The sequence below is a fragment of the Enterococcus sp. 4E1_DIV0656 genome (assembly GCF_002140695.1).
GTDB lineage: Bacteria > Bacillota > Bacilli > Lactobacillales > Enterococcaceae > Enterococcus_D > Enterococcus_D entomosocium.
Window position 1 is genome coordinate 2,216,830 of record NZ_NGLF01000001.1, and the last position, 57,671, is coordinate 2,274,500.

53 protein-coding genes (1 of these 53 running past the window's edge) are annotated in these 57,671 nt (G+C 40.3%); 48 read left to right on the forward strand and 5 right to left on the reverse strand.

What is annotated here, in order from left to right; translation table 11 throughout:
- From A5882_RS19815 to A5882_RS10505, 11 genes are all read left to right on the forward strand, one after another.
- Positions 1-1,046: CDP-glycerol glycerophosphotransferase family protein (locus A5882_RS19815; RefSeq protein ID WP_176462020.1), on the forward strand; the 1,046-nt coding region annotated here is incomplete at its 5' end.
- Positions 1,003-2,949, forward strand: a complete 1,947-nt coding sequence (locus A5882_RS10460) for a glycosyltransferase (protein WP_254908480.1) — start codon at positions 1,003-1,005, stop codon at positions 2,947-2,949. The genes A5882_RS19815 and A5882_RS10460, both read left to right, overlap by 44 nt.
- A gap of 23 nt (positions 2,950-2,972) precedes the next feature.
- Complete coding sequence (locus tag A5882_RS10465; RefSeq protein WP_086372718.1) at positions 2,973-4,691, forward strand: hypothetical protein; 1,719 nt, start codon at positions 2,973-2,975, stop codon at positions 4,689-4,691.
- A gap of 127 nt (positions 4,692-4,818) precedes the next feature.
- Complete coding sequence (gene mltG / locus A5882_RS10470; protein WP_086299615.1) at positions 4,819-6,162, forward strand: endolytic transglycosylase MltG; 1,344 nt, start codon at positions 4,819-4,821, stop codon at positions 6,160-6,162.
- A 115-nt stretch (positions 6,163-6,277) separates the two neighbouring features.
- A complete protein-coding gene (gene greA, locus A5882_RS10475) occupies positions 6,278-6,757 on the forward strand; it encodes a transcription elongation factor GreA (protein WP_005229556.1) in 480 nt (159 codons plus the stop codon).
- A 152-nt stretch (positions 6,758-6,909) separates the two neighbouring features.
- Complete coding sequence (gene liaF / locus A5882_RS10480; protein ID WP_008379602.1) at positions 6,910-7,641, forward strand: cell wall-active antibiotics response protein LiaF; 732 nt, start codon at positions 6,910-6,912, stop codon at positions 7,639-7,641.
- Entirely contained in the window at positions 7,638-8,705 is a 1,068-nt protein-coding gene (locus tag A5882_RS10485) for a sensor histidine kinase (RefSeq protein ID WP_008379604.1), read from the forward strand. Before liaF ends, A5882_RS10485 begins: the two co-directional genes overlap by 4 nt.
- A gap of 3 nt (positions 8,706-8,708) precedes the next feature.
- Positions 8,709-9,338: a response regulator transcription factor gene (locus tag A5882_RS10490; protein WP_005236913.1), complete on the forward strand. Its 630-nt coding sequence runs from the start codon at positions 8,709-8,711 to the stop codon at positions 9,336-9,338.
- An 87-nt stretch (positions 9,339-9,425) separates the two neighbouring features.
- Positions 9,426-10,091: a TrkA family potassium uptake protein gene (locus tag A5882_RS10495; protein ID WP_005229566.1), complete on the forward strand. Its 666-nt coding sequence runs from the start codon at positions 9,426-9,428 to the stop codon at positions 10,089-10,091.
- Positions 10,092-10,102: 11 nt separating this feature from the next.
- Complete coding sequence (locus A5882_RS10500) at positions 10,103-10,402, forward strand: HesB/YadR/YfhF family protein (protein ID WP_086372719.1); 300 nt, start codon at positions 10,103-10,105, stop codon at positions 10,400-10,402.
- A 57-nt stretch (positions 10,403-10,459) separates the two neighbouring features.
- Positions 10,460-11,404: a glycosyltransferase family 2 protein gene (locus A5882_RS10505; protein ID WP_176285423.1), complete on the forward strand. Its 945-nt coding sequence runs from the start codon at positions 10,460-10,462 to the stop codon at positions 11,402-11,404.
- A gap of 64 nt (positions 11,405-11,468) precedes the next feature.
- Here the strand turns inward: A5882_RS10505 and A5882_RS10510 are convergent, their stop codons facing one another.
- Both A5882_RS10510 and A5882_RS10515 read right to left on the reverse strand, forming a co-directional pair.
- Complete coding sequence (locus tag A5882_RS10510) at positions 11,469-12,413, reverse strand: phosphoglycerate dehydrogenase (protein ID WP_233499097.1); 945 nt, start codon at positions 12,411-12,413, stop codon at positions 11,469-11,471.
- Positions 12,414-12,490: 77 nt separating this feature from the next.
- Positions 12,491-13,300 carry a DUF1189 domain-containing protein gene (locus A5882_RS10515; RefSeq protein ID WP_086372720.1) on the reverse strand — a complete coding sequence of 270 codons (810 nt, stop codon included), beginning with the start codon at positions 13,298-13,300 and terminating at the stop codon, positions 12,491-12,493.
- A 132-nt stretch (positions 13,301-13,432) separates the two neighbouring features.
- Here A5882_RS10515 and A5882_RS10520 point away from each other — a divergent pair, with 132 nt between their 5' ends.
- From A5882_RS10520 to A5882_RS10585, 14 genes are all read left to right on the forward strand, one after another.
- Positions 13,433-13,876 carry a GtrA family protein gene (locus A5882_RS10520; RefSeq protein ID WP_034872204.1) on the forward strand — a complete coding sequence of 148 codons (444 nt, stop codon included), beginning with the start codon at positions 13,433-13,435 and terminating at the stop codon, positions 13,874-13,876.
- A 76-nt stretch (positions 13,877-13,952) separates the two neighbouring features.
- Entirely contained in the window at positions 13,953-14,558 is a 606-nt protein-coding gene (locus A5882_RS10525; protein WP_005236898.1) for a superoxide dismutase, read from the forward strand.
- A gap of 144 nt (positions 14,559-14,702) precedes the next feature.
- On the forward strand, positions 14,703-14,903 hold the full coding sequence (locus tag A5882_RS10530; RefSeq protein WP_005229578.1) for a cold-shock protein: 201 nt from the start codon (positions 14,703-14,705) through the stop codon (positions 14,901-14,903).
- 109 nt (positions 14,904-15,012) lie between these two features.
- Complete coding sequence (gene tagD / locus A5882_RS10535) at positions 15,013-15,414, forward strand: glycerol-3-phosphate cytidylyltransferase (protein ID WP_086372721.1); 402 nt, start codon at positions 15,013-15,015, stop codon at positions 15,412-15,414.
- 168 nt (positions 15,415-15,582) lie between these two features.
- Complete coding sequence (locus tag A5882_RS10540) at positions 15,583-16,638, forward strand: ABC transporter ATP-binding protein (protein WP_086299612.1); 1,056 nt, start codon at positions 15,583-15,585, stop codon at positions 16,636-16,638.
- 45 nt (positions 16,639-16,683) lie between these two features.
- The gene (locus A5882_RS10545) at positions 16,684-17,493 is read left to right on the forward strand and encodes an ABC transporter permease (protein WP_086299611.1); all 810 of its coding nucleotides are present in this window, start codon (positions 16,684-16,686) and stop codon (positions 17,491-17,493) included.
- A 186-nt stretch (positions 17,494-17,679) separates the two neighbouring features.
- Positions 17,680-18,708, forward strand: a complete 1,029-nt coding sequence (locus A5882_RS10550) for an LCP family protein (RefSeq protein WP_086299610.1) — start codon at positions 17,680-17,682, stop codon at positions 18,706-18,708.
- A gap of 311 nt (positions 18,709-19,019) precedes the next feature.
- Complete coding sequence (locus A5882_RS10555; RefSeq protein ID WP_086372722.1) at positions 19,020-21,140, forward strand: penicillin-binding protein 2; 2,121 nt, start codon at positions 19,020-19,022, stop codon at positions 21,138-21,140.
- A 190-nt stretch (positions 21,141-21,330) separates the two neighbouring features.
- The gene (locus tag A5882_RS10560) at positions 21,331-21,612 is read left to right on the forward strand and encodes a hypothetical protein (RefSeq protein ID WP_086299662.1); all 282 of its coding nucleotides are present in this window, start codon (positions 21,331-21,333) and stop codon (positions 21,610-21,612) included.
- Positions 21,613-21,615: 3 nt separating this feature from the next.
- Positions 21,616-23,652: a sodium:proton antiporter gene (locus tag A5882_RS10565; RefSeq protein WP_086317044.1), complete on the forward strand. Its 2,037-nt coding sequence runs from the start codon at positions 21,616-21,618 to the stop codon at positions 23,650-23,652.
- Between the two features lie 204 nt (positions 23,653-23,856).
- Entirely contained in the window at positions 23,857-25,764 is a 1,908-nt protein-coding gene (locus A5882_RS10570; protein ID WP_086372723.1) for an ABC-F family ATP-binding cassette domain-containing protein, read from the forward strand.
- A 16-nt stretch (positions 25,765-25,780) separates the two neighbouring features.
- Entirely contained in the window at positions 25,781-26,728 is a 948-nt protein-coding gene (locus tag A5882_RS10575) for a thymidylate synthase (protein ID WP_086299608.1), read from the forward strand.
- A 43-nt stretch (positions 26,729-26,771) separates the two neighbouring features.
- The gene (locus A5882_RS10580; RefSeq protein WP_086299607.1) at positions 26,772-27,518 is read left to right on the forward strand and encodes a hypothetical protein; all 747 of its coding nucleotides are present in this window, start codon (positions 26,772-26,774) and stop codon (positions 27,516-27,518) included.
- Positions 27,519-27,523: 5 nt separating this feature from the next.
- A complete protein-coding gene (locus tag A5882_RS10585; protein WP_086299606.1) occupies positions 27,524-28,012 on the forward strand; it encodes a dihydrofolate reductase in 489 nt (162 codons plus the stop codon).
- 63 nt (positions 28,013-28,075) lie between these two features.
- Here the strand turns inward: A5882_RS10585 and A5882_RS10590 are convergent, their stop codons facing one another.
- A complete protein-coding gene (locus A5882_RS10590) occupies positions 28,076-28,729 on the reverse strand; it encodes a hemolysin III family protein (RefSeq protein WP_005236874.1) in 654 nt (217 codons plus the stop codon).
- A gap of 126 nt (positions 28,730-28,855) precedes the next feature.
- On the opposite strand from A5882_RS10590, the gene A5882_RS10595 reads away from it, so the two are divergent.
- The 7 genes from A5882_RS10595 to lepB all read left to right on the forward strand — a co-directional run bounded on the left by A5882_RS10595 (position 28,856) and on the right by lepB (position 34,369).
- Positions 28,856-29,698, forward strand: coding sequence for a DegV family protein (locus tag A5882_RS10595; protein ID WP_034872242.1), 843 nt, complete (start codon positions 28,856-28,858; stop codon positions 29,696-29,698).
- Positions 29,699-29,912: 214 nt separating this feature from the next.
- Positions 29,913-30,899, forward strand: coding sequence for an SGNH/GDSL hydrolase family protein (locus A5882_RS10605; protein WP_008379640.1), 987 nt, complete (start codon positions 29,913-29,915; stop codon positions 30,897-30,899).
- A complete protein-coding gene (locus A5882_RS10610; RefSeq protein ID WP_005236869.1) occupies positions 30,896-31,546 on the forward strand; it encodes a YpmS family protein in 651 nt (216 codons plus the stop codon). The genes A5882_RS10605 and A5882_RS10610 overlap by 4 nt, the downstream gene beginning before the upstream one ends.
- Positions 31,546-32,067: a peptide-methionine (S)-S-oxide reductase MsrA gene (msrA, locus tag A5882_RS10615; protein WP_008379644.1), complete on the forward strand. Its 522-nt coding sequence runs from the start codon at positions 31,546-31,548 to the stop codon at positions 32,065-32,067. The genes A5882_RS10610 and msrA overlap by 1 nt, the downstream gene beginning before the upstream one ends.
- Positions 32,060-32,281, forward strand: coding sequence for a YozE family protein (locus A5882_RS10620; protein WP_005236867.1), 222 nt, complete (start codon positions 32,060-32,062; stop codon positions 32,279-32,281). The genes msrA and A5882_RS10620 overlap by 8 nt, the downstream gene beginning before the upstream one ends.
- Positions 32,282-32,357: 76 nt before the next feature.
- The gene (locus A5882_RS10625) at positions 32,358-33,788 is read left to right on the forward strand and encodes a S41 family peptidase (RefSeq protein WP_086299603.1); all 1,431 of its coding nucleotides are present in this window, start codon (positions 32,358-32,360) and stop codon (positions 33,786-33,788) included.
- 32 nt (positions 33,789-33,820) lie between these two features.
- Entirely contained in the window at positions 33,821-34,369 is a 549-nt protein-coding gene (gene lepB / locus A5882_RS10630; protein ID WP_086299602.1) for a signal peptidase I, read from the forward strand.
- Positions 34,370-34,503: 134 nt separating this feature from the next.
- Here the strand turns inward: lepB and A5882_RS10635 are convergent, their stop codons facing one another.
- A complete protein-coding gene (locus tag A5882_RS10635; RefSeq protein ID WP_086372724.1) occupies positions 34,504-35,997 on the reverse strand; it encodes a helix-turn-helix domain-containing protein in 1,494 nt (497 codons plus the stop codon).
- A 343-nt stretch (positions 35,998-36,340) separates the two neighbouring features.
- Between A5882_RS10635 and A5882_RS10640 the strand changes: the two genes are divergently transcribed.
- The 15 genes from A5882_RS10640 to A5882_RS10715 all read left to right on the forward strand — a co-directional run bounded on the left by A5882_RS10640 (position 36,341) and on the right by A5882_RS10715 (position 56,232).
- Positions 36,341-39,916, forward strand: coding sequence for a SpaA isopeptide-forming pilin-related protein (locus A5882_RS10640; protein WP_086372725.1), 3,576 nt, complete (start codon positions 36,341-36,343; stop codon positions 39,914-39,916).
- A 54-nt stretch (positions 39,917-39,970) separates the two neighbouring features.
- Entirely contained in the window at positions 39,971-41,842 is a 1,872-nt protein-coding gene (locus A5882_RS10645) for a SpaH/EbpB family LPXTG-anchored major pilin (RefSeq protein ID WP_086299599.1), read from the forward strand.
- Positions 41,843-41,864: 22 nt separating this feature from the next.
- Positions 41,865-42,770, forward strand: a complete 906-nt coding sequence (locus A5882_RS10650) for a class C sortase (RefSeq protein WP_086299598.1) — start codon at positions 41,865-41,867, stop codon at positions 42,768-42,770.
- Positions 42,771-43,196: 426 nt separating this feature from the next.
- The gene (gene ylqF / locus A5882_RS10660; protein ID WP_005229614.1) at positions 43,197-44,063 is read left to right on the forward strand and encodes a ribosome biogenesis GTPase YlqF; all 867 of its coding nucleotides are present in this window, start codon (positions 43,197-43,199) and stop codon (positions 44,061-44,063) included.
- Positions 44,047-44,811: a ribonuclease HII gene (locus A5882_RS10665; protein ID WP_086299597.1), complete on the forward strand. Its 765-nt coding sequence runs from the start codon at positions 44,047-44,049 to the stop codon at positions 44,809-44,811. Before ylqF ends, A5882_RS10665 begins: the two co-directional genes overlap by 17 nt.
- A 68-nt stretch (positions 44,812-44,879) precedes the next feature.
- On the forward strand, positions 44,880-45,758 hold the full coding sequence (dprA, locus tag A5882_RS10670) for a DNA-processing protein DprA (protein ID WP_008379662.1): 879 nt from the start codon (positions 44,880-44,882) through the stop codon (positions 45,756-45,758).
- 142 nt (positions 45,759-45,900) lie between these two features.
- Positions 45,901-47,979 (forward strand): type I DNA topoisomerase, encoded by a 2,079-nt coding sequence (gene topA / locus A5882_RS10675; RefSeq protein WP_086299596.1) that lies wholly within the window; start codon positions 45,901-45,903, stop codon positions 47,977-47,979.
- A gap of 152 nt (positions 47,980-48,131) precedes the next feature.
- Positions 48,132-49,433, forward strand: coding sequence for an FADH(2)-oxidizing methylenetetrahydrofolate--tRNA-(uracil(54)-C(5))-methyltransferase TrmFO (trmFO, locus tag A5882_RS10680; RefSeq protein ID WP_086372726.1), 1,302 nt, complete (start codon positions 48,132-48,134; stop codon positions 49,431-49,433).
- A 119-nt stretch (positions 49,434-49,552) separates the two neighbouring features.
- Positions 49,553-49,978 carry a hypothetical protein gene (locus A5882_RS10685; RefSeq protein WP_008379668.1) on the forward strand — a complete coding sequence of 142 codons (426 nt, stop codon included), beginning with the start codon at positions 49,553-49,555 and terminating at the stop codon, positions 49,976-49,978.
- Between the two features lie 13 nt (positions 49,979-49,991).
- Positions 49,992-51,428, forward strand: coding sequence for a flotillin family protein (locus tag A5882_RS10690; protein ID WP_005236824.1), 1,437 nt, complete (start codon positions 49,992-49,994; stop codon positions 51,426-51,428).
- Between the two features lie 235 nt (positions 51,429-51,663).
- Positions 51,664-52,563 carry a tyrosine recombinase XerC gene (xerC, locus tag A5882_RS10695; protein WP_228085131.1) on the forward strand — a complete coding sequence of 300 codons (900 nt, stop codon included), beginning with the start codon at positions 51,664-51,666 and terminating at the stop codon, positions 52,561-52,563.
- A gap of 22 nt (positions 52,564-52,585) precedes the next feature.
- On the forward strand, positions 52,586-53,128 hold the full coding sequence (gene hslV, locus A5882_RS10700) for an ATP-dependent protease subunit HslV (RefSeq protein ID WP_005229630.1): 543 nt from the start codon (positions 52,586-52,588) through the stop codon (positions 53,126-53,128).
- A 14-nt stretch (positions 53,129-53,142) separates the two neighbouring features.
- Positions 53,143-54,540 (forward strand): ATP-dependent protease ATPase subunit HslU, encoded by a 1,398-nt coding sequence (hslU, locus tag A5882_RS10705; RefSeq protein ID WP_005236820.1) that lies wholly within the window; start codon positions 53,143-53,145, stop codon positions 54,538-54,540.
- 13 nt (positions 54,541-54,553) lie between these two features.
- Positions 54,554-55,345, forward strand: a complete 792-nt coding sequence (gene codY / locus A5882_RS10710; RefSeq protein WP_005236817.1) for a GTP-sensing pleiotropic transcriptional regulator CodY — start codon at positions 54,554-54,556, stop codon at positions 55,343-55,345.
- Positions 55,346-55,356: 11 nt separating this feature from the next.
- Positions 55,357-56,232 carry an aldose 1-epimerase family protein gene (locus A5882_RS10715; protein WP_005236816.1) on the forward strand — a complete coding sequence of 292 codons (876 nt, stop codon included), beginning with the start codon at positions 55,357-55,359 and terminating at the stop codon, positions 56,230-56,232.
- Between the two features lie 52 nt (positions 56,233-56,284).
- Here A5882_RS10715 and plsY read toward each other — a convergent pair whose 3' ends face one another.
- A complete protein-coding gene (gene plsY, locus A5882_RS10720; protein WP_008379676.1) occupies positions 56,285-56,923 on the reverse strand; it encodes a glycerol-3-phosphate 1-O-acyltransferase PlsY in 639 nt (212 codons plus the stop codon).
- Between the two features lie 284 nt (positions 56,924-57,207).
- Between plsY and parE the strand changes: the two genes are divergently transcribed.
- Positions 57,208-57,671: the 5' portion of a DNA topoisomerase IV subunit B gene (gene parE / locus A5882_RS10725; protein WP_034872209.1), read on the forward strand. Its footprint extends 1,564 nt past the window's final position; 464 of the gene's 2,028 nt are visible here — the first part of the coding sequence; it begins with the start codon at positions 57,208-57,210; its stop codon lies beyond the right edge, outside the window.

The window sequence follows — 57,671 nt, forward strand, 5'->3', positions numbered from 1 at the left end:
ACAGTAGATTATTTGGTCTATTAATTTCAGATCTAATTGATGCCAACGAAGTGTTGTCTATCATTGACGTGCTCATTACGGATTATTCAAGCATTTTTTTCGACTTCTTAGTTACAAAAAAACCAATCATTTTTTATGCCTGGGACAAAGATTTATACAGTTTTGAAAGAGGAATGTATCTGACAAATGATGAGTTACCAGGTCCTACTGCAGAAAACTTTGATGAGTTACTAAAATTGATTCAATCGGTGGAAGTGAATCATACCAAATATCAAAAAAAATATGAAGAGCTGGCTCAGCGTATGGTTCCATATGAAGATGGAAATGTGACAAAAAAATATGTGGAATATATTTTTAAAAAACAAGATTCAAAAAATATCACAGTTCATACAGTTAATTCAAAAAAGAAAAAGCTGCTAATATTTCCTGGTGGTATGAGGAATAATGGAATAACATCAAGCTTTTTAAATCTGACCAATAATATTGATTATTCAAAGTATGATGTTACTGTTATTTGCAATCCTTCGAGCAATGATGAAATCAATAACAATCTAAAGGCAATGAATAAAAACATTAGGCCTCTTTTCCGATTTGGAATTGACATTCTTACAAGAAAAGAAAAACTAGTTAACAAGAAATTTGCTGATCAAGGTGTGGAAATAGATCAAAGAAGTAATTATCCGGAAAACGGGTATCGTCGAGAGATGAATAGGCTTGTTGGTAATTTAAAATTTGATGTAGCAATTGATTTTAGTGGTTATAGCTATTTTTGGGGAAGGCATATTTTAGGAGCAGATGCAAAAAAATATATAGTTTTTATGCATAATGATCTCTATTCCGATTCTCGTAGAGAAGTGAATGGGAAAATGCCAATGTTTAAAGATTTAAATGGTTTGTTCTCTATTTATTATAAGTTTGATAAACTATTGAGCGTTTCACCTATGACAAGAGACGTAAATTATAGTAATTTGAAGAAATATGTTAGTAAAGAGCAAATGAGTTATGTATATAATACCTGTCTCTTATACACATCTAGATGTGTATAAGAGACAGGGATATGGAAATATACAAAGAAATTTAGCTTCTGCGGATAAAGTATTTGTCAGCAATGAGTTTACTAAAAAGGTTTTAATAAGTGACTTTGGCATCGAAAATATAGTGAAAAATGAAATTGTGATAGCTCCATCTCCAAGAAATTCTTATTTGTTTGAAAACAGAGTTGTACCAAAAAGATATTTGTATATGCCAACTTGGCGTGGTAAAAATACAAATAATGTAACGATTTCTGATAAGTTAATAAATAATTTGAAACGTTTAGATGATCTACTTCTTGATAATGAAGAGATGTTTGTAAAACTCCATCCTTACGAAGAAAATCTAATAAATTTTGATTCATATAAATTTAAACATTTGAAAAAGTTTCCCAAAGAAGAAACGTATACATTTATGCAAACAGTTGAAAAAATCATTACTGATTATTCTTCTATAATGTTTGATTTTTTAGTGACAAAGAGAGAAGTTCTACTATTTACTTTTGATGAAGAAGAGTATCAAGCAGAAAGAGGAATGTATTTAAAAATAAAAGACCTTCCATTTAAGAAAGTTACAGATCCTGAAAGTTTAATTTTAGCTTTGAGACAAAATTATATTTTTAGGAATGATGAATTCATAAAAACGTATTGTAATTCAGATAATGAAAATGGTGCATTACAAGTTATAGACTTTTTATTATCAGAAAAAAATTCCTCTAATATAATTGTTCAAAATAACTGGAATGGGAAGGAAAACGTTTTAATTTATGCCTATCAACTTGCTGAGAATGGAATAACTGCTTCTTTATTAAATTATTTTGAAACTGTTGATTTAACGAAACGAAACTATATATTGACATGGCAAGAAGGTATGATTCCAGAAAAATTAGAATATAAAATTAAAAATCTTCCCAAAGGAATTTTCACATTTATAAGTGCTGGCAAAGTGCAATCAACGATTAGTGAGTCATTTGCGACATTAAGTTATATGAATGAAAAACCAGCATCAAAAAAGTTGATCGAAGAAATGTATTTGAGAGATTTCAAAAGGCAGTATCCTAATTTGGCTCCCACATATTTTATTCATTATCCAGGATATGACCGCTCATATGCATCTTGGATGTGGATACTAAAAAAAATTGGAATCAAGACAATTATTTTTGTGCATACAGACATAGAAAAAGAAATGGAACTAAATAAGTATTTAAAAAGGAATATTTTATTTGAAGCTTACAAGGAAGCAACCAAAGTTATTTGTGTAAGCGAGACAATAAAGAAAAAAATTGATTATCTAGTTCCCAAAGCTAATACTTTTGTTAGTAATGTCTTAATAAATAAGAAAAAAGTAGAAAAGTTATCTAATTTGCCTTTTACAGATACCATACCTTTAGAACTAATTGAGAAATTTGAAAATAAATCGAATAAGATTTTTATTAATATCGGTAGATTTTCAAAACAAAAAGGTTTAGATAGATTGATAAAAGCATTTGAAACTGTTGAAGAAAAAAATGTATACTTAGTTTTAATTGAGTCATATGGCCCTGAAAAGGAAACGATCATAAATAAAATTAATAGTAGTAACAAAAAGGAGTCTATCTATCTCTTGCAGAATTTAGGAAACCCTTATAATTTATTGAAAAAAGCATCATACTTTATTTTTAGTAGTAGATACGAAGGATTAGGAATGGTTGTATTAGAAGCACTAGCCGTAAATACACCAGTAATAATGACTGAAGTACCTGAAACATTAGAAATTTTAGATGGAGCAGATAAAACAATAGTAGTCGAAAATTCGATAGAGGGTTTGATAAAAGGGTTTGATCTAGGTATTAAAAATATTTTACCTAATGAAAAGTTTATGTTTTCATCGTATGAAGAAAGAGCATTAAGTACTTGGGAAAAAATTTTTAAAGATTAGTATTTTATGTAGGGAGTTGTAGTATGTATTTAAACAAAGTTACAGGATGGAAAAAAAGCATATCAATTTGGATGATATTTGCCATTTTATCGGTAATTATCCAAAGTCCACAAATATTTTCAAAAGGTTATGTTCTTGGCGTTGATTCTATTTTTCATATGAATAGAATATATGAGACTATGATGCAACTAAAAACTGGGGATTTTAATTATTTTATCTCTTTGTTTTCCTATCAACAATCTGCAAGAATTGTTAATGCATTTTATGGTCCTGGAATGTCATATATACTGGGAGCATTATTGCTGTTTTTGGGAAGTTGGGTTAAGTTTCAGTTAGTTACATCTTTTTTGGTTAACATTATCGGTGCATATGGAATCTATCGCATTGCAAAAAAATTATCAATGAGAGACAGTTTAGCAATTCTCTCTGGTGCTATCTATATGAGTACTTATTTTGTTGCCTCTTGGAATATCGCAGGATCTTTTACAGGGATTGGAAATATGCTCATACCTTATGTCATGTATTATGGTATTGAGATGTTAGTAGATAAAAAACATAATTTTTCAGTGCTAGGTTTAGGATTGAGTATGGGAGTCTTACTTCAAACGCATGTGTTTTCCTCACTCCTAGCAACTTTAGTCCTATTACCTTGTGTGATATATGCTTTTATAAAGACTACTTTAAAAAAAGAATTCTTGTTTAAAATGCTCTTTTCCATAGGTATAGCCATATTGTTAAGCTTAAACGTTTGGTTAGGAATGTTTTATCTTTTAAAGGATAATCAATTATTGCAAACAGTTCCGTTAGACTTACTAAAAAATGCAGTGTATTTCTTGCCTGAAAAGGGAAATGGACAAGCGAATATTGGAATTGTACTTAGTTCTTTGTTCTTTTTCCAAGTAATTAATTTAATTATAAATTGGAAAAATATAAACAATACAATAAAAATTTTAATGACTACTGGAAGTATATTCTTACTAGTATCAAGTCGTTTTTTTCCATGGAGTATCTTCTCAAAATTATTCCCAGCGTTGGAATCATTCTTACAGTTTCCATCAAGGCTTATTATCGTGCCGACAATTTTATTGTTAGTTACTTTTGAATATACCTGCAAATATTTAAAGAAAGAAATGGTATTAGTAGTGTTAGGCACAGCAACCTTTTTTTCAATTTCCATGGCTCAAGATAGAGTGATGTCTCGAATGACAGAATGGAACTCTGAAAATGTGTTAGCCTCACCAAATAAGAAACCGTCAAACATATCAGCCAAAGAATTAAGAAATATCATTAGGAGTAGTGATCTTGGGAAAATATTGGATGTTGTAAGAAAAGGGACTTCTGACTACTTACCATTAAAAGAACCGTTGAGTAACCAAGATTTTGAACTTTTTGATCCGTATTCCAAATACTGGGAATATGTAATTAATCCAAATCCAAATTTTGAGAAAAAAGTATCAGACGGAGATATCATCGTTTCTTGGGAATCAGGTGATGAGGAAATGATTAATGTACCTATATTTAAATACGAGGATACTGTAATTAAAGACCTTTCTTCAGGAAAAACCATTAGTGTACGCACAACCGATATTGGAACAATCCAGTTAAATGCAAATGAAGTAAGTGCAATAAGAATTTCGTATCCGATTCCTTTGACTATTAAAATTTCTATTTTTATTTCAGGAATTACTTTCATTATTTGTTTAAGCTACACTATTATTAATCAAGTTAAAAAAAATATATAAAAATATTTTGTTATATAATCTTTTTAACTTTGGAATGAAACGAATTTGAAACTAATTCTATTCCACTCCTCCTAACTTTCGTGTATAATGGTACAAGCCAGTATTACGAAAGTTAGGAGGAGTTGTTTTGAGTAAACAACATCCAGAGGATAGATCCTTTAAAGACGAAGTATTAGGAGCTTTAAAGCAACCTCAATCAGATCAAACCCAGGAAAGCGATGGTTTGAACGAGCGTCCTATTCAACAACCTCAAGAAGAGGTGGGTTCGCGAACTGCAAGTGGAAAGACCAAAAATAAACAAGCAAAGCAAGCTGCTACAAGTCGTAGGGCAGCAGCGGAAGAAGTGCCCATAGCTGAAGGTGGGGAAACGCAATTGCGCAAGCAGCAACGCAAAAAAGAAGATCGGATTGTCAATCGGATCGTTTTGATCGTAGTCCTTGCTCTGCTCGTCATCGGTGGTGTTTTAGGATTTTCAATGTATCGTTATGTAACATCAGGATTGCAGCCGTTGAATCCAGAAGATACAGAAACGGTGGCAGTTGAGATTCCTAGTGGATCGTCCAACAAAGCAATTGGAGAAATATTGGAAGAAGACAATATCATTAAAAGTGGTATGATCTTTAACTATTATACGAAATTCAATAATTTAACTGGATTTCAAGCAGGAAATTATCATTTTTCTCCTAGTATGACTTTGGATCAAATCTCAAAGATGCTGCAAAATGGCGAAGGTTCGGTCACCTCTGATGCAAAAGTGACGATTCCAGAAGGGTTTGATGTGGATCAAATCGGTGATGCTCTAGCGGAAGCAACAAATATCTCGAAAGACGATTTCTTAGCTTTGATGGAAAGCGATGAGTTCTTTGAAAAAATGAAAGAAACCTATCCTGAGCTTTTAGCAAGTGCCGGCGATGCGCAAGGCGTGCGTTACCGACTAGAAGGATACTTGTTCCCAGCGACGTATGACTACTATACAGGGAATACCCTAGAAGAAGTCGTTACCCAAATGGTGGATAAATCAAATTCAGTCTTGTCCAAATATTTCGATCAAATTGCTCAAAAAGAAATGACGGTCCAAGAAGTCCTTACATTGGCTTCACTTGTTGAAAAAGAGGGTAGTAAGCTAGAAGATCGTAAAAATATCGCACAGGTATTCTTCAATCGTTTAGCGATTGATATGCCGCTGCAATCGGATATTTCGATTCTATACGCGTTAGGTGAGCACAAAGAGCTAGTCACTTATGAGGACACTCAAGTTGACTCTCCTTATAATCTCTATGTGCATACTGGCTACGGACCTGGACCATTCAACAATCCAAGCGAAGCAGCGATCCAAGCTGTCTTAGATCCAACACCGAACAACTACTATTATTTCGTTGCTGACATTCAAACCCAAGAAGTTTACTTTGCGGAAACCTATGAACAGCATATGCAATTAGTGGAACAATATGTAAACAATACCTCAAATTAAATTTTCATAGGTTTATAGTTTACATTTAAAAAAAAGCATGGTAATCTTTTGTGGACTCATCGCAAAAGATTACCTTTTGCGATTTATTAGAAGTTACTAAAAGGAGAAAAGAACTATGGTAGAAAAAGTTTACCCAATGACACTTGAAGGAAAAGAAAAGCTAGAACAAGAATTAGAAGAATTGAAAACGGTAAAACGCGGCGAGATCATTGAACGTATCAAGGTAGCCCGCAGTTTTGGCGATTTATCCGAAAACTCCGAGTATGAGTCTGCTAAAGATGAACAAGCGTTTGTCGAAGGCCGAATCACTACTTTAGAAAATATGATTCGTTTTGCAGAGATCATTGATAATGAGGGTGTAGACTCTGATGAAGTTTCCATCGGAAAAACTGTGATTTTTGTTGAGTTGCCTGATGGTGACGAAGAAGAGTACATGATCGTTGGTAGTGCTGAAGCAGATCCGTTTTCTGGTAAAATTTCCAATGATTCACCAATCGCTCGTGCTTTGATTGGGAAAAAAGTCAATGATGAAGTGACGATCTCAACGCCAGGCGGAGATATGCAAGTAAGAATCACAGAAGTAAAGAAAAGCTAGTCGCTTGATCACTAGGTAGATTTAGGTGACCCTGTTGTTCATTCTCCTTTAGGGAAATTGATCAAACAGGGTCTTTTTTCGGACCAGCGACGGATGGACAAACCATTTTTTTCAGGTATGATAAAGTAGAATTATTAGGAGGAGGAGCTTGAATGAAAAGTCCTTGGCGTTTTTTCTTTATTGTTGAAGCGCTCTTACTGCTTTTTGCGGTATGGCAAATTTTATCTAATCCGCCATTATTATTTTTATTAATACTTGGTGTGACGTGCTTGGTCCTTGTGAACCGAAGTGAGCGCAAGAGCAATTTTAAAAATTTCTTGATGGTCTCAAGTTCCATTGCTATTTTGATCAGTTTGTTAAATAGTCCAGCACTGTGGCTGATGCTGATTTTTGCGATTTTATTTATTGGTTTAAAAGGAGTCGAGATTACCGGAATCGACTTAACTAAAAATTCATTCTGGCGCAAAAAACAAATGATTATCGTTGAAACTGAAGAACCCAAAGTGGATCATCCGCTGAAACAAAAGCAGCAATGGTTAGGCAATGAACGGATCGGCAGTCAAGTCTATGAATGGGACGATATCAATTTAGATATCTTGACGGGAGACACTTTCATCGATCTAGGCAACACTTTATTGCCTAAGAAAGAAAACGTCGTGATCGTACGAAAAGGCTTTGGTAGAACTCGTATTTTAGTGCCTGCTGGCATAGCGATCAAATTAGAGCACAGTACTTTTATTGGCTCCGTTATCTTTGAAGGCGAAGAAACGAGCTTGAAAAATGAAAAAGTGACGATTTACAGCCCGGATTATGGCGAAAATAGTCGGCGTTTGAAAATCTTAACGAATACCCTTGTTGGTGATGTTGAGGTGATTCGGGTATGATTGGGAAATTTTCAAGAGGCATGATCGCTTTTTACGCAGGATTAGCAAGTTTTTTCACCATGATATTGATGCTGTTTTCCTATTTGTATGCCAGTGGGAAAAATAATTGGCTGATAGAAGTCTTTCAAATCAAACTCTTTTTTATCCCAATCGTCTTTCACTTACTTGTAATATCTGCATTGATTGCTTTAGCTGTCTTTTTACTGATTTCTTTTTTTCGCAACCGTCAATACGGTCCGGTGGAAGAAAAGCTAAGACTGTTAGCCAGCGGCTATATCGATAGCCCTTTATTGGAAACAAAGATCCCACATGCGTCTGAAAACCATTTGATTGCGAATGTGGATCGTGATATTGCCAGTATCCAATCGAAGATGAAACAGATGTCGATGGAATTACAGCAATTGAATGCGAAACCGCAGTTTGTTGATGGTCAGACGAAAGAAGAGATTTTAGAAGCAGAAAGGCAGCGTCTGGCTCGTGAACTGCACGACTCTGTTTCTCAACAGCTGTTTGCCGCCATGATGATGATGTCTGCACTGAATGAGCAAGCGATTCGAACAGATGCTCCAGAAAGCCAAAAGAAACAGTTAGCTATGGTCACAGACATTATCAATGCTTCGCAATCTGAAATGCGGGCGCTCTTGCTTCATCTACGACCTGTAACTTTGGAAGGGAAGAGTCTAAAGCAAGGAATCGAGCAATTGTTAAAGGAATTAGAGACCAAAATCAAAATTCTATTGACTTGGGATATTGAAGACTTTACGATGCCTAGTTCGATTGAAGATCAACTCTTTCGTGTGATCCAAGAACTCTTGTCTAATACCCTGCGTCACGCGAAAGCTGATGAGTTAGAAGTATACTTGCATCGCATCGATAATAACGTGTTATTGCGGGTGATCGATGACGGAGTTGGCTTTGATCCCCAAGATCAAAAGGCCGGCAGCTATGGCTTGATGAATATCCGAGAACGGGTAAGTGCTGTTGGCGGAACGTTGAAAATTATTAGTTTTAAAAATCAAGGAACCAGTATTGAAATCAAAGTTCCACTGTTGAAGGAGGCATAACGTATGATTAAAGTGTTGTTAGTTGATGACCATGAAATGGTTCGTCTGGGGGTCTCTTCTTATCTATCAATTCAAGACGATATAGAAGTAATTGGGGAAGCGGAAAATGGTCGAGTCGGGTATGAAAAGGCATTGGAATTACGTCCAGATGTGATTTTGATGGATTTGGTGATGGATGAAATGGATGGGATCGAATCTACGAAATTGATTTTAAATGATTGGCCAGAAGCAAAAATCATCATCGTCACTAGTTTTATTGATGACGAGAAAGTCTATCCTGCAATTGAAGCGGGTGCGGCCGGTTACCTGTTAAAGACGTCTACTGCTCATGAGATTGCGGAAGCCATTCGTGCAACCCAGCGAGGAGAGAGGGTCTTAGAACCCGAAGTCACCACGAAAATGATGGATCGTTTGACGAATCGGACACCAATCCTACATGAAGATTTGACCAATCGGGAACAAGAAGTGTTACTGTTGATCGCTGAAGGAAAGAGCAACCAAGAGATTGCGGATTCACTCTTCATTACGCTGAAAACAGTGAAGACACATGTGTCAAATATCTTATCAAAATTAGAAGTAGAAGATCGTACGCAAGCTACGATATATGCTTTTAAACATGGCTTGATAAAATAAAATCTTAATAATCATACCTCCTCATGGCAAGCAGGGGAGGTTTTTGTTATACTAAATAATGATCTGGCAAACAAAGGAGCGTTTGTGGTGAAGCAAAATTATGCAATTATTGGATTAGGTCGTTTCGGTGGAAGTATTTGTCGTACGTTGATTGAATCAGGTCAAGAAGTGTTGGCAATCGATAGCAACGAAGATCGTGTCAATGAATATATGAATATCGCCACCCATGCGGTGGTCGGCAACGCACAAGATGAGATGACGTTGCGTTCATTGGGTATCCGTAACTTTGACCATGTCATTGTTGCGATAGGTGAAGATATTCAAGCCAGTATATTGGTCACACTGATGGTTAAAGAAATGGGTGTTCCTAATATCTTAGCCAAAGCCCAAAACGAATACCATGCCCGTGTACTGGAAAAACTCGGCGCAGACCGTGTCGTCCATCCTGAACGTGATATGGGGATTCGCATCGCCCATAATCTAGTTTCCAAAAATATCTTAGATTATATTGAACTATCTGACGAATTTTCTCTAGCAGAGATTCGCGTGTCCAATCCACGCTTTTTCAATAAATCCCTGATTGAGCTGAATTTTCGACAAAAGTATGGTCTGACAGTCGTTGCGATTCGTCGTGGACCAGGACAAGTGATCGTTTCGCCTGATGCAGAGGCAATCGTGCGTGAAAATGACAATTTACTCGTGATCGGCAATACAGATGATGTAGATATACTCGATGAACATATGAATGATTAGGAGTGAAGAAAATGAACTTAACAATAAGTCCTGAAGCAATGCAATGGTTCAAAAAAGAGTTGGAGGTAGACCAAGGAAGCGGGATTCGTTTTTTTGGAAAAATTTATGGAAAGACACAAGTGCATGACGGATTTTCCGTGGGGATGTCAGTGGACAAACCAGAACATCCGATCGTTGAACAAACCATTGACGGCTTGCTTTTTTTTATTGATGAAGCGGATGAGTGGTTTTTCAAAGGCTATAATCTGACAGTTGATTATGATCAAACGTTGGATGAACCGAAGTACGATTTTAGTGAAGATAAAAAATAATGTGGATTCGGTCATAGCTGACCGGCTTCCCACGATTGGCTCTAGGAGATGAAACCGATGTTATCAATTGTTGTACCTTGTTTTAATGAAGAGGCGAGCTTGCCGATATTCTTTGAGGAAACAGAAAAAGTGAAGAGACAATTAAATATGCCCTTTGAATATATTTTTGTCAATGATGGCTCTTCAGATCAAACACTACCTGTTTTAAGAGAGTTATATCGTGCCCACCCCGACAGTGTTCGCTATTTATCTTTTTCGAGAAACTTTGGCAAAGAAGCGGCACTTTATGCAGGCTTACAAGCGGCGAAAGGCGATTTTGTCACTGTGATGGACGCAGATCTACAAGACCCGCCGACATTACTGCCAGAAATGTTTGCGATGCTGGAAGCAAAACCAGAGCTTGATTGTGTGGGGACTAGACGGGCGGATCGCAAAGGAGAACCGAAGATCCGTAGTTTTTTCTCAGATGCTTTTTATAATATTATCAACAAGATTGCCGATACCGAAATGGTAAATGGTGCTCGAGATTTTCGCTTGATGCGCCGTAATATGGTAGATGCCGTTTTACAACTGTCTGAATACAATCGCTTTTCCAAAGGGATCTTCAGTTGGGTCGGCTTTGATACAGAATACATCGCCTATGAGAACCGGGAACGAGTCGCTGGTGAGACATCGTGGTCATTTTGGAAACTATTTCAATATTCGATCGACGGTATCGTCAACTTTTCGGATACCCCTCTGAACATTGCTTCTTTTATTGGTGCGCTTTCCTGTTTTGGCTCTCTGATCGCATTGATCTTTATTGTGATCAGAACCTTTATCTTTGGTGATCCAACAACTGGTTGGCCATCGATGGTTAGCATTTTCTTATTTGTGGGCGGCTTGCAATTGCTTTGTTTGGGAATCATCGGGAAATATATTGGGAAAATTTTCTTAGAAACCAAAAATAGACCCTTATATTTCTTGAAAGAAACTGAAAAAGACCAAGAAAAACAACGATAAATTAAAAGTGTACAATCTGAAGGTTTCGCCTCCAACTGTACACTTTTTTTGCGGAAAGAATTTGTTAGTAGCCTTTATCCAAGTTTATCTCATTTTTTTCAAGTTCTTGTTTCGCCAAAAATTGTTGGAGATTCGCTAAGAAAATGGCCATAAATGCCTTTTGAAAATGGGGCGTATGCCCTGAGATATGGGGTGTTATCAAAAGGTTCTCGATGAGCCATAACGGATCATTCTCGGGCAAGGGCTCTTCTTCAAAAACATCCAGTGCGGCAAATGCTATCTGCTTTTTTTCTAGGGCTTTTGCTAATGCAGTGGTATCCACACTTGGCCCGCGGCCGACATTATAAAAGGAAGCACTAGGTTTCATTTGGGCAAAAAAAGCTGCATCATACAAGTGATTGGTTTCTTCCGTCAGAGGAAGGATGTTGATGACGCAATCGGCGGTTTTTGCGCAAGCGTGTAAGTCAGATAACGCAAACGTTTTTTCAAAACCTGTCACGTCATGCCCGCTAGTATTGATACCAATGGGACTTACACCAAAAAAGGTCAATGCTTGAGCTAACTTTTGGCCAATTTGTCCTGTACCAACGATCAAAATCTCTTGGTCCGACAATTTTGTATAGTGAATTGTATTCGGTGACCATTGCTGTTTTCTCTGTTGCTGAATTGCTTGGAAAATCCCGCGGTTTTCCATAAATAGTAGAGCCAACAAATGGTCTGTGATCGATTCGGCATGGATGCCGCTGCCGTTAGATAAGCGAATATTGTATTTCGCAAACTCTTTTAATGGTAAGGTGTCTACGCCAGCTGAAATCGCTTGGACCCATTTCAAATTTGTTTTCTCCGTTAGCAGGTAGTCCTTCCATTCCGACTTCCAACCAATGGTGATTTCTACTTGTGACCAATCAATTGCTTGGTCCTTTGTGTACACAAGAAATTGATAGTCTTTTTCGATTTGTTTCACATATGTGTCGCGAAACTCTCGAGTGGCTAAGATTATTTTTTTCATTGCCAAGCCTCCTTTTAACTTAAGTGTAGCAAAGAATGAGAAAAAAACCATGTTCAAGGAATTGAACATGGCCTAGATTAGGTTTTAAACTGAATTTTTGGAGAATGTTTGACCCCTTGTGTGAATAAGAATAAAGAACCAAACAAAATAAAGGTGGTTGCATCGAAGGAAGGCAATAGTAGTTGTACGATTACACTAATAAGCGTAGGCAATGCAGCACTTACGATCAGAATCTTTAAATTTTCAAAGAAAGTATAGGAGAATCGTTTTAATCTTGTATAGATTGTTGCAATAAAGGTCCCCATCACTAAGGTGATCAGCAAGCTGACAAATGATGGATACAATGCAACAAAAAAGACAATGAGTTTGATTAGCCATGGAATTGCTTGGTTTGATAGCGCTTCTCGAATCGCCTGACCGTTAAGATTGCGCAGCGCAGGCTCACTGTAATCAAATTCTAATTGATTAGAATCTAACATTGACGTCGATAAGCCAGAAGAGGGGATACGGATGACCAGCTGATCTTTTAACAAGCCAACAGCGATGACAGAGCCAGTAACATCAGATGCAATATCTGCTGGCGTACGGTTGCCATCTGGATCGAAAGTAAAGATGATCGAATCGGTTTGATAAATGAAACCTTGCGTATCCGGCGCTTTAGCAAGCTGCCCATTTTCGATCGTAAAATCTGGAATCGATTCTCCAATTTTTTGTCCGTCTGCTTGCACATCGCGAAAGACACCTAATACATTGATGGTCATCGGTACCGCGATAAGCACGGAGGCGCTTAATAGAAAAACGATTACTTTGGAAAATTCTGCTTTTTTGACAAATTTTAAATCAGGTATTCGGAAAAAAGCAATTTTAAATAGTTGGACGATAGTCATTTGCTGATGAACTCCTTTGTGGTATAACTAGAGTAATTGTAACGAAGGGTTCTTTGAATTACAAGGAATTCACAAAAAAAGAACCAATAATCGAATGAATGAATAAATAAAGAAATGAAAGTAGGCAAAAGAATGCAAAAGTACAACGAATACAAGCAGTTCTTGCAGCAAAAAAAGTTGTGGGAGCCGATTACGTATTTATTTTTTGGTGGATTAACGACTGTAGTCAACATTGTCGTCTATCTCATTTTTCGTGAAGGATTTGGTCTTTATTACCAGACAGCGAATGTGATTTCATGGATTGCTTCTGTTTTGTTCGCCTACTTTACAAATAAGTTATGGGTTTTTGAAGCAAAAACCGAGACAAAGCAAGAGTCATGGGCGGCATTTGGGAAGTTCATTTTCTTTCGTGTCTTATCATTAGGCTTAGATATGCTTTGTATGTATCTATTTATTTCAATTTTGGCAACCGGCGATCTAGTTGCCAAGCTGGTCACCCAAGTTGTTGTTGTTTTGGCAAACTATGTGTTTAGTAAATTTTTGATTTTCAATACGAAAAAAAGTGAGAAAAAGTAAGCATATTTTTTGAACAAAGTCTGATAGTCTGATAATGTTACTTATGTAAACATTATCATTGAGGAGGAATTTTTTTATGACTTACACATTACCAGATTTACCTTACGCATACGATGCATTAGAACCATACATTGATGAAGAAACGATGCATTTGCATCATGATAAACACCATAACACTTATGTAACAAACTTAAACGCAGCGATTGAAAAACACCCTGAATTAGGTGAAAAAACAGTTGAAGAATTATTAGCTGACTTTTCTTCTGTGCCAGAAGATATTCAAACAGCGGTTCGTAACAATGGCGGCGGCCATGCTAACCACACGTTCTTCTGGGAAATCTTAGGCCCAAATGCTGGCGGTGAACCTACTGGAGCTATCAAAGAGGCAATTGACGAAGCTTTCGGCAGCTTTGAAGACTTCAAAGAAGAATTCAAAACGGCTGCAACCGGACGTTTTGGTTCAGGTTGGGCATGGTTAGTCGTTAAAGATGGCAAATTAGCAATCACCTCAACAGCGAATCAAGATTCACCATTGATGGATGGCCAAACACCTGTCTTAGGTTTAGATGTTTGGGAACATGCGTATTACTTGAAATACAAAAATGTTCGTCCAGATTACATCAATGCTTTCTGGAGTGTTGTTAACTGGGACAAAGTAAACGAATATTTCGCAAAAGCTTAAACAATTTACTAGAAAGAAGCCTGCTAAAAGGCTTCTTTTTTTGTGGATAGAAAGAATCGTTTTGATATTGCTAACGCTTACATAATCCGCTATAATAAAGGCGACGGAATCGTCGGATTATAATTATTGGAGGCTTTACACACTATGGAACATGGGAAAGTAAAATGGTTCAACAACGAAAAAGGGTTTGGTTTTATCACAGTTGACGGTGGCGATGATGTATTTGTTCACTTTTCTGCCATTCAAGGAGACGGTTTTAAGTCACTTGAAGAAGGTCAAGAAGTTGAATTTACGATCGTTGAAGGTGCCCGCGGACCTCAAGCAGCAGAAGTGACCAAAGTCTAAATCAGAACGGAAAAGCTGAGTAAGCCCTCAGCTTTTTTAATTTGCTATTTCTCGCCATATTTGGTATCTTCAATACATTAGTAAGACTAGGAAGCGAAGAGGGATAAGCATGAAACGAGTAATTACTTACGGAACATTTGATTTATTGCATTATGGACATATCAATCTTTTGCGTCGTGCAAAAGAGCAAGGCGATTATTTGATCGTGGCACTATCAACGGATGAATTTAATTGGAACGAAAAACAAAAAAAATGCTACTTTTCTTATGAGAAAAGAAAGCAATTATTAGAAGCGATTCGGTATGTGGATCTAGTGATTCCTGAAGAAGGGTGGGCACAAAAAGTTTCCGATGTCAAAGAATATCATGTGGATACCTTTGTTATGGGAGACGATTGGGCTGGCAAATTTGATTTTATTCAAGAAGAAACAGATGCTGAAGTGATCTATCTAGAACGGACCCCGGAAATATCAACTACTCAAATCAAAAAAGATTTGAAACTTAACAATTAAAAGGACTATTATAAAAAAGCATCTTTTACAGATGTTTTTTTTATTGAGCCCAACTTCAAGAAATTAAGATTTTATTACTAGTTTTTCATTGATTATTTGTTCAGAACACAAAATATGGTATGATGTTTTGTGAGTTGACTCGATCAATTAGAAATTCTATGAGAATGGATGAAGAAAGTGGAAAAAGAAATCAAAGTCCGTGCAACTTTAGTGACGAAAGAATACGACTTATATAAAAAGAAAGCGGATAAAGTAAAAGCGCTATTCAAGTTCTATCATCGCAATGTTCCTCGATTTTGGGCCTTAAAAGGGATCAGCTTCGATGTGAAAGCCGGCGAATCAGTAGGGATCATTGGAATCAATGGTTCTGGGAAATCAACTTTATCCAACGTGATCAGTGGGATTATCCCACCGACATCTGGTACGATGGAAGTAAATGGTGACACCTCGATTATCGCAATCGGTGCGGGGTTAAAATATCAGCTGACTGGGTTAGAAAATATTCGGCTCAAAGCATTGATGTCTGGAATGACTAATAAAGAAATTGATGAAAAAATGCCTGAGATCGTGGCCTTTGCTGATTTGGGTGACTTTATCAATCAACCGGTTAAAAGCTATTCCAGTGGGATGAAATCACGGTTAGGCTTTGCTATTGCTGTTCATAATGATCCAGATATTTTAGTTATTGATGAAGCTTTGTCTGTCGGTGATGAAACTTTTTATCAAAAATGTGTGGATAAAATCATGGAATTTAAAGCAGCCGGAAAAACCATCTTTTTTGTCAGTCATGCTTTAGGACAGGTAGAAAAACTTTGCGACCGAACGATTTGGATGCACTATGGTGATTTACGGATGTTTGGTCCTACTGAAGAAGTAATGGCTGAATATCGCAAATTCATTGATTGGTTCAAAAAGCAGCCAAAGAAAGAGCAAAAAGCGTATCAAGACAATTATAAAGAAGACCAGAAAGCCTTTAATTTGGAGAAATTAGCAGAAAAAAGCCGTGAAGATCACTTCTTGCAACAACAAAATCTTTCGGACCAAATGATCCAAAAAAACTTGAAACGTACACCTTTAGGGGAAAAAATGAGCTGGCCAACCAAAGGAATCCTAGGTTTGGTAGTAGCCGCAACGATATTTTGTTCGCTGGTTTCTTTTAGTGGGCGTTCGATTACTTACGCAATTAAGAATCCCGTTGAAACGATCAGTCAAGTTTTCAAATAAAGAAGATGTTTCTTTGTTTAGTTCATATAGAAAAGGAAGAAGTTTGTGAAAGAGATTGCTGCAGTTATAAAAGAACAATTTAAGCATGCGGGAATTATATTCCGGATGTCTCGATATGAGGATAAGGCTACTTATCAGAGCCATTATTTGGGATTAGCTTGGCAAATATTAAATCCTGCGATTCAAATCGGTATTTATTATTTGGTTTTCGGGTTAGGAGTGAACGGGAATAGAAAAATTGATGGCGTTCCTTTTATTATCTGGATGCTGATTGGGATCACTGCTTGGTTTTATATTAATGCATCTGTACTAGGCGCTTCTAATAGTATTCACCGACAAGTTGGAATGGTAGCAAAAATGAAGTTCCCAGTAAGCATTTTACCATCGATCAATATTATAAGTAATTTGTCATCCTACATTCCTATGGTGGCAATCGTCGTAGGTTCGTTATTCATAGCAGGTGTGACACCAAGCATCTATTGGTTACAATTTATTTATTACTTTCTTGCGATGGTCATATTCCTATTTGCTTTTGGTCTATTGAATGCGACCATAACAGTACTGATACGTGACTATCATATTTTTCTACAGTCTGTTTTGAGATTATTATTTTATGTTTCTGGTCCGATTTGGGATATTAATAACCGAAATATGCCTGTTTGGTTAATCAAGATTCTTCGCTTGAATCCATTTTACTATTTAATCGAAGGATTTCGTGATGCTTTCCTTTCCCGTGCATGGGTTTGGGAAAAAACGACTTACACACTTATATTCTGGTGTTTAACTTTGATGCTTCTTATTTTAGGAAGCCATCTGCATATGAAGTTTCGTGCTCGTTTTGTGGATTATATTTAAAAAAGTGACTATTTGCGGTGCACTCTCTAACTTAGAGGGTGCACTTTATTTTTGTTTTATTTTTGTTTATTTCAAAGAAGTTACGGAAGGATTAAATATGAAGTTGATGCATGATAGCGATTGCTGAAAGATGCGTTTTGTGGGAAAATTTATTTGATGAGTGAATTTTTATTGGCGAGGTGTAAGATGCGGAGATATCAAAAGGTAATTTTAGGTATTTTAGTCGTGTTAGTGGTTGGAATCATTGGAGTAACGATCTACGGGATGCAGGTTTATCAAGAGACGAATGCCACTTTTAATCAAATCTCTCACGCTGTTGATCGGAAAACAGACAAACGAGAGGAAGCGATCAGCATTGAAGATCGAGATCCGTTTTCCATTTTGCTAATGGGAATCGACACTGGGGCTTTAGGGCGAACCGAACAAGGTCGTTCGGATAGTATGATGGTGGTGACGGTAAATCCAGAAAAAAAACAGTCAACGATCATTAGCCTTGACCGTGATATTTATACACAAATCGTTGGGTACAATACGATCGATAAGCTGAATCATGCTTATGCTTTTGGTGGGGAGGCCATGGCCATGGACTCTGTTGAAAATCTCTTGGACATTCCTATCGATCACTATGTGACGATCAATATGCAGGGTATGCGGGATCTGATCGATGCAGTTGGGGGCATCGAGGTGACAAATGCTATCGATTTTACTTTAGAAGGTGTTCATGTCCCTGAAGGGCGAATTACTTTAGATGGTAAGACAGGTCTGGCTTATGCAAGAATGCGAAAACAAGATCCGGAAGGGGATATCGGTCGCCAAAGACGGCAAAGAGAAGTGGTTACGAAAATTCTTCAAAAAGTTATGAGTCTGGATGGTATCAGTAATTACCAAAAGATTCTTAAGGCGGTTGAAAAGAATTCGAAGACGGATCTTACGTGGGATGATATGATGGACATCGCTACCAATTATATCCCTGCTTTTACGACCATCAAACAAGAGCAACTCCAAGGAGAAGGGCAACTGATTGGTGGAGTGTATTATCAGTTATTGGGGACGAATCAGTTGTTACATACGCAAAATTTATTAAAGGAGCAGTTGCAACTTCCGACGAACGAGGGTTTGACCCAAGGCGACGAATTTACTAACGGATCGCCTAATTATCAGTTATACGACGACAGTCTGACCTTTTCAGAAGAAAACTCAACAACTGGAGAGTAGCTAGTTTCTTTAGAAGCCTAAAAAGCAGGATGACCGAAAGTCCTCCTGCTTTTTAGTTTTCCACAAAAGCACCAACGGAAATCTTGTTTCACGAAACCATCAAATGAAAAAACATAAGAAAGCTTAAAAAAACAATTTTTTCATGAAAGAATGAAAATGAAACAATCAAACTGTGAAACATTTACTCGGATTCACGCTAATTTTTATAGTTTTTTCTAAGGATTAATGGATATTTTTTGTTTTTTCTGTTTCGAATCGAATTTTTTGGTAAAATAGGACAGTAGTCATTATAGATTGGAAGGATAGATGAGATGAAGAATTTGAAAGATAAAGTTGTCCAAGGGATACGCAAGGGGCCAGAAGAACCAAAGGCTAAATCGTATCGCAAATCTCATGTTCCATTTCGATTGAACTTTTTGTTTTTTATTATTTTTGCTTTGTTTGTGTCCTTGATCGTTCAATTAGGCTATCTACAGATCGTCAATGGCGACAATATTGAGCAGCAGTTGAAAGCTTCATCTGTAGTGGAAGTCAAAGGAAGCGCCCCTCGGGGAATGATCTATGACGCTTCTGGAAAAGCGCTGGTGGAAAATCAAGCCAATGCAGCAATCACATTTACCCGCGGAAACAAAATGACCGCTCAAGATTTATTAGAAACGGCCAAAAAATTGAGCGAGTTGATCGAAGTACCTGTGGACAAAAACTTGTCTGATCGTGATCTTAAGGACTTTTGGCTGGCCGATGAAGAAAATCTTGAAGCAGCAACTGACCGATTGAGTGATGAAGAGCGTTCTTTAGGTACTTCTGAACAATATGCGGCAACCGTTGATAAAGTGACAGAAGATGAAATCAATTTCTCTGATGCAGAATTAGAAGCAGCCACGATTTTTAAGCGGATGAATAGCGCCCAATCTTTGAGTACGGTCTTTATTAAGACGTCGGATGTGTCTGACCGTGAATTAGCTGTTGTCGCTGAAAATATGGTTGATTTACCGGGAATCTCCACGGGGACTGATTGGACGAGAAACATCGTTGAAGGAAGTTCTCTGGCTAGTTTGATCGGAACGGTGACTAGTGAAGAACAAGGGATTCCGGAAGAAGTTTTGGATGAATTTTTAGAAAAAGGCTATGCTCGTAATGATCGAGTTGGACGTAGTTATTTAGAGCAGCATTATGAAGAAGTCTTACAAGGCACAAAATCCATTTCCGAGATTTCCCTTGATAACAATAATAATATTGAAAGTCAAAAAGAAACCTTTGCTGGGGCAAAAGGGGATAACCTTGTATTAACATTAGATGCTGAGTTTCAAGCGAGAGTTGATAAAATCTTGCAAGACAATTTCCAAAAACTGATTGATTCTGGGGCAGCAGAATATTCTCCAGGGGTTTACGCAGTGGCGTTAAATCCAAAAACCGGCGGCGTTTTGTCAATGTCCGGCTATCATCATGATACAGGTTCAAATGAATTGCAGGAAAATGCCATTGGTACCTTCATTAATTCCTTTGTACCAGGGTCCGTTGTCAAAGCAGGGACTTTGGCTGCTGGCTGGGAAAATGGGGTCTTAAACGGCAATGAAGTGTTATTGGATCAACCAATCAGAATTGGCTCCGATGTAAAAGCCTCAATTTTCAACCCAACTGGGGCAAATAATCGTAACCTTTCTGCGGAGCAGGCGTTGGAAGTTTCTTCTAACTCCTATATGATGCAAGTCGCTTTACGTTTGATGGGCATCAATTATCAGTCAGGTATCTCGATTCCAACAGTGGATCGTCAAGGGGATGTCTATGAAAAACTACGTTCGTCTTTTGCCTCTTTTGGTATGGGAACTGAAACTGGGATCGATTTACCGGGAGAAGCGACTGGTATCAGCACATCGATCGATAACATGGACCCGGTCAGTGATGGTGGGAAGATCCTTGACTTGGCTTTTGGTCAGTTTGATACCTATACCACGTTGCAGCTGGCACAATATGCAGCAACCGTTGCTAATGGTGGCAAAAGATTGCAGCCTCATATCGTCGACGGTATTTACGGCAATGATGAAACTGGCGGTCTTGGCTCACTGATCGAAGAGATCGAACCAACGGTATTGAATGAAGTTGGTTTAACAGATGCTCAAATGCAAATTGTTCAAAATGGATTTTATGATGCAGTTCATGGAACGGATGCTTGGGCAACTGCCAAAGGCTTGGCTTCTGCGAAAATGGAGGTCTCTGCCAAAACAGGTACTGCCGAAACACCAATTGTGGATAGTAATGGCAATACCATCAGCTTAGTTAACCTAAACATCGTTGCCTACGGGCCAAGCAGTGATGCGGATATTGCGATTGCGATCGTAATGCCTCAATTAAAAGGCGACACAGATACCCATCCAAATATTCAAATCGCCAAAGAGATCATGGATGCTTACTACGACTTATATATGAAATAAGCATAAAAAATCGCAGTGAAGACTGCGGTTTTTTTGTTTTATAAGAAAACTGATAGAAAACCAACATTTAGTGAGAAAGACTTGCTATTTTTGAATGATTGGCTTAGAATACTAGCGGTCAAGAGATAATTTTGATTTGCACGTTAAATAAAAAGATAAACTGATGATAAAAGGGGTAAAAAACGTAATTATGAACAAGGAATGTTTAAGTAAGCAAGAACTAATGAAGCAGTTGGGACAATTTACACCATCTGAAAAAAAGGAGATTCGGGATTATTTACAACGGAAAAATCCATTGCTTTTCCGAAAATTTGAACGAATGAAACACGATTTATATCGCTTGGAATCACGGCGTGTCCAATGCGAGATTGAAAATAACGAAAAGGAGTTAGGTCTTCTAAACGACAAGATCCTTTTAAAAAAAGAAGATTTTCTTGAGCTGTTATTAGCCATTCGAAAGAAAAGAGGGTAATGGATGGAATTTATTGAACTCGTCATTATCATTGCAATTCTTGTCACATTATCAAATGTGGCGAGCAAAATATTGCCCTCAGTACCGATCTTTTTTATTCAAATCATCTTAGGAATTTTATTAGGTCTTACAGAAATGGGTCAAGAGATCGCCTTTGAACCGGAAATGTTTTTAGTAATGATCATTGGTCCATTGCTATTTCGAGAAGGGGAACGAGCAGATGTACCTGAGATCCTAAAAAACAGCAAGATCGTGCTGTTTTTGGCTTTTGGTGGCGTGTTAATGACGCTGTTTGCGGTCGGCGGAACCCTCCATTGGTTGATGCCGACGATACCTCTGGCTGCTTGCTTCGCTTTCGGGGCTGCGTTAGGACCAACTGATGCGGTGGCAGTCTCCTCATTAGCAAAGCGTTTGAAAATTTCCAAAAACATTATGCATATTCTTGAAGGCGAGGGCTTACTGAACGATGCTTCGGGGGTTACCGCATTACAGTTTGCTATCGTGGCTTTGACTACCGGGAGTTTTTCAGCAGCCAACGCAGGCTTCCAACTTCTTTTCTCTAGTATCGGTGGCGGGCTTGTCGGTTACTTGATCGTATGGCTGAAACGCCGGATTTTACGTTTTATTGAAAAAATCTCGGCACAAGATGTCACAGTATACTTATTGATTGAACTGCTCTTGCCATTTGCTGCCTATTTGCTGGCAGAAATGATTGGCGTCTCAGGGATTATCGCAGCAGTTGTGGCAGGTGTAGCCCAAGCCCAAAGAAAACGCCGGATCTCGTTGTTTGATGCAGAATTAGCGAACATTTCGGAAAGCACATGGTCGACCATTGTCTTTACATTGAACGCATTAGTGTTTCTCTTTCTAGGGATCGAGTTGTCACAAGTCTTTTCACCGATCTGGGAAAGCAAAAACTATGCAAACTGGCATCTAGTCATCACGATTTTAGTCGTCACAGCGGTGATTTTCCTCGTACGTTTTATCTTTTTGCTATTTTATTATTGGTTCTTACAGTCAAAAAAACAAGTATCCATGAATCAAGTCGCCTTGTTGACCTTTGGTGGCGTCAAGGGAACAGTCAGTTTGGCAGCCATCTTCATTTTACCGGTGATGGTGCATGATACACCGTTTCAGGAACGGAGCTTGCTCCTGTTTTTGACCGCCTGTGTAATTTTGCTGACATTGATCATCAGCGTGATGGTCTTACCTTATTTGGCAGATGGTGAAGCTGCCGAAAGTGTCGACTTCAATCACTTGCTGATCTTAGAAGACGTCATCGAACAATTGGAAGCAGAAGAAAAACAAGAGCTTTCTGATAAAGGTCGCTTAGCGATCGATGCTGTCATCAATTCCTATGAAAATCGTCGTTGGGAATTGTATCGCAATAGTTTGACTGATTCAGAAAAACAAGAAATCCAAGAAATTCAAGGATTGATTTTATCGATCGAACAAGACGGCTTGGATGAAGCTTATCGAAATGGGAAAGTCAGCCTAAATGGCTATCGTTTTTATTCACGCTTTATTTCTCAGCAGCAGCATTCCCTCGCAAAACAAATTCTCTCATTCTTTAGTTTTTGGCTCTTCTTTATTCAGCGTTTTATTCGTGTACTGATCCATCCACGTTTGTTTTTACAGCGGCAGCAGCAACTGAAAGATGCCTTGAAACAACGAGACATTTCTGAAGTACAAAAAATCTACTTAAAAAACAGCGAATACATTTTTCACAGTTTGAGCAATTTAGAAGATGTTTATGATTCCTCGCTGATCAATTTCTTTATTCGTCAACGAGAAATGAGCATCAAACGGTTTGAACATAGCAATTTCATTGAAACGATCATGATTGAGCAAGACCCGATTTTTGTTAAGAAAGTCCTTTGGGGCTATTATCTTGAGCGCAAGACGATCGATGAATATGAAGTGGCTGAGAAAATTTCAACGATTTCTGCAAATGAGTACCGACGCAATGTCAATCTGTTAGAATCGTATGCGATGTCTCGAGCGGAAGAACAACCGAAACAGCGGATGTTCCGCCGATAATATGTCTCTAAAGGCGCGCAACTTGATGCACGTTTTATGGAGTGTCTCCGTCAGGTTATTCCTAAAAGATGATCAACATCGATGATCAGAGGGAATAAACTGACGAAGGCATTCTTTTTTATTGCAAAAACTGCTCCTTTCTCTCATCGTTTCCTCGGATGAAATGTGGTACAATGAGCGAAGAAAAAACTCAGGAGGGATTCTGTGAAAGAATTAAAAGTAAGTGAATTAACCAAAACTTACGGTGAAAAAACACTGTTTGATCAGCTTTCTTTTCTGATACATGAAAAAGATCGGATCGGTTTGATCGGTGTCAATGGCACGGGGAAATCAAGTTTGCTGCGAATCTTAGCAGGTTTGGATCGTGGAGATGGTGATCGCCAAACTGTTTTTGCTAGTCAAGATTATCGAATTGGCTTTTTAGCGCAAGACAATCAGCTACAAGAAGAATTATCCGTTGTAGATGCTGTTTTTCAAGGGACCAGTCCGCTGATCCGCGTTGTTCGCGACTATGAAAAAGCGCTGATTGCTTTAGAAAATAATGGTATGGATCAACAAACGCAGCGCAATTATCAATTGGCAGAAGAAGCGATGAATAAAGCGGATGCTTGGAACACAGATACAACAGCCAAAATTATCCTCCAAAAACTTGGGATCAGTGATTTAAAGAAAAAGGTCAGTGAGTTATCTGGAGGTCAAAAGAAACGAGTGGCTATGGCTCAAGTATTGATCGATGAACCAGACCTGTTGTTATTGGATGAACCGACTAACCACTTAGATTATGATGCGATCCAATGGTTGGAAGGCTATCTAAAAAATTATCGGGGTGCGTTATTGATGGTGACCCACGATCGCTACTTTTTGGATCGAGTCGTTAACCGAATCTTTGAATTGTCCTTTGGCAAGCTGCATGAATATCAAGGCAATTACGAGACGTATCTTCATGCTCGATCAGAACGAGAACGAGTGGAGGAGACGCAAGAAGACAAGCGCAAGCAGTTATACAAACATGAGTTGGCTTGGATTCGCACCGGAGCAAAGGCCCGTACAACGAAACAACAGGCACGGATCGATCGTTTCGATGATTTAAAAGAAAACCTACATCAAGTAAAACGTAACGGCGAAGTGGCCATTGATGTTGCTACGACACGCTTAGGCAAACAAGTCTTAGCGCTAAAAGATGCGAGTTTCCAGATTGAAAACAAAACGATTTTGTCTCACTTTGATTTGTTGATTCAATCAAGAGAACGCTTAGGGATCACAGGAGAAAACGGTGCGGGCAAATCTACGTTGCTCAATATTTTAGCTGGTCGCCTGCCTTTAGAAGAAGGGGAGCGGACGATTGGCGTGACTGTGAAAATGGCTTATTATACGCAAACGATTGAAGCGATGAACCCTGATCAGCGAATGATTGCTTATTTGCAAGAAGCAGCCGAGGAAGTGCAAAAAGTGGATGGCTCACAAGTCAGTGTCGCAGAAATGCTGGAACAGTTTTTGTTTCCGCGATCCATGCACGGCACTAAGATCGGCAAGCTGTCTGGCGGGGAAAAACGACGCCTATTTTTGCTCAAGCTATTGATTGGGCAGCCAAATGTTCTCTTGTTAGATGAACCGACCAACGATTTGGATATTGATACCCTGACGATTTTGGAAAATTATTTGGAAACATTCCCAGGTGCAGTAATCACTGTTTCCCATGACCGCTACTTTTTAGATAAAGTTGCCCAAAAATTGCTGATCTTTGAAGGAAACGGCAGGATTAAGTCCTACTTTGGTTCCATTAATGAGTATCTAGCAGCCAATACCAATAAAGCTAGTTCATGTGTACTAGAGCCAAAAGAATCAAAAACCGATTCCCTTTCTGCTGATAGTGAGGAGTCTGCTGCAACGCCTGTCAAAAAGAAACTGAGTTATATGGAACAAAAAGAGTGGGCGACAATTGAAGATGATATCGCGGCTTTAGAAGAAAAAGCAGCCGCTTTGACTGAAGAGATGAATCATCAAGGAGCTGACTTTACCAAGCTCCAAAAATTACAGCAAGAAATCAGCGAGGTTGAAACGCAACTTGCAGAAAAAATGGATCGTTGGGAATATTTGAGCGAATTTGTGTAGAGTAAAGGAGAGAACGATGGAACAAGCATATTTAGATCTAGGAAGAAAAATATTAGCAGAAGGCAATGATAAAAGTGATCGTACCGGAACGGGAACACGCAGTGTCTTTGGTCACCAAATGCGTTTTGATCTGTCCCAAGGCTTTCCATTGTTGACAACCAAGAGAGTTCCTTTTGGCTTGATCAAAAGCGAATTATTGTGGTTTCTAAAAGGAGATACCAACATTCGTTATCTCCTAGAACATAATAACCACATTTGGGATGAATGGGCGTTTGAGCGCTATATTAAAAGTGATGCTTACACAGGTCCTGACATGACGGACTTTGGCCGTCGTTCCCTAGTGGATGAAGCTTTCAATGAACAGTACCAACACGAGTTGAAACAGTTTTGTGAAAAAATCTTATCTGATGATACTTTTGCTGAAGCCTTCGGCGATTTGGGACACGTTTATGGGTACCAATGGCGCCATTGGGAAAAAAGTACGGGCGGGTTTATCGATCAAATCAAAGAAGTGATCGACATGATCAAGACGACGCCAGATTCTCGCCGCTTAATCGTCTCTGCTTGGAATCCAGAAGATGTACCGACGATGGCGTTGCCCCCTTGTCACACGATGTTTCAATTTTATGTTCATGATGGTCGCTTAAGCTGTCAGTTATATCAACGCAGTGCCGATGTCTTTTTAGGCATTCCCTTCAATATTGCTAGTTATGCGCTATTAACGCACCTGATTGCTCATGAAACTGGACTAGAAGTCGGAGATTTTGTCCATACATTAGGTGATGCTCATCTGTACAGTAATCATATAGAACAGATGAAGGAACAGTTGACTCGTTCGGTACGTCCGGCGCCAAGCTTACAGTTAAATCCTGAAAAACAGTCAATCTTTGATTTTGAAATGGAAGATATTACCCTGGCAGGGTATGATCCGCATCCAACAATCAAAGCACCGATCGCAGTTTAAGTGGTTGTTTGGTTTCATTTCATAAAGAAAGGAATGAGGCGTAATGGAAAATACCCACAAACGAGGCTTTGCGGCGACCTTCCATCAGAGACATGCCGGATCAATTACTCCAGTGCTCATTGAGCAAGTCATTGATTTCTTGGATCAGCACTATGATGCAGTTTGGCTATCCGTATCCGAAGAAACGGTGCCGGAGCTAAAAGCAGCCATTCGTTCAAATCAGCAGTGTACTGCCATTTTTATACCAGCAAAAGGGGCGGCGGATGCCCGCAGAAGGCTTATTTTTGCGGCACAGCATACTTTACCAATGCTGGATTCATTGCATATTTGTGATTTTGATCGCGTAGTGACGTGGATCGAGACGTATCCAGAAGAACTTGTGGCAATAAGCAAACAGCCGTTACCAGAGAATACGTATTGTATCCTAGGGCGAACTGCAAGGGCGTTTGCGAGTCATCCGCAAACGTGGCAAAGAACGGAGTGCTTGATCAACGAGATCGCTGCTGACTTTTTTCAAACACAAGAAATTGATGTCGCAGCTGGCAGTGCTCTCTTTCCTATCTCCCTGATACCGACCTTACTGAAAAACAACAACGCGCGTTTAAACGATGGGGAATGGCCGAGAAATGTCCAAAGAAGCGGCGGCACAATTGTTTACCAAGCCTGTGATGGCTTGCGCTTTGATGAGCGCAACAAAGATCCATTTGAGCATGAATCAGCTTTTCAGCTGATGCAGCGGCTGCAGGTTGCTGCTACTATTTCGGAATCATTTTATACAGAAGGGATGTAATTTTTATGTTGATCGCACTTTGGGCACAAGATCAAAAGGGTTTGATCGGAGCAGATGGCACGTTGCCGTGGCATTTGCCAAATGATTTGAAATTTTTTAAAGAGCAAACCATCAATAATACGATTATAATGGGGCGCAAAACCTTTGAAGGAATGGGAAAAAGATTACTGCCGCAGCGTACGACGATCGTTTTGACAAGTGATCCACACTATCAAGCCAACGGCGCGTTAGTGATGCATGACCGAGAGGAAATCTTAGCGTATGTGAAGCAACAAGAGCATCCCGTTTTTTTAACTGGTGGAGCGGGTGTTTTTGAAGCGATGATTGACGATTGCGATCAATTGTACCGTACAGTGATCGATGCGGAATTTAACGGAGATGTGTATTTCCCAGAGATTGATTGGACGCAATGGAAACTTGATCATGTGATCGATGGGATCGTCGATGAAAAGAACCGTTACCCCCATCAATTTGAATTTTATCATAGAAAATAAAAGAACAGGAAGCTTTCTGCAGCGAAAGTTTCCTGTTCTTTGTTTGTAAGCAATGCTTCATTTTTAGGTATACAACAAGACGGAGAAGTACATCAGTCCAGCACCTAACATAACGAATAAGTGCCAAACCACATGCATGAATCGAACGGATTTTAAACTATAGAATAGCGCACCTACAGTATAAGAAACACCACCGCTTGCTAGTAAAAATGTTCCCCAGTAGCCTAAATGTTCGATCAGAGGTTTGAAGGCGACGACACATAGCCAGCCCATGATGATGTAGATCAGGGTGGAGATTTTTGAGACAGTCTCTTTTTTATGAAGAGTCAGTGACTTATAAACGATGCCGCTAATTGCTAGTAGCCAAATCAAGACAAAGAGTGACCAGCCAAGCCAGCCTTGGATACTAAGCAAGCAAAAAGGTGTATAGCTTCCGGCGATCAGCAAGAAAATGGAGGCATGATCAAAGACTTGGAAGACCTTTTTTGCTTTGGTAAAAATCAAACTGTGAAATAAGGTAGAAAAGAGGAAGAGCAAAATCATCATCGACCCATAAATGGCATAGGAAACGATGTGGATAGGTGACCCTAGATTTGCCCCCTTGATTAAGAGGATGACCAGTCCTGCGATACTCAGTCCTAATCCGATCCCGTGGGTTACTGCATTTAATACTTCATTGACGATCAAATATCTGCGACTAAACTTCATGTGCTGCATTCGGCACCGTCCTTTCGAATCGAAATTAGATGAAAAAAAATTTTCTCTCTGTTATACTTAGTATAAATGGTCTGTGGTTATTTTACCACGAAAAAAGACTTGATTTAAAGAGAGAGTGAATATATGATGGCAAATCTTAAAATTGTGACAGATTCTTCCAGTACGATGGAACCAAGTGTCCGTGATGCTTTGGCTATCCATGTCGTGCCTTTATCTGTAATGATCGATGGTGTCGTTTATCCAGATGATGAAACGCTGCCGGGAGAAAAATTTATGCAAATGATGGCGCAAGCCAAAGAATTACCTAAAACTAGCCAGCCGCCAATCGGTCATTTTGTAGAACTATATGATGAATTAGGCAAAGATGGCAGTGAAATACTATCGATTCATATGACCAAAGGGCTTAGCGGAACCGTGGAAGCGGCTCGTCAAGCCAGTCATCTATCAAAAGCCAAAGTCACTGTGATCGATAGTGACACGACAGACCAAGCGTTGGCTTTTCAAGTGATTCGGGCAGCAGAATTGGCTAAAGCCGGTAAGACACTAGAAGAAGTTTTACCAGAGGTGGATTTGGTGCGGGAGCATACGAAATTATTTATCGGCGTTTCAACGTTAGAAAACTTAGTAAAAGGCGGTCGTATCAGTCGTGCCAAAGGTCTTTTATCGAGTTTGCTGAACATGAAAGTGATTATGGATTTTGATCATTCAGAACTGATTCCAGTCGTCAAAGGACGTGGTGTCAAGACCTTCAATAAATGGTTTGAAGAGTTAAAAGCTGAACTGAAGAGTATGCCTAAAGTGACGAAAATTGGTATTTCTCATGCTGAAGGGTTAGAAATCACAGAACGTTTCCAAAAGGAATTAGCGGAACTATTCCCCGAGTTGGATATCCCCTTGTTGCACACGACACCGATCATCGCCACTCACACAGGTAAAGGTGCCTTTGCGATTACTTATAGTACGGAATAAAAAAGCATGTTTTCTTTCAGCGATTCGTTTAATGACGAATCGCTTTTTGGCGTATGACAAGCTGTCAGGAAGAAAAAACAAAAAAAGAAGCTGCCTATGCTTGTCGACTCTTTGGCAGGTAGCTGTTTTCTTTCTTAAGTTTGAAGGATTGCGACTAGGAATTTTATGAGAATTTTGTTAAAATAGCAAAGATTACAAAGGAGTTTGAATACCTGTGAAATGGAAGAAATTAGTAACTTATCTACTCGTTGTGGGATTGATAGCTATTGGAACTAGCTTACTGTTTCATTTTACTGTTCCCAAAGCCCAACCATTGCTGACCCCTGTGGACAAGCTAGCAGCCAATGATTCGAAAAAATCCGCCATTGAATATCTCGCTCTTGGGGATTCCTTGACAGAAGGGGTTGGTGATGAAACAGCTCGTGGTGGCTTTGTGCCAATTTTGGCTGGGGATCTAGAGGATCGCTATGATTTGAGCAATTTGGTAACTAAAAATTATGGGGTCGCTGGTGAAAGAAGCGATCAGATTTTAAAGCGAGTGAAAAACGATGAAGACTTACGCCAAGATCTTAGTCAAGCGGATTTGATTACCTTGACTGTCGGCGGTAACGACGTACTAAAAGTGATTCAGAGCAATTTCTTCGGCTTGAGCATTGAGACGTTTACGGAACCGATGGAAGATTACCAGGAACGTTTAAAAGACTTATTTGCTCAAATCCGCGATTTGAATAGTGATGCACCAATCTATGTCTTGGGCATCTACAATCCATTTTATCTGAATTTCCCAGAAATCACGGATATGCAGACGATCATTGATAACTGGAATAAACAAACGGAAACGTTCGTCAATCAGCAAGACAATGCCTTTTTTATTCCTATCAACGATTTGCTCTATAAAGGGTTAAGTGATGAGGTCGGTATTGCTGATACAGAAGAAGGAGAATCAGAGAAAACTGCCGAATCATCGGACACAGAACGCTTATCTGATTCATCGACGACAGCTTCGGACGAATCACAAAGCAGTACTTCAACGACAACTGACTCATCGCAAACTGTCGGGAATAATATCACAAACAATGTTTTGTATGAAGGCGATCGCTTCCATCCCAATAATCTTGGGTATCAACTGATGGCGAATGCCGTTCGCGATGAAGTGATCAAAACGCAAAATTATTGGTTGCTAGAGGAGGAAGCAAAATGAAACCAAGCGAATCAACGAAGCAGCCGGAAAAAACAGCTGCAACGAAAAAAAAATCGATCAACTACTGGAAAATTGCTTTTCTAGTGTTGGTCGGTATCCTTTTAGGCACAACGGTTTTCTTTGCTTCAAGAATTTTTCAACAGCGAGAAACCGGCTTAAATGAAAGTGCTGAACTTGTTCAACGGGAGGGCAGTCCTGTTCTGACCGTTAACAGCAACAAGAGCCAGGTCAACCAATTGATTGATTTTTATCTGTCAGATTTTCAAAAAGATCAAGAGGTCAAGTATAATTTTGAGCTAAGAAATGAGGCATTGTTGACGGGAGAGTTTCAAGTATTAGGATTTCCTATCACCTTCTATCTCTATTTTGATCCTTACGTGACCGAAGAAGGTAACGTTCAATTGAAAGCCAAAAGCTTATCAATCGGCACCTTGGATCTGCCCACCAGTGAAGTAATGAAAATGATCAAACGTAGTTTTAAATTTCCTGACTGGATCGATGTCAATGCCGATGAACAAATCATTTTGATACGTTTGGATCAATTCCGTATGCAAAATGGCTTGTTTATCAAAGCCAACAAAATCAATCTTGTGGATGATGAAATTCAAATGAGTTTATATTTACCAGCTGAAACGGAGGATGAATAATGGAACGAGCAATTTTTGCCGGTGGGTGCTTTTGGTGTATGATCCAACCCTTTGATGAATTAGAAGGGGTGCATTCAATTTTTTCCGGCTATACCGCAGGACATACCGAAAATCCAACCTATGAAGAAGTCAAAAGCCATCAAACAGGGCATACTGAAGCAGTGGAAATCATTTTTGATCCTGAAAAAATCAGTTATGAAGACCTTTTGACGATCTATTGGCAGCAAACGGATCCGACAGATGCTTTTGGTCAATTTGAAGATCGCGGCGACAATTATCGTCCGGCTATCTTCTATTTTAATGAAGAGCAGCGGAAAAAAGCCGAAGCCAGCAAAGAGGCGCTTCAGGCTTCCGGTCGATTTACCGATCCGATCGTGACCACGATCGAACCAGCCCAACCTTTTTATTTAGCGGAAGAAGAGCACCAAGAGTATTATAAAAAGAATCCTGAGAATTTTGCTCGCAATCATGCCCGTAGAGCAGCCTTTTTAGAAAATCATTGGGAGCAAGAACATGCGTAAAAGTTTTTATACCTATTTAATGGCAGTCAAAGGACCGAGTCATACAGATGAGGCCCAGATCTTTGCTACTCATGCAAGTCATGATATCCAGTTTCCGAAGCACAGCGATGACTATGATGAAGTCTCTTCTTATCTGGAACTAAATGTTGATTATTTGCCATCCATGGATATTTTTGATCGTATCTGGGCAGAGTATCTCGAAAATAACAAATAAAAAAACGATTCTTCGTTTTGTATGGTTGCATAAAATCCGCAGAACGGAGCTGTTTTTTCTCAGAGAGGTGTTGTGAATGAAAGGTTTAACGACGAGCCGATATATCGTTTCTCTCGTTTGTGTCGCAATTTTGTCAGGAGGCGGTGTCTATTTATGGCAAACGGCTCAGCAAAATCAGCAGACGACGCAACCGGTGACAGAAACGACCACAGAAGCCAGCGGAATGGAGAAAATCCAGTCGCTATATGACCAAATCCTTGCGAATTATTACCAAGAAGTTGATGAGGATGCCTTGATAGAAGGTGCCCTTCAAGGGATGACTGATGCGCTAGATGATCCTTATACGACGTATTTGAACCAATCAGATGCGGATAACTTAGAACAATCACTTTCTGGAAGTTTTGAAGGGATTGGTGCTACCTTGTCAATCGTTGAAGACTATCCAGAAGTCGCACAAGCGCCGATAAAAAATACGCCTGCTGAAAAAAGTGGTCTGCGGATCAATGACCGAATCGTCAAGGTAGACGGTGAAGATACGCAAGGACAGGAATTATCTGAAGTTGTGGGAAAGATTCGTGGTGAAAAAGGGACGAAAGTCACCTTAACGATTCAACGTGATCAGGACACCTTTGATGTGGAGATCACTCGTGATGTGATCCCAATCGAAACAGTCCATGGAGAAATTGCTGAAAATAATGACACAATCGGTCGTATCGATATTACTTCCTTTGGTGAAAACACAGCAGCTGAGTTGAAAGAAACCATCACCGAACTGCGAGAAGCCGGCGCAAAGTCGTTTGTTTTGGATTTAAGACAAAATCCTGGCGGATTGCTGGACCAAGTACAGATCATGGCAAGTATGTTTTTAGAAAACGGCCAAACGATCGTGAAGTTTGCCAACAATCAAGGGGTGGTCAGTGAGACCAAAGCGAGCGAAGCATTGGATGAAGGATTCAAAGTCACAGAACCGGTCGTTGTTTTAGTCGACGGCGGCAGTGCCTCTGCATCGGAAATTTTTGCCGCAGCCTTGCAAGAATCAGCGGATATCCCAGTTGTTGGTACAGAAACCTTCGGCAAGGGAACCGTTCAGAACGTGAAGGATCTGGGGGATAATAGTGAATTAAAAATGACGGTCATGAAATGGCTGACACCGGATGAAAATTGGGTCAATGATCAAGGTGTGATGCCGGATTATGAAGAGGACTATCCAGAGTATGCGTATTTCCCGCCATTACCACGGGACAATGCCTTAAAAGCTGGACAATCATCAACGGCAGTCAATAACCTAAATCAATTTCTTAAAGCGTTAGGGTATGCCACTAGTGGTGATACCTTCAATGATGAGACGACAGCAGCAGTGAAGACTTTTCAAGAGGCTCATGATTTAAAAGTGACTGGGGAAGTCGATGCAGACACTGCCCAAGCGATCGAAAAAGAAGTAACGGAGAAACTCAAAGCAGAGGACCCAGCATATTTAAAAGCACTGTCCTTGCTTTCTGAAGAATAAACTAAGTGAAAAATTGGAGAGGAGGCAGACGTGTGGAGGCGAAAAAATTCTGGGTTGATCGTTTTTGGCTAGTAGTGAAATATGCGTTAATTGCTTTTGCAACAGCATTCTTGATTCGGGCATTCTTGTTGATCCCAGTTCCTGTTGAAGGAAATTCGATGGAAGGAACCTTAAAACAAGGAGACATGGTGGTCATTGAGAAGATTTCGCCAATCCAACGTTTTGATGTCGTTGTTTTCCAGTTGCCGGATGGTTCGACCTATATCAAGCGGGTGATTGGCTTACCGGGTGAGTCAGTGAAATATGTCAATGATCAGCTTTACATTGATGATGAACCGGTAGATGAAGATTTTCTAGTGAAGAACCGCAGCAATGATCACGAGTCTGTCTCTTACACCAATGACTTTGATTTGGAATCTTTATTAGGTGTTGAGAAATTAGGGAAAGATAGTTACTTTGTCATTGGAGACAATCGACGTGCCTCCAAAGATAGCCGTTCCTTTGGACCAATATCAGGAGAGGCCATTTTAGGCAATGCTCGTTTTGTTTATTATCCATTGACTCATATTCGATTGATTTAGTCTGTGTAAAATCAATAAATAATTAAATAATGAATCCCCCCCTTGGAATTATCCGTTGATTCCAAGGGGGGATTTTGTCTAGCTTTTTATTCTTTTTCCAAAGGGAAATGGTTAGCATCGAAAGAAGCGTTTGTTTAGTCACTAATTGCTGTTAATTTTTTTATTTTTTCATTAAAAGCATTCGATAGTTTCTGACATAAATTCGTTTCAAAATCACGATAGCGACAAAAATCAATGATTGCCGAGTTTTCTTCGGTTGTAAAAGGGGGTAAAAGCTGTGGTGAGCTCAAAATATAAAAGTCAAAAGGTTCTTCAGTTGGCAGCGTGATCCGTTCAATTTCAACGTAGGGCAACCGTTCACATATATTAAAAACTTCCATGGAAACCAAGTAGTTAGATACATAGACAAAAGCAACTTTAAGTTTATATTTTTGTTCCTTTTCAATGTAAATGGGATAAAGCAAACAGGCTTGATAAAAAGCAAGATCGGTATAACAGGTTTTTAACCACTCATAACCTTTACGATTTGCTATTTTACGCCAAAAACTTTGAATGGTATTTGTCAAAATCGTATGTAATGGGTATTTATCCTTAATGACATTTGCTTCGAAAAAATTCGAAAGGGGGACTTTTTGCTTAAATATACAGAACTTCAACAACGTAAGATATGTATTCATATAAAGGAACGACTGATGGTCGAAGTCAAAATCACAGAGAAATTTTTGGCAATGTTCTTCAAACTCAGTCATCAGCTCTTTTAATTCTAGCTTTTCGTGATTGTAACAATCCGTTACAATCGGAAGACGCACATCTTTGGCAGAAGTCAGCATCGGCCAGTAATAAAAAAGAAAGAACAAAGAATTGATCTCAAGAATGTCTATTGCTGAATCAATGATCATAAAGAAAGCAGAGAAGAAATCAAGCTTTTCACCACTGGGGATAAATGATCGGTTCGTTAACTGATAAAGATTTGTCTTGTGACCATCCTTTAAACGAAACAGACAAATCTTGCAATGAAGTAAGGCTTCTTTTTTGCCAATTTCATACTTGCTTTTGTATTTCGTTCCTTCATAGGTAACAAAAAGCTCTTCGATCTCTTGGTCAAAGGCCTTCACCAAACTATCCCCTAAAGAAATGTGCCAGATAAAATTAAACAATAAGATGCGAATCACCATCTCTGAACCGATAAGCGTCATGGCGGATTGATTTAAGGTTACGTTGAATTCCTTTAAATGATCCTGAAGCTTTTTAGTTTGTCGGAAACAAGTCGAACGACTGATATAGTTTCTTTGGCAAAATGCCAGCAAACTTTCATCTTGATTGGTCAAGATACTTAACAACATTTTATAAGAAATACTTTCTTGGGCTAAAAACTGCTGATATTGATTGTATTCAATCAAATTTTTAGGGAGACTAAGGGTGTTTTTATGTAATGAAAGATTTACTGGGGAGAGGTTTTGCAGGTCCTCTTGGATCGAGGAAAGTAAACTTTTCAATCTCGTTGCACTTAAATGGGTCAGATTTTTCACGAACTCTATGTTGTATTCACCCGGAGCAATTGATAGTAGTTTTCCGTAGAGTCCGATTTTGTCTAATGCTCGGGTATCTAAGAGTATTTTTTCAATCAAATGATCACCTTCTTATTTTATTAATAACTTATTTATATTACTGTGTAAAGACACGTCTCAAAACTTTTGCTTTTTTTTAGAAAAACTGAGACAAATTTTTGCCAGAGCTGTCTCATAAAGAACAAAAATAGAAATCGCATGTGAAAAACGCTAGTTTTTTTTAGTTATTAAATAACGTTGGTTAATTGGTTCCGCTTTGAAATAAAAAACTTTTTTTATTTATGAATAACTACAGATGCGTAAATTTTTCCTGTTTTTCAGAAAATAAAAAAAAGAGGTGTCTTTCGCTTCTTTCTTGTATCATCAGCTTGTAATTTTTGATTCTTTGAAAGGAGGTCTTTTTATGTTTTTGACAAAGAGACACCACTGGTTCTCTTTCATTTTCTGTATGTTAGGGGGGATATTATTTTTCATTTATTCGAGTTTGCAAACAAATGGGACAGCAAGTGCACAAGAAGAAAATACGATCGCTATTACCGAAACGGAGCAGATCAAGCTGACAGGTCAACGGGAGGGCAATCAATTTACTTTACGATATCAGCTATCACAAAAAAACAAACAGCAACGCATCTGGCTGCAATTATATGCACTTGATGAAACAAAAGAACAACCGCTAACGAAAACGAACAACAAAGAGGTGGTTTTTATTGAGGATGAATCCGCGCAGTCTTGGCTAACAACACAAGACTTCTTGCAAACACCCTGTGAACAAGAAGTAACGTTTCAACTACCTAGTGAAACAAAAAAACTGAAGTTGGCGATTCAGATTGAAGAATATGATCACGAAAATCAAGAATCGCACAAATTGGCGTCTTTGGATGAATTGATAGTTGACATTCCGCTTGCGACAGAATCTGCTTCCTCAGATAGGGTGGAAGTCAGCTCAACTGATTCACAAGCTGCAGAAACCGGCACGGAGTCAACTTCGGAACAAGTGTCGAATGAAGACTCAAAAGGTGTTTCGAATGAAGAAACGCAGGAAGAGACAAAGGAAACAGGAACAACGACAAGTTCTTCTGAAGACGAAACACTCATTGAACCGTTTAAACAAGAACGTCTTTATCAAAAAACGACCGTTTCACAGGCTTTTGCTTCGATTGAACCAGATTATACGACAGACCAGAATGGAACCTATCCCACAGCTAGTTGGAAAATCGATGAAAAGAGCAATGTCTTAAATCATCAGGGGAACAAAGATGCAGGCGAAACCTGGGATGGCGTAGCTACATGGAATGGTGATCCAGAAAATTTGACCAACTCGTATATTGAGTATGGTGGTGTGGGAGATGAAGCGGATTTTGCTTTACGGAAATTTGCAAAAGAGACGAATACTCCAGGACTGTTTGATGTCTACCTAAATGTACGAGGGAATGTTCAACGCCAAATTGATCCGATCGATGTTGTGTTGGTAGTGGATTGGTCAGGGAGTATGAATGAGATGGGACGCATCACTGAAGTAAAAAAAGGTGTGGATCGCTTTTTGAATCAAATTGAAGGAAGCGGCATTCAAGACAGTGTCTACATGGGCTATGTCGGTTATTCCAGTGATGGTAACAATTACCAAAACAAAACCTGCCAGTTAGGAAAATTTTCTGAAGTCAAAGAGACGATCCGAACGATGACGCCAGAAACAGCAGCTGGGGGGACCTTTACCCAAAGAGGGCTACGCCAAGCTGGGGATATGCTATCAACGCAAAATGGACATAAGAAAGTCATCGTTTTGCTAACAGATGGCGTGCCGACCTACAGTTATCATGTGTCCAAAGTGCATACACAAGCAGATGGTAGTTATTATGGAACCGCCTTTTCTCTTTCTCAAGACCAGCCGATGAATACTTCACATCTCTACAACGGGTATTTTGCATCTGATCAGTACGGTAACTCTAAATGGATCAACAATACGTTTGTCGCCACGATCGGTGAGGCGATGGCGTTAAAAGAGCGCGGGATTGAGATTCACGGATTGGGGATTCAACTGCAAGGGGATCAAACAGCTGGGTATACAAAGGACGATGTTGAGAACAAAATGAGACAGATGGTTTCTGCTGATGAAGAGGGGCATCTTTATTATGAGTCAGCCAATGAAGCAGCGGATATTGCCGACTATCTCGAGAAAAAAGCCCTTCATATTTCGGCGACAGTCACTGATGGAGAGATTACTGACCCCATTTCGCAGCCATTTTTATACGAAGAAAATAGCTTGTCCATCAAAAGTGTCGGGTCTGCTGTTCTAACGGTGCAGCCTGAGGTCACGATATCTGACAATACACTCAATGCTTCTGGTCTTTATTTAGGCGAAGGACAGGAACTGCAAATTCATTATCAAGTGCGGATTCAAACGGAAGCAGCGGATTTTAAACCAGATACTTGGTATCAAATGAATGGAGAAACGGTGTTTTATCCGAATCATCAGTCCGATCAAAAGGCATTGTTTGGTGTGCCATCTGCCAAAGCAGCTGGGAAGGAGTTGACGATCAAAAAAGTCTGGGAGGAATACGATGGCGATACGTCAAGTCGCCCAGAATCTGTCTATTTTGAAATAAGCAGAAGCCCAGTTACTAGCAAGGAGAGCTGGCAAACAGGATATCTCAAACTTACTGAGACCGATGCACAAGATCAGACAAGTTGGGAACGAAGCAAGGTTTCCGCGGTTTCTGAAAAGGATGGAACGGATTACGAAGAAACCCGTCTACTGCCGCTTTATAACAATCAAGGAGAAACGTTTAATTATCAAGTCACAAATGAACTGGCAGTATCAGGCTACGAGTCGACAAGAGTGGACGTTTCTACATGGAAAAACACAAAGACGTTTGTGCCCCTCGCATTAAATCTGATCAAAAAATCCGCTGTAGGAGAGGTGAAGCTGACAGGTGCTGTTTTTGAATTGACGGGCGCTGGAAAGACAGTAACCCTTGTGGATCAAGGGGATGGAACGTACGGGCTGCCAGCAGATACTACGTTGCAAAAAAGTCAGACGTATCGTTTAAAGGAAGTCACTGCACCGGCGGGACATCATTTGGCTAAGCAAACAGAGTGGCTGATCCATATTGATGAGCAAGGGCATGCGACGATTGATGGACAACCTGTCACACTGGTCGAGCATACGATTATCCTGGAGATTACCAATCCGTTTACAGAAATTCCAGTCGCTATTCGAAAATATACGTTGCAAAATGAGCAGCAAGTATTGTTAGCAGGCGCTGTCTTTTCTCTTCAACAAAAAACAGCAGGAGGGGATTATCAAGAAATCGCCTCAGAAACGTCGGATGATGTTGGGATGGCTGAATTTACGATCCTTGAGCCTGGCGCTTATCGTATCTCAGAAACAGCCGGTCCGCTCGGATATGATACGGTTGCCGGTGACTATGAATTTGTCGTTGGTACAGACGGAAAAATCCAGTATCAAGGGGAAAATGTCGACGGGGATGCCAACTGTTGGACCCTTACCCATGGCAATCAGTTAAAACCTTTTGATTTGGTGGTCAATAAACAGGATGAACTGGGACAAGCACTTGAGGGGGCAAAATTCCGGCTAAGTGGAAACGGACGGACTGTCGAACTGCCTGAAAACGGAGAAGCACTAGCGGTATTTCACTTCCAAGATCTCACACCCGGCAGCTATACCTTGGAAGAAACTGGTACACCCGCAGGCTATGCAGGTTTAACAGCACCTGTCCAAATCAAGATTGAAGAGGATGGTCAGGTCTTTATCGATGAAGAACGACTACCGAATCTTCTTGTTTCTGGAGAAAAGAACAATCAAATAGAATTGATCGTAACCAATCAAGTGAAAGTGTCTCTTCCTGAAACCGGAGGGAATTGGCATGGATGGATGGTCATTCTTTCAGCAAGTCTGCTAGTCCTTTTAGCTGGTAGCTATTTGCACGTTAAGCGCAAAGATAAGTCTTCATTAAAGTAATTTTTCCATTAGCGAATGAAAAACGAAAAAAAATTTAGAAGAGAGGAAAGAACAATGAAAAAGATTTTTAATCATACGAAAATGGTTTGTCTCCTATTTTTACTTTTGCCATTTGTCTTTTTTGGAACAAAAAATCAGCAAGTGTCTGCAGAGAGCAATTTGGCACAGATCCATCTCCATAAAAAGAAAATGGTCAATCTGCCAGGTTCATTGATTCAAAATAGTGGGACTGAGATGGAAGAGTTTGATCAATACCAAGGCTTAGCCGATGTCACTTTTTCTGTCTATGATGTGACAGCAGCATTTTATGAAAAACGATCTGCAGGGGCATCCGTTGAAGAAGCCAAGCGTCAAGTTCAAACCTTGACGTCTGGTTCCCCTATAGCTAGCGGGAAAACAGATGCAGCCGGTGATTTGGTTTTTGAATTGCCGAAAAAACAAGCCGATCGGGATGCAGTTTACACCATTGTAGAAGCCCCTAAAGACGGCGTTACCACTGCTGAGAATATGGTGATCGCCTTTCCCGTATATGAAATGATCCAACAAGCTGATGGCTCATATGTTTATGGAGAAGAAGAGCTAGACACGATCCATCTTTATCCGAAAAATATCGTCACAAATGAAGGAATGCTCCTTGTGAATAAGCGAGGAACGGGGGAAAACGAACCACTGAATGATGCGGAATTTGTTGTTTCAAAGCAAGAAGGACGCGAAAATACCAAGAAATACATTTTAAGTGCAGCCGATGGACTTTATACATGGACAACTGACAAACAGGCAGCGTACCGTTTTTTGACAGGCAAACAATATGCTGCTGGAGACGCTGGTATCGATGTGAGTGAGAACCAAAAAGGACAGCTAAAGATTGCGCAACTAGAAACAGGCGCCTATCAATTAGAGGAAACGAAAGCCCCAAGTCAAGCCGCCTTAATCGAGGAAGAAAGAATCAAGGATTTCTCGATTGATTCAGGAAGTAACGTTACTGTTGAGCTAACAATCAAGAATGACACAACAAATGTTACAAAAACAACACCACAATTAGACGGCAAAGACGTAGAGATCGGCGAAAGAATCCAATATCACCTAACAGTCAATATCCCATCAGGTATTCAAGATAAAGTAGGATCAGAAAACAAATACAAACATTTTCAATTGATCGATGCCCATGATCCAGCATTAACTTTTGAAAATACAGCTGAAGGAGAAACGGGCTATGCGTTGTATGATGGAGAGCAGAAAATCGATGCGACGAATTACCAAGTAACGGAAAAAGAGCATGGCTTTACGGTAACTATCAATCCAGAATTCGTGCCGCAATTAACGCCGGGAAATCAATTGCGCTTTGTGTATTATATGTATTTAAATGAACAGGCTATGCCTATCAATGGCTTTACGAATGAAGCAAATGTAGAAACGGATTTCATGACGGATCAAACGCCTCCAAGCGTGGAAGTTTTGACAGGGGGCAAACGGTTCTTAAAAGTCGATGGGGCTGTGACCGCTACCGAAGCATTGGCAGATGCAGTTTTTGTTGTACGGGATCAAGACCGTGATGATGCCAACTACCTGAAAATCGAAGAAGGAACCAAACAGGTATCTTGGGTGCAAACAGCGGATGAAGCGACGAAATTTACCACAGGGACAGATGGATTAGTTGATATCATCGGGTTAAAATTTGGCACCTACTATTTGGAAGAAGTAAAAGCACCAAAAAATTATGTACTGCTAACAAATCGCATCGCTTTTGAAGTACATGAAACGTCTTATGGAACGAAAGAGCAATTGGGAGATCCAGAAAAAGTCCCTAACCGCCGCAAAGGAACCTTACCGGCAACTGGTGGTGCCGGCACGTATTTAATGGGCGCCATCGGAGTGGTGATCGTTGGTTTAGCTGGGTGTTATTTTGTTAAACGGAAAAAAGGGTAAGTAAATGAGATGAAAATGCACGATGACAATCAAAAGGAAAAGAAATGGCACGAAAGTACCTACTCAAAAAGTGACTTTGTTGGATGTTCTAATGGGTATTCTGCTGCTGCTAGGTGTTCTGATCATCAGTTATCCTTTTGTAAGTAATCAGCTCAACACCTTTTTGGATCAACAGTTGATCAGCTACTACCAAAGCCAAGCTAAAAAAATGAGTGAAATAGAAAAACAACAAAAAAGGAACCAGTTGGAACGAGTAAATCAAGAGCTGGCACAGCATCCCAGCAATCCTGGAATCAAAGAAACGCAAGATTTATCAGAAACAAGGGACTCAGAATCAGGCGATACACCTGATTACTATGAACGACATACGATCGGCGTTTTAAAGATCCCCGTGATTGGTGTCGCTCTCCCGATTTTTGATCAAACCACCGATACGTTGTTAAAAAGAGGAGCAACATTATTGGAGGGCGCTTCGTATCCAATAGGTGGTGAAGATACCCATGCAGTTCTGTGCGGACACCGTGGGTTAACGAGTGCAACCCTCTTTACGGATCTGCCTAAGCTGCAGATCGGCGATGAGTTTTATATCGAAACGTTTGATGATACGTTGGCGTATCAAATAGATCAGATTAAAACGGTCGCCCCTGATGATACCGAAGCACTAAAAATTGTCAAAGGCAGTGATTATGTCACCTTACTAACCTGCACACCCTATATGGTCAATAGCCATCGTTTATTGGTTCGCGGCAAAAGGGTTCCTTACAATGAAGAAAATGAAACAAATGCCGCAAAAAAAGCAAACCAGCAGGATTTGTGGGTGCTGCTAGTTGTAAGCACCACACTATTACTACTCCTGCTGGTGATTAGCAGAATCAAAAGAAAAAAACAGCATGATTTGATCACTCTCAGTGATAAGAAGCAAAGATAGCAGGTTTTCCTCTAGATCCACTAGAAAATGACTTGTTAACCTTACTCAGAACGAAACATGTCGTGTGAAATATGGTACAATAACGAAGATAAAAGGTAGTAAAAAACAGTCGGTCTAATGGTAAAGGTGTCAGAAAAAAGGAAGAATGAGTGGGTAGACAAGCTTTTTTTCAACCACTTCCCCAAAATTAAAAAGCGAGAAAGCGCGTATGACGCATGAGAATCGCGCTGAAAGCTTTACCTATGCACGAGGTTGGAACAAGAACATTGTCCTAAAGCAATTTTTGCAAAATGCCCAGTGTGACTAGTTTCTCTGATGGTTTTAGAGCAAATAGTCCTCGTTCTTGTTAGGTATATACTGCATGGATTTAGACACTACTGTCTTTTTTTACCAATTCGAAGAAGTACCAAGGAGGAAAACGTTCAAATGACCATTCAATGGTTTCCAGGCCATATGGCGAAAGCCAGACGTGAAGTAAGTGAGAAATTAAAATTCGTGGATATCGTTTTTGAACTCGTGGACGCACGCTTGCCGATCTCATCCCGCAACCCCATGCTGGACCAATTATTACAGCAAAAACCACGATTGATCTTGATCAATAAAGCGGATTTAGCAGATCCCGTTCAAACCAAAAAATGGGAGCATTATTTCCAAGCACAAGGCTATTTAGCCTTGGCGATCAACGCCCAAGACAATCAAGGCGTCAAAGCCATTGTCCCGACGGCTAAGCAAGTCTTGAAGGAAAAAATCGCTCGTGACAAAGCCAGAGGATTGAAGCCCCGTGCGATTCGAGCGATGGTGATTGGCATTCCGAATGTCGGAAAATCAACCTTGATGAACCGTTTAGTAGGGAAGAAAATTGCTCAGACGGGTAATAAACCCGGCGTGACCAAAGGACAGCAATGGCTGCGTTTTGGGACTGATCTAGAGCTGCTAGATACGCCTGGGATCTTATGGCCAAAATTTGAAGATCCTGAGATTGGTAAAAAATTGGCATTGACGGGGGCTATTAAAGATCAGCTGATCCATTTGGATGATATCGCATTGTATGGACTTGATTTTTTTGCCCGCTATTATCCTGAAAGAATCGCCAATCGTTACCAACTAAAGGCGGAGGAAGAGGCGTTGTTAGCGCCGGACCTGTTGATGAAAATCACTGAAAAACGTGGGTATAAAGATAACTATGATCGAGGAAGCGAGCTTGTTGTCTTTGACATTCGGCAAGGAAAATTAGGCCGTTATACACTAGATCGAGTGGAGGAAATGGAAAGCCAAGATGAAACAACCGATTAAGACAATCAAAGAGCGATTATTTGATCCAACCTTTAATGACCCGGCATTTTTGCAGGAATTGCTAGCAGATGAACGCGCAGGGGTCCAAAAGCTGTTGCAACGATATGAGAAACAATTAGTCAAACAGCAGCTATTGCAGGAAAAATACGAAGAAATGATGCGTTTTGAAAACGAAGCATTTCAACAAGGCGCCCGTTTTATCTCCGGTTTAGATGAAGTGGGGCGCGGACCTTTAGCAGGACCCGTGGTGTCAGCTGCGGTGATTCTGCCTAAAGAATGCCAGATTTTGGGGTTAAATGATTCAAAACAGCTTTCTGCGAAGAAAAGAGAAGAACTGTTTATCGAAATTCAAAATAAAGCCGTTGCTGTCGGTATCGGTGTGGTTAGTCCTGAAGAAATCGATCGGATAAATATCTATCAAGCGAGCCGCCTGGCGATGAAAGAAGCTTTGATCGACTTAGCGGTCAAGCCGGAACATTTGCTCATTGATGCGATGACCATCGAGACCGACATCCCTCAACAAAGCTTGATCAAAGGCGATGCCCGCTCCATTTCGATTGCCGCAGCAAGTATCATTGCCAAAGTCTATCGTGACAATTTAATGAAAGATTTTCATGATGTGTATCCTTTTTATGGGTTTGATCAAAATGCTGGGTATGGGACCAAAGTTCATTTAGAAGGGTTAGCTGCCCATGGAATTTGCCCTATTCATCGAAAAACCTTTGCCCCAGTTAAACAATACCTATAAATTTCATCCATCCCTCTTTTTTTAGCGAATCTTATAAGTAAGATCACTAAGAAAAGAGGGCTTTGTTTATGAAATATCAACAAGCAACAGATTTTGAAAAACAGTTGATAAAACTGTACTACTGTCAGGGAATCGGTCTGCAAGGTTGCTGGAAGATTATTTGGCATTGGCTGGAAACAAAAGAAATGCGTTGTTCGTTGGAAGAGATGATTGCCATCGGCGTCCTTCCACAGCATAGGACGGTCTTTCGCCGATCGTGGGAGCAAATGACAGAAGAGCATATCACACAAAAGATGGGGGGACAAAACTACCTCACCTTCTTTTCAGCGGAGTATCCGATGCTTTTAAGACAAATTGCGGACCCACCATTATTACTATTTTACGAAGGAAATCTGCAATTGTTGCAAACGCCCATGATTGGATTTGTCGGCGCAAGAACAGCTTCTCGCTACGCGCGTAAAGTTTGCGAAAAGCTGATCCCGCCTTTAGTGACAGAAAACTATACGATCGTCAGTGGATTAGCAAATGGCGTCGACAGTTTTGCCCATGAATCAGCCATCAGAAATCGGGGACAAACCATTGCCGTGATTGCTTCTGGTTTGGAACATTGTTATCCTACTTCTGCGTATCCGTTGTTCCAGCAGATTCGTCAAGAACATCTAGTACTGAGTGAATATTCTCACGACACCAAACCGCAAAGACATCACTTCCCCTTACGCAATCGCATCATTGCCGGTATTTCAAAAGCGATCTGTGTGATTGAAGCTAAAGAAAGAAGCGGTTCTTTGATTACGGCACAATTAGCAATGGAAAATGGCCGAGAAGTTTTTGCAGTGCCTGGTGAAATGATTTCCGATCAGTCAAAAGGTTGTCACCACTTGATTCAAGATGGCGCAAAATGTACGATTAGTGTGTCAGATATTTTACAGGAGTTAGCCTTTTTTTGATTTTTCCAATCAACCTTCCTTGACAAACCTTTTCTTGAAAGCTATGATAAGCTACGATTTGTATGTTTCATCTGCATACGATAGGTTCACTGATTGATAGAATATAATAGTAGGAAAAATTCAGGAAGGAGCCATTCTTTATATGGCATATAAATATTTAGTAATCGTGGAATCGCCGGCAAAGGCGAAAACCATTGAAAAATACCTTGGACGAAATTACAAAGTCGTCGCAAGTGTCGGTCATATTCGTGATCTTCCTAAAAGTAAAATGGGAATTGATGTCGAAAATGACTACGAACCGCATTACATTTCGATCCGTGGCAAGGGCGATGTGATCAAAAGTCTCCGCTCAGCTGCGAAAAAAGCCGAAAAAGTCTACCTCGCAAGTGACCCGGATAGAGAAGGAGAAGCTATTGCGTGGCATTTAGCTTTTCTACTAGGGTTAGATTTAAAAGATAAAAACCGAGTCGTCTTTAATGAGATCACTAAGGATGCGGTCAAGGCAGCTTTCAAAGAACCAAGAACGATCGATGTAGATCTCGTTGACGCTCAACAAGCGCGCCGGATTTTAGATCGATTGGTGGGGTATTCATTGAGCCCGATCCTTTGGCGTAAAGTGAAAAAAGGCTTGAGTGCTGGCCGTGTTCAATCGGTGGCGCTTAAGATTATTATAGATCGTGAAAAAGAGATCCGTGATTTTGTTCCTGAAGAATATTGGAGCATCGATGGGAACTTTAAAAAAGCCACGAAAAAATTCAAAGCCAATTTTTGGGGCCTAGATGGCAAAAAGAAAAAATTACCGAATGCTGAAAGCATAAAAGAAATCACCGATCGTCTTTCTAGTAAAGAGTTTCAAGTGACGAAGGTTGAAAAGAAAGAACGCAAACGCAACCCGGCGGCACCGTTTACCACCAGTAGCTTGCAACAAGAAGCAGCCCGTAAACTGAACTTTCGAACGCGGAAAACCATGATGGTCGCACAGCAGCTCTATGAAGGGATCGCTCTTGGTAAACAAGGAACCGTTGGTTTGATCACCTATATGCGTACCGATTCGACCCGAATCGCAGACACAGCCAAAGGCGAAGCGGCCGAATTTATTGAAAGTACTTATGGTTCAGAGTTCTCGGCGCACGGTGGCAAAAAACGCGCGAATGCACAAGGGGCACAAGATGCCCATGAAGCGGTAAGACCAACAAGTGTGATGCGTACGCCAGAAGCCATGGAGAAATTCTTAGACAAAGACCAACTGAAACTGTATCGCTTGATCTGGTCTCGCTTTGTGGCTAGTCAAATGACGCCGGCGATTTTGGATACAATGAAAGTTACCTTGGATCAAAATGGTGTCATCTTTATTGCCAATGGTTCAAAGATCAAATTTAAAGGGTTTATGCAGGTCTATGTGGAAGGGCGCGATGATGGCAAAGAAGACAAAGAGAACATTTTGCCAGAGTTAGTTGAAGGAGATGTGGTCCAATCCGTATCGATCGAACCAAAACAGCATTTCACTCAACCACCTGCCCGCTACAGTGAGGCCACCTTGATCAAAACCCTTGAAGAGAACGGTGTGGGTCGTCCTTCAACTTATGCACCAACGTTGGAAACAATCCAACGACGTTATTATGTGAAATTGACACAAAAACGTTTTGAGCCAACTGAACTTGGTGAGATCGTCAATTCATTGATCGAGGAATTCTTCCCGCAAATCGTTGATATGCATTTTACTGCTGAAATGGAAAATAGCTTGGATAGCATTGAAGCTGGGAAAGAAGAATGGGTCAAAGTCGTCGATCAATTCTACCGTCCCTTTGAAAAAGAATTGACGACCGCAGAAGAAAGTATCGAAAAAATCCAAATCAAAGACGAACCTGCAGGCTTTGACTGTGACCTTTGTGGCCATCCAATGGTGATCAAATTAGGTCGCTACGGAAAATTTTATGCCTGCAGCAATTTCCCTGACTGTCGCAACACGAAACCAATCGTCAAAGAAATCGGCGTTGAGTGCCCGGTCTGTCACCAAGGCCAAGTTGTTGAACGCAAATCGAAAAAAAATCGGTTGTTTTATGGATGTACCCGCTATCCGGACTGTGACTTTACTTCTTGGGACAAACCTGTAGGCCGTAATTGTCCGAAATGTGATAATTACTTAGTCGAGAAGAAAGTCAAAGGCGGCAAGCAAGTCGTGTGTATCAATGGGGACTATGAAGAAAATGTGCAAAAATAACTAACAGGATTCCCTGTTAAAAAAAGAATCGGCGCATTCTTTTGAACGGTCAGCCTCGATGTTGGCTGACAAAAGAAAGTGCCGGTCCTTTTGATTAATACAAGCAGTTTCTTATGAGAAGAGGCGAGCTTTTGAAATAAAAGGAGAGCACTATGAAAGAAATCAATGTTATTGGTGCCGGTTTAGCCGGAAGCGAAGCTGCTTGGCAAGCAGCGCAAGCAGGTGTCGCAGTAAAGCTTTATGAAATGCGTCCTAAGAAATCGACAGAAGCCCATCATACAAATAATTTTGCTGAACTTGTTTGTACGAATTCACTTCGGGGCAACAACTTAACGAATGCGGTCGGTGTTTTGAAAGAAGAAATGCGCCGCTTAGATTCAGTCATTATTACCTCTGCAGACAAAACAGCTGTTCCAGCAGGTGGTGCTTTAGCTGTGGATCGTGATGATTTTTCAGAGTTAGTCACCAAACGTGTCAAAGAACATCCTTTAGTCACTGTCATCGAAGAGGAGATCACTGAAATTCCAGAAGGGATTACCGTGATTGCAACTGGACCTTTGACTTCTGAACCTTTATCAAAAGCGATCCAAGCTTTTAACGGATCAGAAGGATTTTATTTCTATGACGCAGCAGCACCGATTATCGATAAATCCACCATCAATATGGATAAAGTTTATTTGAAATCACGCTACGACAAAGGCGAAGCAGCCTATCTGAACTGTCCAATGAACGAAGAGGAGTTTTATGCGTTTCGTGAAGCTTTAGTCAATGCGGAAGTGGCCCCTTTGAAAGAATTCGAAAAAGAAAAATTTTTTGAAGGATGTATGCCAATCGAAGTTATGGCTGGCCGTGGACCGAAAACCATGTTGTTTGGTCCGATGAAACCAGTTGGATTGGAAGATCCGAAAACCGGCAAACGTCCCTACGCAGTGATTCAGTTGCGTCAAGACAATGCGGCTGCTTCTCTTTACAACATCGTTGGTTTTCAAACACATTTAAAATGGGGCGAGCAAAAACGGGTTTTCCGTATGATCCCTGGTTTGGAAGAGGCAGAATTTGTGCGCTACGGCGTGATGCATCGGAATAGTTTTATGAATTCACCAGAGTTGTTACAACAAACGTACCAATCGAAAAAACGTGAAGACCTCTTTTTTGCTGGTCAGATGACAGGCGTTGAAGGGTATGTTGAAAGTGCAGCCAGTGGATTGATGGCCGGGATCAACGCTGCCAAACTTGCAAAAGGGGAAGCGCCGATCATTATGCCACAAGAGACGACAATTGGCAGTATGGCGTATTATATCACTCATGCAGAAGGCAAACACTTCCAACCGATGAATGCCAACTTTGGTTTGCTGCCAGAACTTCCAGAACGAATCAGAGATAAAAAATCTCGTTATGAAGCATTGGCAAACCGGGCATTAACTGCCTTAGAAGAAGCCAAAGAACAACTATAAGAGCGATGAGTCATCACCTTCTTACTAATAAATGGTAAGAAGGTTTTTTTTTAATTTGTCTTGAAACTTTAATCAAGGTGACTTATGATAGACAGTAACAATGACAGAAGGTGGTGAAGATGGTGATTGGAGAATGGATTCATTTGATTCAAAACTATTTACAGCGTTTTCCTACAGTAATTCAATTTTTAGGATGGCTGATCCTTTTGGTCGGGGTCATTTTCGTTGTCTTTGTTTTATTTAGTTTGCTGTTAGGTCCCATTATGTGGCTTTACAATCGCATCACAGACAAAAACCGCAGCAATGTCATTAGTCGCAATGATTTTGTGATCGGTGAACTGACGGAAAAGATTGTCGGAGATACAATCGGCGAAGTCATGGAGATAGGGAGTCAAGGTGCACGTTCTGTTTATCCTGCACGTTTTTTTCGGGAAGAAGATCGTGAAAACAATGTTCGATTGCCAGTCGGAACCAAAGTCATCATTGTCGATTTTGATAAAAAAGGGATCGCGTTGGTGGTGGAAAGTAAAAATTTTATAGAATAGGAAGTGTTACGTTATGGTGGATACAGGATCAGCAGTAGATTTTTTAAGTAATCCGATTTTATGGGGTGTTGTCCTCGTTGTTTTATTGATCGCTTTTTTGATGATACGCTATCGCATTGGGAAACCCGATGAAGCATTGATTGTTACGGGGTCGTTTTTAGGAAAAGAAGGCATCAAAATCTTAAAAAACAGTGGGACGTTTGTGATTCCTATTGTTCAAAAAGCCCATAAATTAAGTTTATTGACCCACAAGTTAGAGATTGGGACACCAGAAGTTTATACGGAACAAGGCGTACCGATCAAAGCCAGTGCGACGGTGCTTGTAAAGGTCGGCAACAGTACCGAGTCGATCAAGACAGCTGCTGAGCAATACTTAGGCAAATCCACAGGTGAATTGGAAGATGAAGCCCAAGAAGTCTTAGAAGGTCACTTACGGGCGATTCTAGGAACGATGACGGTAGAAGCCATCTATAAAAACCGCGATGATTTTGCGGAACAAGTGCAAGAAGTTGCCTCTACGGACTTGAAGAAAATGGGGTTGGAGATCGTTTCGTTTACGATCAAAGATGTCAGCGACAGCAATGGCTACTTGGATGCGTTAGGACGCCCTCAGATTGCTGAAGTGAAAAAAAATGCCGAAGTAGCGGAATCCAATGCCTTAAGAGAAACTCGAATCAAGCAAGCTGAGAATGAGCAATTGGCACAGCATGAAGAGATCCGTCGCCAAACAGAAATCGCAGAAGCGACAAAAGATATGGCATTGAAACAAGCACAATACAAACAAGAACGCGAAGTTGCGGATGCGAAAGCGGAACAGATCGCGGTCGGCGAACAAATGAAAGTTCAATTGATCGAACAAGAAAAAAATATCGAGATTCAAGAAAAACAAGCGGAATTGACGGAAAAAGAATTGAATGCAACTGTCCGTAAAAAAGCCGAAGCGGATAAATATGTGGTTGAACAAAACGCTTTAGCAGACAAAGCAAGAGAAATCGCACGAGCACAAGCGGAAGCGGAAAAAGTCAAATTAGCTGCCCAAGCAGAAGCCGAACGAATTGAAAAACTAGGTAGTGCCGACGCGGAACGGATCGCAAAAGTCGGTCAAGCCGAAGCGGAAAGCCGTGAAAAGATGGCGATTGCTTTGACCAAACTGAACGAAGCTGGTATTTTGATGGAGTTCATCAAAGTGCTGCCTGAAATCGCGAAAGAGGTCAATGCACCACTGAGCAATATTGATAAAGTGGTTAGCTTTGGCGGCAATGATGGTCTTCAATCAATGGGGGAAGCTGGTTTAGCGCGAACCTTTGATACGATCAAAGAGACAACCGGATTAGACTTAGTTGGGTTAATCAATGACACGATGTCCACAAAACAAGGAAACAAAGAGCTAGTTCAGGCTGTATCTGAAAGCACTGGTTCGCATCAGCCAACAACTGATCCAATCGAATAAAAGCAAATAAGTGGAAACGTATCAGTCCCTCTTTCTTTTGAGGAGAGGGACTGGTACGTTTTTCTGGCGCATTTAACGGATCTTTCTGAACAATGATAAGAATCTTACGTAGATTCTTAGAAAGTTTTCACAATTATGTCTAAACTTTGAAATATTGATTAAATTCTGACAATTCATTTGTTTTTTTTTGTGGTCTATGCTAAAGTTATTTCGAATCATGAAAAGGGGGGTTAATTTGCAAACAGATCAGTTTCAAGAAGAGTTTTTTCGTTATCTTATTGTTGAAAGAGGGTATTCGGAAAAGACAAAAAAAGCGTATAAAGAAGATATGGGCGATTTTTTTCACTTCTTAAAAGAGTCTGGCAATGAAGACCCATTAGCAGTGGAATACCGCGATGTTCGCGTCTATTTAAGCTATTTGACGGAACGAGAGTACAGCCGTAATTCCATCAGTCGTAAAATGGCTAGTTTGCGATCTTTTTATCAGTTTCTAACCAAGCATGAGATCGTCAAAGAGAATCCTTTCGCCTACATTCATTTAAAAAAGAAAAACGCCAAATTGCCGCGTTTTTTTTATGAGAAGGAAATGGATGCTCTCTTTCAAAGTGTTGCTGGCGATGAGCCACTACAACAGCGCAATCAAGCATTGTTAGAAGTCCTTTATGGTTCAGGTTTGCGGGTCAGTGAGTGCAGCAGTCTCACACTGGGGGCAATCGATTGGGAAAGCGGCGTATTACTGATCCATGGGAAGGGGAATAAGGATCGCTATGTTCCTTTCGGTAGTTACGCACAAGCAGCAGTCAAACGCTATCTTTCCTCAGGACGCAAACAGCTGATGGAAAAGCAGAACAAGGAACACGAGATCCTTTTCGTGAATCATCTTGGTGACGGGATCACTGCAACTGGGATCGAATATGTTTTGAATCAAATCATTCGAAAAAGCAGTTTAGACAGTAAAATCCATCCTCATATGCTTCGGCATACGTTTGCAACCCATTTATTAAACAACGGCGCCGATATGCGGACCGTTCAAGAACTGTTGGGGCATGCCAATCTATCGACGACACAGATTTATGCGCATGTCACCAAAGACAGTTTACAAAAAAATTATCGCCAATTTCATCCACGCGCGTAAAATTGGTACAGGAGGAACATAAATGAAGTCAGAATTTCATTCAACCACCATCTGTGCGGTTGAAAAAGATGGAAAATTTGCCATGGCCGGTGACGGACAAGTAACGATGGGAGAACAGGTCGTTATGAAAGGAACCGCTCGGAAAGTCCGTCGAATTTACAATGGTGAAGTGATCGTTGGTTTTGCCGGCAGTGTGGCAGATGCCTTTACCTTGGAAGAAAAATTTGAAGGAAAACTAAATGAATACAACGGAAATTTGCAGCGAGCTGCAGTAGAATTGGCACAAGAATGGCGGACTCAGCAATCGATGCAAAAATTAGAGGCGATGCTGATCGTCATGAATGATAAGGAGATGCTTTTGGTCTCTGGGACAGGCGAAGTCATTTCGCCAGATGAAGGGATCTTAGCCATCGGTTCAGGTGGAAACTATGCCTTGGCAGCAGCCCGCGCGATGAAACGTTATGGCGGTGAACTATCTGCCAAAGAAATTGCTGAAGGTGCCTTGAATATTGCCGCAGACATTTGTGTCTTTACGAATCACAATATCATTGTAGAAGAGTTTTAAAGAGGGATGACGATATGACAAACCAAAACAAATCACCACGAGAAATCGTGAAAGAATTAGATGAATACATCGTTGGACAAACCAACGCCAAAAAATCAGTGGCTGTTGCTTTGAGAAATCGCTACCGCCGGCTGCAATTAGATGAAAAGATGCAACAAGATGTCACACCAAAAAATATTTTGATGATCGGACCAACAGGGGTTGGTAAAACGGAAATTGCGCGACGCTTAGCAAAGATCGTTGATGCACCTTTCGTTAAGTTAGAAGCGACGAAATTCACGGAAGTCGGCTATGTCGGTCGAGACGTAGAATCGATGGTACGTGACCTCGTTGAGAATGCGATCCAAATCGTGAAAAAAGAACAATATAAAAACGTGCGGATCCAAGCAGAGAAAAAAGCCAACCGTCGTTTAGTAAAAGTCTTAGTTCCTGGTATTAAAAAGGAACAGAAAAAGAATACCAATCCTTATGAACAAATGATGAATATGTTCAACGCCGCACAACAACCAGAAGAGCCAAAGGAAGAATTGACGGATGAGATTCGCAGCAACCGTCAAGCCATTTTTGAGCAATTAGAAAAGGGCCTTTTAGACAACCGGGAAGTGACGATCCAAGTCGATGAGCCGAAAAATCAAGCACCGATGATGAACAATGGCTTAGAACAAATGGGGATCGATTTGAATGAAACCTTAGGAGCATTGAAACCGCAAAAGAAAATTGAACGCACAGTAACCGTAAAAGAAGCACGAGAATTGCTGATTCAAGAAGAATCTTCAAAACTGGTCAACGACGCGGATATTCATAGTGAAGCATTACGTTTAGCAGAATCTAGTGGCATCATTTTTCTAGATGAAATCGACAAAGTATCTTCGAAATCACAGCAGTCAGGAGAAGTTTCTCGTGAAGGGGTGCAAAGAGATATCTTGCCGATCGTTGAAGGATCGCAAGTCAATACGAAATACGGAACCCTACAAACAGACCATATCCTTTTTATTGCTTCTGGGGCATTCCACCTGTCGAAACCAAGCGATCTGATCCCTGAATTGCAAGGGCGTTTCCCGATTCGTGTGGAACTAGATGATTTGACAAAAGAAGACTTTGTTAAAATTTTAACGGAGCCCAACAATGCCTTAGTCAAGCAATACATTGCCTTGTTAGGAACCGAAAATGTCAAAGTAGTCTTTACGATGGAAGCTATCGAGAAAATTGCCGAAATTGCTTATCAAGTGAATCGCGATACCGACAATATCGGTGCTCGTCGTTTGCATACGATTCTAGAGAAACTACTTGAAGACTTATTGTTTGAAGCATCTGAGATGCAAATGGGTGAAATTACCATCACAGAAGCGTATGTGGAAGAAAAACTTGCGTCCATCGCAAAAGATGAAGACTTAAGCCGGTATATATTATAAAGGGAGCGGACTAATGAAAACATTATTAGAAAAGACAAGACAAATCAACGAATTATTGCAGCAAAAAAACACCTTTAATTTAGCTTCTGATTTGCCTTACGACAAGATGGCTGTCATTTTAGGAAACATCCTAGACAGCAATGCGTATATTATTAGCATTGACGGTAGCGTGTTAGGTTTTGTTGAGAACCATGATGTCAATAATGAACGCATCAAAAAAATGTTTGTTGAAAAACAGTTTCCTAAAAATTATACAGATTTAGTCGATCACCTGACTTCCACAGAAGCTAATGTGCCAATCAGTGATGATATGACCGCTTTTCCTGTAGAAGGCCGTGAGTTGTATCCCAACGGACTAACGACCATCGTACCGATTTACGGTGCAGGGGAACGTTTAGGTACGATCATTCTTTCCAGAATCGATAAGTCCTTTGATGACGACGATTTGGTATTAGCGGAATACAGTGCGACAGTTGTTGGTATGCAATTCTTGTACCAAAAATCCCGCAGTATCGAAGAAGATGTTCGCAGTACCACAGCTGTTCAAATGGCAATCAACACACTTTCTTATAGTGAGTTGAAAGCTGTTCAAGCGATCTTTGAGGCATTAGAAGGCGACGAAGGTCGTCTGACCGCGTCAAGTATCGCTGATCGCATTGGAATTACACGGTCGGTGATCGTAAATGCTTTGCGTAAACTAGAGTCTGCCGGCATTATAGAATCCCGCTCTTTGGGGATGAAAGGCACCTATTTAAAAGTGCTTAACAGCCGCTTTAAAGAGGAATTGACGAAACATCAATATTAGGAGATGAGACCATGACAGTTACCATCACGGCGGGTCATCTGCAAGCAAAAATTGCAGAAAAAGGGGCTGAGCTACAAAGCTTAGTTGATACAAGCAATGACCTTGAATATATTTGGCAAGCTGATCCAAACCACTGGGGAAAGCATGCGCCAATCTTATTTCCGATTGTTGGCGCCTTAAAAGAGGACACCTATCAGCATGAGGGCAAAAGTTATCATTTGCCCCGTCATGGGTTTGCCAGAGACATGGTGTTTACTGTCGTTGAAAAACGTACAGACTATGCCTTGTTTCTATTAGAAAGTTCAACTGAAACCAAAGCGAAGTATCCGTTTGATTTTCAGCTGTATGTCAGTTACGAATTAGGCGGTGATGGCTTAGTCGTCAAATATCAAGTAAAGAATAGCGGTCAAAAAGAACTATTCTTCTCCATTGGAGGACACCCTGCATTCAATGTCCCACTTGAAAAAGGGCTGACATTTGAAGACTACTACCTTTCTTTTTCTCCAAAGAAATCACGAGTGAAATTGCCATTAAAAGGCAATTATATTGATTATGAACAACGCACACTCGGTCAAACGAATACGGATTTGCGCTTGACCCACGATATGTTTGCAAATGATGCGCTGGTTTATGAAACGAAAGGATTACATTCCTACTCGATTCGCAGTGAGAAATCGCCTCATAGTGTTACGTTAAGCTACAATAATATGCCGTATGTCGGTTTTTGGTCCACGTATCCCGTAAAATCGCCGTTTCTATGTATAGAACCATGGTGCGGTATCGCAGATACACTGGAAGCTTCCGGTGAGCTTTCAGAAAAATTGGGTATTCAAGCACTTTCGCCTGAGGAGTTATTTGAAACAAAGTACTCGATCACAGTCAAATAAAAGCAGGCAAAAAGAAGCTGAGAAAAGTCATTGCACTTTTCTCAGCTTCTGCTTATTTGTTCGCTTGACGCTTATTCAGACCAAACGGTACCCGACTTTCAGTCCCGTCTTTAATACGTGAAATATTTTCGCGATGGCGAATAAAGATAAAAATCGTTACGCCGATCGCGATGAAGGTCAGCAGCCAGTTTTGCTCAGGCAATATCGCAGGGGCGATAAAAGGCAAAACGACCGTCGATAAGGTGATCAAACACGCCGCGATCATACTGGTCAGGCTTACCATACTTGTCACATAAAGACAGATAACAAAAATCAATGAAGAATAAATGAAAAAGAGCGGATTGTATCCTAAGAGCATCCCAGCACTTGTCGCCACCGCTTTGCCGCCTTTAAACTTGGCAAAGATCGGAAAGGTATGACCTAAGATCGCGCAGACCCCAAACCAGAGCGGATTGACGGTATGGAGACCAAAGAGGACAGGCAAACTGGTTGCCAAAGTTCCTTTTAAGATATCCATCAATAAAACAACGATCCCGGCTTTCTTTCCTAAAACGCGAAATGTATTGGTCGTTCCCGTATTGCCGCTGCCGAATTGGCGAATATCTTTTTTGAAAAACAATTGGCCAATCCAAACACCCGAGGGGATCGAACCTAAAAGGTAAGCAACAATAAATAAAAGAATCGTATTCATAATAACCAACTTTCTTTGCAAGGCTAGGGCAATTTTAGCATGAAAACGCCTTTCCAACAATAAGAAAATCTTTCGCTAGTCAGGGAAAGAAGAAAAACAGCTTTCCTCGGAGCTGTGAAACACAAACAAGCCATTTTGTGACTCTAGCTTGTGCAAACAAAGGAAAAAGGATAAGATAGTTTAGAAAAATGTTCGCTTGAAAAAAGCGTATTTTGTGTTAAGATTTTTTTTGCAGTCCTTTCAGCAGTAAAAAAGGACTGATCAAGATTAAAGGAGCGGTGGGTTTGGCAAAGAAAACCACAGAATATAATGATGCTTCCATTCAGGTCTTAGAGGGCCTAGAAGCAGTAAGAAAACGGCCAGGAATGTATATCGGCTCGACCGATAGCCGCGGCTTACATCACTTAGTGTATGAAATCGTCGATAATGCGGTTGATGAGGCACTCTCTGGATACGGCAATGAAATCGATGTTACGATCCACAAAGACAATAGTATCAGTGTTCGAGACAATGGGCGAGGAATGCCGGTCGGGACACATGCATCGGGAATCCCTACTGTTGAAGTGATCTTCACAGTGCTACATGCCGGCGGGAAGTTTGGCCAAGGAGGCTACAAAACTTCTGGCGGCCTTCATGGGGTTGGTGCCAGTGTTGTAAATGCTCTATCCAGCTGGCTGGAAGTAGTCATCGTTCGTGATGGCATCGAATACAAACAGAGCTTCAAAGACGGTGGGAAACCAGCTGGTAC

Coding starts and splice junctions, on each gene's coding strand:
- A5882_RS10460 (WP_254908480.1), top strand. CDS start 1,003: ATGTATATAATACCTGTCTCTTATACACATCTAGATGTGTATAAGAGA.
- A5882_RS10465 (WP_086372718.1), top strand. CDS start 2,973: ATGTATTTAAACAAAGTTACAGGATGGAAAAAAAGCATATCAATTTGG.
- greA (WP_005229556.1), top strand. CDS start 6,278: ATGGTAGAAAAAGTTTACCCAATGACACTTGAAGGAAAAGAAAAGCTA.
- liaF (WP_008379602.1), top strand. CDS start 6,910: ATGAAAAGTCCTTGGCGTTTTTTCTTTATTGTTGAAGCGCTCTTACTG.
- A5882_RS10485 (WP_008379604.1), top strand. CDS start 7,638: ATGATTGGGAAATTTTCAAGAGGCATGATCGCTTTTTACGCAGGATTA.
- A5882_RS10490 (WP_005236913.1), top strand. CDS start 8,709: ATGATTAAAGTGTTGTTAGTTGATGACCATGAAATGGTTCGTCTGGGG.
- A5882_RS10500 (WP_086372719.1), top strand. CDS start 10,103: ATGAACTTAACAATAAGTCCTGAAGCAATGCAATGGTTCAAAAAAGAG.
- A5882_RS10505 (WP_176285423.1), top strand. CDS start 10,460: ATGTTATCAATTGTTGTACCTTGTTTTAATGAAGAGGCGAGCTTGCCG.
- A5882_RS10510 (WP_233499097.1), bottom strand. CDS start 12,413: ATGAAAAAAATAATCTTAGCCACTCGAGAGTTTCGCGACACATATGTG.
- A5882_RS10515 (WP_086372720.1), bottom strand. CDS start 13,300: ATGACTATCGTCCAACTATTTAAAATTGCTTTTTTCCGAATACCTGAT.
- A5882_RS10520 (WP_034872204.1), top strand. CDS start 13,433: ATGCAAAAGTACAACGAATACAAGCAGTTCTTGCAGCAAAAAAAGTTG.
- A5882_RS10525 (WP_005236898.1), top strand. CDS start 13,953: ATGACTTACACATTACCAGATTTACCTTACGCATACGATGCATTAGAA.
- A5882_RS10530 (WP_005229578.1), top strand. CDS start 14,703: ATGGAACATGGGAAAGTAAAATGGTTCAACAACGAAAAAGGGTTTGGT.
- tagD (WP_086372721.1), top strand. CDS start 15,013: ATGAAACGAGTAATTACTTACGGAACATTTGATTTATTGCATTATGGA.
- A5882_RS10540 (WP_086299612.1), top strand. CDS start 15,583: ATGAAGAAAGTGGAAAAAGAAATCAAAGTCCGTGCAACTTTAGTGACG.
- A5882_RS10550 (WP_086299610.1), top strand. CDS start 17,680: ATGCGGAGATATCAAAAGGTAATTTTAGGTATTTTAGTCGTGTTAGTG.
- A5882_RS10555 (WP_086372722.1), top strand. CDS start 19,020: ATGAAGAATTTGAAAGATAAAGTTGTCCAAGGGATACGCAAGGGGCCA.
- A5882_RS10560 (WP_086299662.1), top strand. CDS start 21,331: ATGAACAAGGAATGTTTAAGTAAGCAAGAACTAATGAAGCAGTTGGGA.
- A5882_RS10565 (WP_086317044.1), top strand. CDS start 21,616: ATGGAATTTATTGAACTCGTCATTATCATTGCAATTCTTGTCACATTA.
- A5882_RS10575 (WP_086299608.1), top strand. CDS start 25,781: ATGGAACAAGCATATTTAGATCTAGGAAGAAAAATATTAGCAGAAGGC.
- A5882_RS10580 (WP_086299607.1), top strand. CDS start 26,772: ATGGAAAATACCCACAAACGAGGCTTTGCGGCGACCTTCCATCAGAGA.
- A5882_RS10585 (WP_086299606.1), top strand. CDS start 27,524: ATGTTGATCGCACTTTGGGCACAAGATCAAAAGGGTTTGATCGGAGCA.
- A5882_RS10590 (WP_005236874.1), bottom strand. CDS start 28,729: ATGCAGCACATGAAGTTTAGTCGCAGATATTTGATCGTCAATGAAGTA.
- A5882_RS10595 (WP_034872242.1), top strand. CDS start 28,856: ATGGCAAATCTTAAAATTGTGACAGATTCTTCCAGTACGATGGAACCA.
- A5882_RS10610 (WP_005236869.1), top strand. CDS start 30,896: ATGAAACCAAGCGAATCAACGAAGCAGCCGGAAAAAACAGCTGCAACG.
- msrA (WP_008379644.1), top strand. CDS start 31,546: ATGGAACGAGCAATTTTTGCCGGTGGGTGCTTTTGGTGTATGATCCAA.
- A5882_RS10620 (WP_005236867.1), top strand. CDS start 32,060: ATGCGTAAAAGTTTTTATACCTATTTAATGGCAGTCAAAGGACCGAGT.
- A5882_RS10625 (WP_086299603.1), top strand. CDS start 32,358: ATGAAAGGTTTAACGACGAGCCGATATATCGTTTCTCTCGTTTGTGTC.
- A5882_RS10640 (WP_086372725.1), top strand. CDS start 36,341: ATGTTTTTGACAAAGAGACACCACTGGTTCTCTTTCATTTTCTGTATG.
- A5882_RS10645 (WP_086299599.1), top strand. CDS start 39,971: ATGAAAAAGATTTTTAATCATACGAAAATGGTTTGTCTCCTATTTTTA.
- A5882_RS10650 (WP_086299598.1), top strand. CDS start 41,865: ATGACAATCAAAAGGAAAAGAAATGGCACGAAAGTACCTACTCAAAAA.
- ylqF (WP_005229614.1), top strand. CDS start 43,197: ATGACCATTCAATGGTTTCCAGGCCATATGGCGAAAGCCAGACGTGAA.
- A5882_RS10665 (WP_086299597.1), top strand. CDS start 44,047: ATGAAACAACCGATTAAGACAATCAAAGAGCGATTATTTGATCCAACC.
- dprA (WP_008379662.1), top strand. CDS start 44,880: ATGAAATATCAACAAGCAACAGATTTTGAAAAACAGTTGATAAAACTG.
- topA (WP_086299596.1), top strand. CDS start 45,901: ATGGCATATAAATATTTAGTAATCGTGGAATCGCCGGCAAAGGCGAAA.
- trmFO (WP_086372726.1), top strand. CDS start 48,132: ATGAAAGAAATCAATGTTATTGGTGCCGGTTTAGCCGGAAGCGAAGCT.
- A5882_RS10685 (WP_008379668.1), top strand. CDS start 49,553: ATGGTGATTGGAGAATGGATTCATTTGATTCAAAACTATTTACAGCGT.
- A5882_RS10690 (WP_005236824.1), top strand. CDS start 49,992: ATGGTGGATACAGGATCAGCAGTAGATTTTTTAAGTAATCCGATTTTA.
- hslV (WP_005229630.1), top strand. CDS start 52,586: ATGAAGTCAGAATTTCATTCAACCACCATCTGTGCGGTTGAAAAAGAT.
- hslU (WP_005236820.1), top strand. CDS start 53,143: ATGACAAACCAAAACAAATCACCACGAGAAATCGTGAAAGAATTAGAT.
- codY (WP_005236817.1), top strand. CDS start 54,554: ATGAAAACATTATTAGAAAAGACAAGACAAATCAACGAATTATTGCAG.
- A5882_RS10715 (WP_005236816.1), top strand. CDS start 55,357: ATGACAGTTACCATCACGGCGGGTCATCTGCAAGCAAAAATTGCAGAA.
- plsY (WP_008379676.1), bottom strand. CDS start 56,923: ATGAATACGATTCTTTTATTTATTGTTGCTTACCTTTTAGGTTCGATC.